We start from the raw sequence: 57,671 nt of genomic DNA on the forward strand, positions 1-57,671 counted from the left end.
CGAGGCCGCGAGGGCAAGCGGCGGCATCGCCGTGCGCGGCGACATCACGGTTCCCGGTGACATAGCCTTCGCCATCGACGCCTGCGAGGGTCGCCTCGACATCGTCGTCAACGCCGCCGGCGTGATGATCCTCGACGAGCCGGAGACGCTGAGCGACGAGACCTGGGCCAAGAGTTTCGCCGTCAACGTCACCGGCTCGATGATGGTCTGCCGCGCGGCGCTGCCGCTGCTGAAGCAGCGCGGCGGCGCGATCGTCAACATCGCTTCCGTCGGCGCGTTCAACGCCAGCGGCCAGAACGCCGCCTATTCGGCAAGCAAGGCAGCGCTCGTCTCCTATACGCGCTCGCTCGCCTTCGCACACGGCCCCGACGGCATCCGCGCCAATGCCGTGGCGCCCGGCTGGGTGCGCACGCCGATGAGCGTGTACGAGATGGAAGTGGCGGCGGCCGCCAACGGCTCGACGCCGGAGAAGGAGTTCGCGGCGCTGACCGGCCGCATCGCGCTGCGCCGTGTCGCCGAGCCCGAAGAGATCGCCTCCTGCTGCCTGTTCCTCGCCTCCGACGAAGCGTCCTTCGTCACCGGCGCGGTGCTGGTCGCCGACGGCGGCGGCCGCGCGCCGACGCAGAACAGGGCGGTGTGACGTGATCTGAAATTTCCCGTTCACCACGTTGGTCGCGGGTAAAACTTTGCGGCAGTTGGAGCTACACCAGCGCGCCGCAAACGGCTATCTATCGTCGCGGTATCATGCTTCGGGGTCATGAGAGGCGCGGGCTTGCAACTGGACCTGAAAACCATTGAAGCGCTTGCCCCTGACCAGGCCTCGCTCAGCGCCGCCTCCAAGCTGACCAAGCGCTCGAACTGGCCGCGCCTGGAGATGAATGAGCAACTGGGGCTCATCTGGGGGGAATGCCAGGGCTCGGGATCGAATCCCTATCGTGTCGCGTTCGACACCGGCGACCATGGCTACAAATGCACCTGTCCATCGCGAAAATTCCCGTGCAAGCACATATTGGGGCTGATGTGGATCGGCGCCACCGCGCCGGCCAGCTTCGATCGCGTCGATCAGACGCCGGAATGGGTGAATGACTGGCTCGGACGCCGCCGCAAGACCGGGCAGCAGCCAGCACAATCGGCGGCCAGCGCCGAAGGCAAAAGCATCGACGAGGCATCGCGGCCGGACGAGAGCGCCCCGGTCGAGGATGCCGCGGCCGCCGAACGCCGCGAGGCGGCACAGCGCAAGCGGGCAGAGGATACGCGAAGCGCGGTCTCGGCGGCGTTGGACGAGCTCGATCAATGGATAGCCGACCAGCTCCGGCTCGGCCTTGCCGGGTTCGTCGATGCCTGCAGCGAGCGCTGCCGCCGCATTGCAGCCCGGCTTGTCGACCTCAAGGCGACCGCGCTTGCCGGCCGCATCGACGAGTTGCCGGCGCGGCTGATGGCGCTGCGCGGCGAGGAGAAGCCGGATGCCGCGATCCGCGAGCTGGGCAAGCTGGTGCTGCTCGCCAAGGCCTGGCGCGCCACGCCCGATGATCCCGAGCTGAAACGACTTGTGTCGACATCTGAGACGCGCGAGCAGGTCCTCGCCAACCCCGATGCCGTCCAGGTCGCGAGCGACTGGGAGGTGCTGGGAGAAAAGATCGAGACCCGCCGCGACGGCCTCGTCAGCCATGCGACCTGGCTGCTCGATCTGCAGAGCCCGGCGCCGCGCTTTGCCGTCCTGCTCGACTTCTTCCCGGCCTCGGCCGGGCGGCGCTCAGGCGCCTTCGCGCCGGGCGATCGCTTCAAGGCCAGGCTGGTATTCTATCCATCGCGCACTCCGCTGCGGGCGCTGGTCGCGGAGCGGCTCGGCGATGCGGCGCCCGGTGCATGGCCAGCTTTCGCCTCGGACGCCGGCGATCCGCTTGCCGCCTATGCCGCTTTCCAGGACGGTGCGCCATGGCTGTCGGATTGCCCGGTCATCCTGCCGGCCGGCGCGATCGCGCTGGACGAGAAGGACGGCGCGTGGTGGCAGGCGGCGAACGATCCGCACGGCATTGCCCTGCCTGTCGAGGGCTCGGTCAACCGGACCTTGCTGGGCCTCGATCTCGCGGCCACGGCCGCGCTCTGGAACGGCGCCAGGCTGGAGCTGCTGGCGTCGCAGAGCAATATGGGGAGGCTCGATCTGTCGTGAACGAGCCCGAGCAGGCAGGGCTGGCGAGATTGCGCGACGGCTGGATTTCCGGCGGCGCCGCTTTCGAACTTGCCCCTGCAGAATGGAAGGAAGTGGCGGCAGCGGCCAACCCGGACGAGCAGGAGCGGCGGCTGTTGGCGATTGCCGCGCAGGCGCTCGATGTCGCGCTTCGCCCGGCAGCGCCGAAAACCCTGAAGCGGCGCCCGCCGTTGCCGGCGCTGGCCATGCCGATGATCCCGGAACGGCTGCGGCCGTTGCTGCGCGCCGCATTGAAATATGCGGCCGATGCGAGGCTCAAGGCCCGCGTGGCCACGCTCGTCGCCAGCCGAGGCTTCGTGCTGCATCCGATGGATTGGATGCCCGCTGCCTCGGATCAGGAAAGTCCCGAGGTCTATGCCCCCTGGGTCGACTGGCAGGCAGGCGCGGATGGCGAGAAACAGTCCCGGCGCGAGCAGCTGACAGCGGAGACCTGGGATGACTTCTATCCAGCGGCGCGCCGTACCGCGCTGGTCGATTTGCGGCGCACCACGCCTGCTCTGGCGCGGACGCTGATCGAGACCAAGGGGGCAAGCGAGTCGGCGGAGGTCAGGCTTGCGCTGGTTGAACTCATGCGCTTCGGCCTGGGTGCCGACGACGTTCCGTTCCTTAAGAGCCTGTCCGCCGATCGCTCCGGCAAGGTGCGCGAACTGGCCGGCCGGCTGCTGGCAAGGCTGGGGGAGCATGGCAATCAGGCTGATGGCGGGTCGGAAGATCCGACAGCCGAGCTCGCCGCCTTCATCGAGGAAGGCAAATCCGGCTTCATTCGCCGCCGCACCACCTACGCACCGATGAAACTCAAATCGCCTGCGCAACAGGCCCGTCGCGCCGACTTGTTCGCTTCCTGCTACTTCGGCGATCTTGTTGCTCGCTTCGGCAAGACAGAGCCTGATTTCATCGGCGCATGGCAGTTCGGCGTCGATGACAATGCCGATCGTTTTCTCGTTCTAATGGTCTCGGTGTCCGGCAGCGATGCGGCGGTGGCCTGTTTGGCGGATAGGCTTGTCGCCGAAGGCGGCAAGCTTCCGCTTCTCGCCCTCCAGCTCATGTTGCGTTTGGACAGCGGCAGGAAGCGTCTTTTGATCAGTCAGATCCTGAATGACGCACAAAATCTGCACGCGCTAAACCTGGTCGAAGGCGTAGAAGCAGGCTGGCTGGATTGGGGCGACCTCGCCAAAGGCAAGACGCTTTCGGCGCTGCGCTCCGCCGTCTCGGGTGACAACTCCGTCATGAAGCGAAGCGCTGAGCAGTATCTCGAGGCCATAGGCTTTCTCGCCACGGCGGCGACGGCGGAGAAACTGATCGGCGAGGTCGTCACCGCCGGCCTGCCGCCGGCATCGCCATCGCTCGGCCTGCTGCGGCTCAACGCGGCGCTGGCCGAAAATCGTTCCCAATCCGAAAGATGATCAACCCGGAGATGATCGCATGAACGCAGCCATCCGCCTTCCGGCCGAGCAGGTCTATGCCTCCGAACTGCAGGCGCTCGCGCGCGGCGACGATCGCCAGAAGCCAGCCGGCTGGAGCTTGTCGCCGAAAGCCGTGCTCACCTACCTGATGGGCGGCAAGGCTAGCGACGGCACCGTGATTTCGCCGAAATATGTCGGCCGCCGGCAGCTGATGGAGACCGCGATCGCGACGCTTGCCACCGACCGGGCGCTGCTGCTGCTCGGCGTGCCGGGCACGGCGAAATCCTGGGTCTCGGAACATCTCGCCGGCGCCATCATGGGAAACTCGACGCTGATCGTGCAGTGCACTGCCGGCACCGACGAGAACCAGATCCGCTATGGCTGGAACTATGCCCAGCTGCTGGCCAAGGGCCCGAGCCAGGAGGCGCTGGTGCCGACGCCGCTCTACCGCGCCATGCAGGAGGGCAAGCTCTGCCGGCTGGAAGAGCTGACGCGCATGGGTTCCGACGTGCAGGACACGCTGATCACCGTGCTGTCGGAAAAGATGATGCCGGTGCCGGAATTGAACACCTCGATCTACGCCCAGCGCGGCTTCAACATCATCGCCACCGCCAACAATCGCGACAAGGGCGTCAACGAGCTCTCATCGGCGCTGAAGCGTCGCTTCAACGTCGTGGTGCTGCCTCTGCCCGAGGACATGGCGGAAGAGGTCTCGATCGTCTCCCGACGCGTCGGCGAGATGGCCGGCGGGCTGGACCTGCCGGTGCCCAAGAATGTCGGCGAGGAGATCGCGCGGGTGCTCACCATCTTCCGCGAGTTGCGCTCCGGCGCGACCGCCGACGGCAAGGTGACGCTGAAGACGCCGTCGGGCTCGCTCTCCACCGCCGAGGCGATCGCCACGATGGTCAGCGGCCTCAGCCAGGCGGCTTGGTTCGACGGCGGCAAGCTCCACGCTGAAGGCCTGGCGCCAAGCCTGGTCGGCGCGATCGTCAAGGATCCTGTGCAGGACAAGGTGGTGCTGGAGGAATATTTGGAGACGGTGCTGAAGAAGCGGCCGGACTATGCCGGCTACTACGCGGCGCTCAACGCGGCCATCTGAGCCATGACTGAGGACGGCATCAGCTATTTCGGCATACGCCACCACGGTCCGGGCTCCGCCGAGAGCCTGGTCAAGGCGTTGCAGGAATTGCAGCCGGTCGCGGTGCTGATCGAAGGGCCGGTCGATGCCTCGCCACTGCTGCCGCTGCTCGCCAGTCCCGAGATGAAGCCGCCGGTGGCGCTGCTCTGCTATCCCGAGGACGATCCGGCCGCGACCAGCTTCTGGCCCTTCGCCGAATTCTCGCCCGAATATCAGGCGGCGCTGTGGGCCGTCGCCAACAAGGCGGCGCTGCGCTTCGTCGACCTGCCGTCCGCGGCGCGGCTGGCCGAGAAGGCGCCCGAAGGATCGACCGACGCCGAGCCCGCCGAAGCGGAACCCGTCGAAGAGCAAGGCGAGGAAGCGACGCGCATCCAGGATCCGATCGGCACGCTGGCGCGCGCCGCCGGCTACGAGGATGGCGAAAGCTGGTGGTCCGACATCATCGAGCAGAATCCCGAACCCGGCCCAATCTTCGCGGCCATCGCCGACGCGATGACGACGTTGCGCGACGGCGAGGGGGCGATCGGCAAATTCGAGGCGATGCGCGAGGCGCACATGCGGCTGGAAATCGCCGCCGCGCGAAAGGAGTTCGCTGGGCCGCTGGCGGTCGTCTGCGGCGCCTGGCATGTGCCAGCCCTGCAGGCGGCACATACGCAAAAGAGTGACCAGGCGCTGCTCAAGGGAATGGCTCGCCGCAAGACGATGATGACCTTCGCGCCATGGACGGGACCGCGCCTGGCGCTGGGCTATGGCTACGGCGCCGGCGTCGTCGCGCCCGGCTGGTGCAAGCATCTGTGGCAGACGCGCGGGCAGGGCGACTCTTCCATCCTGTGGCTGGCACGGATCGCATCGGTTCTCAGGGCCAAAGGCCACATGATCTCGACCGCATCGCTGATCGAGGCTGAGCGGCTGGCGCGGGCGCTCGCCGCCATCCGCGAACGCCCGAAGCCGGGTTTCGAGGAACTGCGCGACGCTTCGATTTCGGCCCTGTTCAACGGCGAGGCCCTGCTGTGGAAGATGGTCGAGGCCGAACTGCTGCTCGGCGCCGATGTCGGTGAGATTCCGCCGGACACACCGCTGGCGCCGCTGATCGACGACCTTCAGCGCAACCAGAAAGCGGCGCGGCTGAAGCCCGAGGCCTTGGAGCGGGAGCTCTCCATCGACCTGCGCAGCGAGAGCGGGCTGTTTCGGTCGACGCTGCTGCACCGGCTGAACGTGCTTGGCGTGAGCTGGGGCAAGCTGACCGACACCGGGCGCAGCCGCGGCACCTTCCGCGAGCGGTGGGTGCTGGCCTGGCAGCCGGAATATGCCGTTCGCCTGGTCGAGAACCTGGTCTATGGCCCGACCATTGAAAAGGCCGCCAACGGCCGCCTGGTCCAGATGATCGGTGCCGCCGCGACGCTCGACACCCTTGCCACGCTGGTCCAGAGCGCCATCACGGCGGCACTGAGCGAAGCCTCCGCCGCCGGCCTCGTCGCGCTGGAGGAAAAGGCGGCGCACAGCAGCGAGTGCCTGGAACTGCTGGCCTCGGTGCCGCCGCTGGCCGACATCATCCGCTATGGCGAGGCGCGCAAGACCGAGACCGAACGTCTTGCCGGCCTCTTGGAACGGCTGATCGTCGAGGGCTCGATCGCGCTACCCTACGCCGCGCGCGATCTTGATGCGCAGGCGGCCGCGGCGCTGATGGGCGCGCTGCGCAAGGCCGACGAGGCGATCAGGCTGGTGGAGCCGGGCGCGGATGTCGTGGATGCCTGGCGCAACGGCCTCGCGGCCGTGCTCGAGTCGTCGCGATCGACGGCGCTCGTCGCCGGTTGCGCGGCGCATCTGCTCTACGAGGCCGGGCGGCTTTCCGCCGAGGACGCGGCCGACCTTTTGGCAAAGCGCCTGTCGCCGGGGACGCCGGTCATCGAAGCGGCCGCCTTCTTCGAGGGTTTCTTCAGCGGCGCTGGTCAAAGACTGATCTATGACGAGGGTCTGCGCGGCGCCGTCGATGCATGGCTTGCCTCACTCGACGAAGAGGCCTTCGTCGCCCATCTGCCCTTGCTGCGCCGGGTCTTCTCCAACCTCGACAGCATGGAGCGCCGGCGTTTGATCGAGGCCGTGCTCGGCCGCAGGGCCAGCCTGCCCACCGGGCTGACGCCGGCGCCCGATGGCGGCGAAGCCTGGCGCCGGCATTTTGGTCTCCTCGGCAGGCTGCTCGCGGGGGAGCCCAGCCATGGATGATGACGCGATCGTGCCGGACCCAAGCGAAGATCAGCGCGAGCGCCGCTGGCGGCTGGCGATCGGCGCCGACGATGAAACGTCGTCGGCACTGTCGGCGGAAGACCGGCGGCTTTCGGCGGCGCTCGATGCGCTTTATGGCGACGGCAGCGGCGAGACGGCCGGCGATCCGCGCAAGCGGCGCGGCGGGCTCGGCCGCTCGGCGCCGCGCGTCGCGCAATGGATGGGGGATATCCGCTCGTTCTTCCCCGAGCAGGTCGTCCAGGTCGTGCAGAAGGACGCCTTCGAGCGGCTGAACCTGAAACAAATGCTGATGGAGCCGGAGTTCCTCAAGGCGATCGAGGCGGACGTCAATCTCGTCGCCGACCTGGTCTCGCTGCGTTCGGCGATGCCGGACAAGACCAAGGACATCGCCCGTTCGATCATCTCCGACATCGTCGCCAAGCTGATGCAGCGCCTCGAGCAGAAGACCACCGAGGCGATCCGCGGCGCGCTCGACCGGTCGCGGCGCACCAACCGGCCGCGGCAGCGCGACATCGACTGGCCGCGCACCATTACGGCGAACCTCCGCCACTACCAGCCGGACCACAAGACCGTCGTGCCGGAAAGACTGGTCGGCTTCATGCGGCGCCAGCGCCGGCTGGTCGACCTCGACGAGGTGACGCTCTGCGTCGACCAGTCGGGCTCGATGGCAAGCTCGGTCATCTACGCCTCGATCTTCGCCGCGGTGATGGCCTCGTTGCCGGTGGTGCGCACCAAGGTCGTCTGCTTCGACACCGCGATCGTCGACCTGACGGAGGAACTCAGCGATCCGGTCGAAGTGCTGTTCGGCGTCCAGCTCGGCGGCGGCACCGACATCAACCAGGCCGTCGCCTATTGCGCCGAGCGGATCGAGCGGCCGACCAAGGCGCATTTCATCTTGATCACCGACCTCTACGAGGGCGGCAACGGCCAGGAGCTTCTGCAGCGGTTGGCTGCGCTGGTCCGGTCGGGCGTCAATGTCGTCGTGCTGCTGGCGCTGACCGATCAGGGCCGTCCCGGCTATGATCCCGCAATGGCGGGATCGGTCGCATCGCTCGGCATCCCGGTTTTCGCCTGCACCCCTGACCATTTCCCGGACATGATGGCGGCGGCGCTGCGTCGGGAAGACATCGGCGCCTGGGCGGCAGGGGCGGACATCAAGCTGATCCGGGCCGACACCGAAGCAGCCAAGACAGCCGAGTAAGCCTGCCGCCGCCTTCAACGATGATCAGCCTGCTTTCTCGCTGATCAGCTCGAAGCGCTCGACTTCGCAGTGCTGGCCGACCGCGGCCAGGATTTCCATCGACGGTTCGACCGCATCGGGCTGCTTCCATCCGAGATTGAAGGTGTGGACGAAGCGGTCACGGCCGGCGTCATGTTCCATGCCGACAAAGCGCGCGTCATAGCCGAGTGGACGAACCATTTCCCGCAGATCCGGCGGCGAGCCTTTCGGCCACGAGACCGCCAGGATCGCATGGTGGTCGCGCGGGATCCTGAGATCGACCCATTTCAGCGCCTGCAGCGTCACCAGCGTCAGCACCGTCGCGATCGCGCCAAGGCCGAACTGGCCGCCGCCGAAGGCCAGCCCGATCATGGTCATGATCCACATCGTGGCGGCGGTGGTCACGCCTGTCACGAGATCGCCGCGCCGCAGGATGGCGCCGCCGCCGATGAAGCCGACACCGGTGAGCACGCCCAGCGGAAAACGCAGCACGTCCATGCGCACGAAAGAGTCCGTGCCCTTGCCGGCGACATCGAGCAGCATGTTGGCCTGGATCATGGCGATGGCGGCGGCAAGGCCGACCAGGATCGTCGTGCGAAGCCCGGCGGTGTGGCCGCGTGCCTCCCTGTTCAGACCGATCAGGAACCCCGCCAGCAGCGTCAGCAGAAGCCTCGCCAGCAGGTCTGGCCAGCCCGGATGAAGCGGCATGTCGCAGCAAAGCGGCTCGAACATCGTTCCACGAGGCGCGGGCGAGCCGCGCTCCTTGTTCCCAACGACTTCAACCTCGTTGGCGGGCTGAAGGTTCCTTGGCGGGCCAGGAGCACTGGCGCCGTCTGTCACACCCCGCGCACGATTTTGAGACACGCGCCGCTTGACTCCGGCGAAGCCTTGTGAAAAATTTTGCAGCAACTGATAAAAATATCAAAAGGGCGGAAATGGTTGGGTTCGGCAATGGCCTCCTGCGCGACGACGAGACCAGCATGGCCGCCCGCGCCGCCTGGCTTCACTATGCCGGCGGTCTGACCCAGGCCGAGGTCGCCAAGCGGCTCGGCCTCACCAGCCTCAAGGCGCATCGCCTCATCACCAAGGCCAACCAGGAAGGGCTGGTTAAGGTCTATATCGACGGCGAGATCTCCGAATGCGTGGCGCTCGAGGACGAGCTGTCCGGCCGCTACGGGCTCGACTATTGCGAAGTGGTGCCGGACTTCGATCCGGAAGACCTGCCGCTCAAGGCGCTTGGCATTGCCGGCGCGCAATTCCTCAAGCGCGAGATCGAGCGCGGCGAGGACAAGCTGATCGGCGTCGGCCACGGCCGCACGCTCGCCGCTTGCGTGGAGTACCTGCCGCGCATTTCGGCCGACGGCATCCGCTTCGTCTCGCTGCTCGGCGGCCTGACGCGCAAGTTCTCGGCCAACCCGCACGACGTGATCCATCGCCTCGCCGAGCGCACCGGCGCCGAAGCCTATGTCATGCCGGTGCCGATGTTCGCCAACACGGTGGAGGATCGTGCCGTGCTGCTCGGCCAGAAGGGCATTAGCGAGGTCTTCGATCTGGCGAAATCCGCCGACCTGCTGCTGGCCGGCATAGGCACCGCCGAGCAGGAGGCCTCGCTGGTCGCCACCGGCATGATCGACAAGGCCGAGATGGAGGAGACTCGCCGCAACGGCGCCGTCGGCGAACTGCTCGGCCATTTCTTCGACGAGGCCGGCAAGCCGGTGGCGACCACGGTTTCCAGCCGTGCCCTGGCGTTGGCGCGGGAGGACATCGCCAACCGCAGGATCGTCGCCGTCGCCGGCGGCAAGGTGAAGGTTCGCGCCATCAAGTCAGTGCTGGAGGGCCGTTATCTCAAGGGCCTGATAACCGACGAGCGGACGGCGCGATCGCTCGTGGAACAGACGCCGGTCGGGTAGCCGGCACCGCTTTGGTTGAAACTACCCTGTGGAGGAGAAGAGGACATGCATGAGAAAGAAAAAGACCTGATCGACGCGTTCCTGCGTGGACAAGTCGACCGCCGTGGACTGATCAGGGGGCTGGGCGCCATGGGCCTCGCCGCCAGCACCGCCGGCGTCCTGCTCAATATGGGCCAGACCCGCGCGCTCGCCGCCGATTTCGACTGGCAGGCGCACAAGGGCAAGACCATCAAGCTCTTGCTCAACAAGCACCCCTATGCCGACGCGATGATCGCCGACCTCGACAATTTCAAGCAGCTGACCGGCATGAACGTCGTCTATGACGTGTTCCCGGAGGACGTCTATTTCGACAAGGTCACCGCCGCGCTCTCGGCGAGCTCCTCCGAATACGACGCCTTCATGACCGGCGCCTACATGACCTGGACCTATGGTCCGGCCGGCTGGATCACCGACCTCAACGAATGGATCAAGGACCCGGCCAAGACCAATCCGAAATATGCCTGGGACGACTTCCTGCCCGGCGTCAAGAACTCCTGCGCCTGGAACGGCAAGCCGGGCGGTGCGCTGGGTTCGGAAGACGCCAAGCAGTGGTGCATTCCATGGGGCTTCGAGCAGAACAACATCACCTACAACAAGGCGATGTTCGACAAGGCCGGCGTCAAGGTTCCCGGCAGCATGGACGAGATGGTGGCGGCCGCCGCCAAGCTCACCAAGGATGTCGGTGGCGGCGTCTACGGCATCGGCGTGCGCGGCTCGCGCTCCTGGGCGACGATCCATCCGGGGTTCCTGTCGGCTTACGCCAATTTCGACCAGAAGGACCTCAACGTATCGGCCGACGGCAAGCTGTCCGCCGCCATGAACACCGCCGAATCCAAGGCCTTCCACAAGCAATGGGTGCAGATGATCCAGGAGAGCGGTCCGAAGGACTGGTCGACCTACACCTGGTACCAGGTCGGCACCGATCTCGGCGCCGGCGCCTCGGCGATGATCTTCGACGCCGACATCCTCGGCTACTTCATGAATGGCGGCACCAACAAGATGGCCGGCCAGCTCGCCTTCGCCGGCTTCAAGGCCAATCCGGCCGCCAAGGCGCCGACGCCCAACATCTGGATCTGGTCGCTGTCGATGTCAAACTTCTCCAAGGACAAGGACGCCACCTGGTACTTCATGCAGTGGGCTTCCGGGCTCGATCACTGCCTGTTCGGCGCCACCAAGATGGACTTCGTCAATCCGGTCCGGCAGTCGGTCTGGAAGGACGAGGTGTTCCGTGAGAAGCTGAACAAGAGCTATCCGGGCTATGTCGAGATGTTCGACGCCTCGGCACCCGGCGCCAGCATCAAGTTCACGGCGCAACCGCTGTTCTTCGACCTCACCACCGAATGGGCCGCGACGCTGCAGAAGATGGTGGCCAAGGAAGTGCCGATCGACGAGGGCCTCGACAAGCTGGCCGAGAGCATCAACGGCCAGCTCAAGGAGGCCGGCCTCGGCTGATATCGGGCAGCGGCTGGCGCGCAAGCGCGGGCCAGCCGCGACCCTCAACGACACTCGCGAGGCGAAGCGGTATGCTTCGCCAACGCCCGACCGGCCGCCTTGCTCCCTTGGGCGGCCGGCAGGGCGGAGCAACCGGGATAACGGAAGAGCGCGATGACCGCGGCGACGACAGTCCACAGACCCTCCGGCTTCAGGATCAGCAAGCGGGTTCTGCCCTATCTCCTCAGCCTGCCGGCGCTCCTGGTCTGCATCGGCATCCTGATCCCGTTCCTGACCTCGGTGGTCTATTCCTTCCAGCGCTACAGGCTGAGCCAGCCATGGGCCAGGCAGTTCAACTGGGGCGACAACTACATTTCCTTCTTCACCGACCCGAAGTTCTGGAACACGCTCGAGGTGTCGCTGCTCTATGCCGGCATCACCGTGGTGCTCGAACTGCTGCTCGGCCTCGGCATCGCCATGCTCCTGCAGAAGCGCTCGACGCTGAACAACTTCATCTCGATCATGCTGTTGATGCCGCTGATGACGGCGCCGGCGCTGGCCGCGCTGATGTGGAAGCTGATGACCAATCCCGGCTTCGGCGTGCTGAGCTATCTTGCCAGCCTCATAGGCCTGCAGGACTTCCGTTGGGCGTCCTCGCCGTCGACCGCGCTGCTCACCGTCGTGCTGGTCGACATCTGGGTCTACACGCCCTTCATCATGATCCTGCTGCTCGCCGGCCTGCGCAGCCTGCCGACTCAGCCCTTCGAGGCGGCCGCGCTCGACGGCGTGCCGAGGAGCTTCGTGTTCTTCCGCATCACCCTGCCGATGCTGACGCCCTATATCCTGACGGCGACGCTGTTTCGCCTGCTCGATTCCATCCAGCAGTTCGACATCATCTACGCGATGACTCAAGGCGGCCCCGGCGACACGCTGACCGTGTTCCAGGTCGAGGCCTATCTCAACTTCTTCCAGTCGACCAATGTCGGGCGCTCGGCGGCGCTGATGATCATCCTGTGGGCGATCACCTATTTCCTCTCCAACATCTTCATCAAGAACTGGCTCCGGCTGCGCGAACGCGCCCGCGGCCAGGCATAGGAGGCAGGGATGGAACACACCTCGCTTCTCGAACGCATCCTGCGCGGCGCAGCGCTCACGCTGGTGGTGATCTTCTTCATGTTCCCGATCGCCTGGATCTTCATGATGTCGTTCCAGACCAACGAGACCATCCTGCGCATCCCGCCGCAGCTGATCTTCGAGCCGACGCTCGCCAACTACACGGCGCTGATCACCGGCAAGCTGGTGACCGCGGCCGGCACGCTCGACATCGCCTTCATGCGCAATCTCTGGAACTCGGTGTTCCTGTCGGTGACCTCGGTTGCCGTCTCGCTGCTGCTCGGCGTGCCCGCCGCCTATGCCTTCGCCCGCCACAAATTCCGCGGCTCGGAGGACATCGCCTTCACGCTCTTGTCGTTCCGCTTCGCGCCGGCGCTGCTGGTGCTGCTGCCGCTCACGCTCTATTTCCAGAAGCTCGGCCTCGCCAACACCTATATCGGCCTGATCTGGGTCTACCAGCTGATCTGCCTGCCGCTGATCCTGTGGATCGTGCGCGGCTATTTCGAGGACATCCCGGCCGACATCGAATACGCCTACCGCATCGGCGGCCATTCCTGGTTCGCCACCTTCCGCAAGATCGCGCTGCCGCTTGCCGGGCCGGGCATCGCCGCCGCCGGCCTGCTCGCCTTCATCTTCGCCTGGAACAATTTCGTCTTCGCGCTGGTGCTCGCCTCCGCCGACAAGCAGCCGGTGACGGTCGGCGCGCTCGCCTTCATCACCTCGTCCGGCATTCAGTATGGCCAGATCTCGGCCGCGATTGTGCTGTCGATCACGCCGACGCTGGCGCTGGCGCTATACGCGCAGCGCTATCTCGTCGAAGGCCTGTCGCTCGGCGCCGTGAAAGGGTAGTTCCGATGGCCAGCCTCGAACTCAAAAATGTCGTCAAGCGCTACAAGAGCCAGACGGTCCTCGACAATCTGTCGCTGAGCGTCGCCGACGGCGAGACGCTGGTGCTGTTCGGCCCGTCCGGCGCCGGCAAGACGGTGCTGCTGCGCATGGTTGCCGGCGTCATCGATCCCGACGAGGGCAAGATCCTGATCGGCGGCGAGGACATGACCGATGTCGACGCCGAGTTCCGCGGCGTCGGCATGGCGTTCCAGAACTTCGCGCTGTTCCCGCATATGAGCGCCTTCGACAACATCGCGACGCCGCTGCAGGCCAGGCACTCCTCGCAAGGCGCGATCAAGGCCGGCGTCGAGAGCGTCGCCAAGCTGCTCAAGATCGACCATGTGCTGAGCCACAAGCCGCGCGCGCTGTCCAACGGCCAGAAGCAGCGCACCGCGCTTGCTCGCGCGTTGGTCGGCTCGCCGCCGATTCTCCTGCTCGACGATCCCTTGCGCAATGTCGACGCCAAACTCCGCTTCGAGATGCGGCTTGAACTGCCGCGGCTCCTGCATGATCGCGGCGCGACCGTCGTCTACGTCACCCAGGACTACAAGGAGGCGATGGCGCTCGGCAACCGCATCGCGGTGATGTCGCAAGGCGTCATCCGCCAGCTCGGCACGCCCGAGCAGATCTATCGCGAGCCGGCCAATGTCGAGATCGCCAGGCTGTTCGGCGACCCGACCATCAATTTGCTCGACGTCAAGCCGGCGCGCGACGCCAAGGGCATCTATGTCGGCCTGTCGAACGTACAGGTCCATCTCGCCGGCGCCTATGAGGCGGCGGTCGGGCGCGACTGCGTTATCGGCCTGCGGCCCGAGGCGCTGAGTTTCGTCGGTGAGGCCACGCCCGGCGCCGTTCCTGTGACCGTCGAGGCCGAGACGCCGCTCAACGAAAAGATCGTCACCTTGGTGCGCACCGTGCGCGGCCGTGAAATCCTGGTTTCGCGCCCTGCTGGAACGCCGGGCCAGACCGAGGGCAAGGCGCATGTCGCCGTCGACGGCAAAAGCGCGCTGCTGTTCGATCATGCCAGCGGCGAGCGCATCGGCGCCAACAAGGTCGTCACTTTGCGCAGCGGAGAAGCGGCATGAGCGCCAGCGCCCTCACCATTTCCGGCGTCGACAAGTTCTACGGCCCGATCGACCGCGGCGTGCATGCGGTGAAGCAGCTGACGATGGAGATCGCCAGGGGCGAGATCGTGGCGCTGCTCGGCTCGTCGGGCTGCGGCAAGACCTCGACGCTGCGCATGATCGCCGGCTTCGAGGAGGTTTCGCGTGGCGAGATCGCCGTCGCCGGCCGCAAGGTGCACACGCTGGCGCCGGTCAAGCGCAACGTGGCGATGGCCTTCGAGGGCTATTCGCTCTATCCGCCGCTCACCGTGCGCGAGAACATGGCCTTCGCTCTCAAGGCGGCAAGGCTTTCGAAGAGCGACGTCGACGCCAAGGTCGCCAGCATCGCCAAGCTGCTCGAGATCGAGGACATCCTCGAGCGCTATCCGAGCTCGATCTCCGGCGGCCAGCAGCAGCGCGCCAGCCTCGGCCGCGCCTTGATCCGCGAGGCGGACCTGCATCTGCTCGACGAGCCGATGGGGCAGCTCGAGCCGCAGTTGCGCGCCGTGCTGCGTGGCCGCATCAAGCACTTCATTAAGGAGCGCGGCCTGACCGCGATCCTGGTCACCCACGACCAGACCGAGGCCAACGCGCTCGCCGACCGCATCGCGGTGATGGAAGGCGGCGTGCTGCAGCAGTTCGACACGCCCGACATGATCAAGCGGCGGCCGGCGAACCTGTTCACCGGCACCTTCGTCGGCGAGCCGCCGATGAATGTCTTCGAGGCCTTTGTCGGCACGACTGCCGGCAAGATCAGCCTGAAGCTCCCCGACGGGCTCTCGCTCGACTACGACAAGGATGCCTTCAGCGGCCCGGTGCGCGACCAGCTGCTCGCCCGCGAGCGTGTCGTCATCGGCGTCAGGCCCTACGCGGTGCGCCGCTCGAAGGACGGCGTGCCGGCCACCGTCTCGGCCAATCAATGGCTCGGCGACCAGACCCACATCGCCGCCGATTTTGCCGGCGGCTCGCTGGTGCTGGTCGAGCACGACCGCACCCGCCTCGAGCTCGGGGCGCCGATCAAAGTCAGCATCGATCCGAAGAACCTGCACGTCTTCGACCAGGCCGACGGCAAGGCGATTTCGCACGGGATGGAGCTTGCCTGATGCGGGATGTGCTGATCGGCATCGACGCCGGCACGTCTGTCATCAAGTCCGTCGCCTTCGACAGGGCGGGCCGGCAGATCGCGGCCACCGCGCTGGCGAATCGCTACGAAACGCTGCCGGGCGGTGGCGCCGAGCAGGACCTGGCGCGCACCTGGGCCGATACGGCGACCACCTTGCGCCAGTTGGCCGACAAGGTGCCGGACCTCGCCAGCCGGGTGATCGCCATCGCGGTGACCGGGCAGGGCGACGGCACCTGGCTGATCGACAAGGCCGGCGAACCGGTGGCCAAGGGCTGGCTGTGGCTCGATGCGCGCGCCGCCAGGATCGTCGAGGAGATCCGGGCACGGCCGGAGGACCGGCTGCGCTTCGAAAAGACCGGCAGCGGGCTTGCCGCCTGCCAGCAGGGATCGCAGTTCGTCTTCATGAAGCGAAACATGCCGGCCATGCTCGAGAGGGCCGCGACGGCGTTCCACTGCAAGGACTGGCTCTATTTCAAGCTGACCGGCGAGCGCGCCACCGACCCTTCGGAAGGGACCTTCACCTTCGGCGATTTCCGCACCCGCGACTACAGCGACGAGGTGCTCGACGTGCTCGGCGTCGCCGACCTCAGGCACCTTCTGCCGCCGATCGTCGACGGCACCAGGCACAGCGCCGGCCTGTCAAAGGCCGCGGCCGACGCGACCGGGCTCACCGCCGGCACGCCGGTCGTGCTGACCTATGTCGACGTGGTCTGTACCGCGCTCGGCGCCGGCCTGTTCGACCGCAAGCACAAGCCCGGCTGCACCATCATCGGCTCAACCGGCATGCATATGCGACTTGCCGAGACACCGGACGAGGTGCAGCTCAACGAAGCGAAGACCGGCTACACCATGACCATGCCGGCGCCGGGCGTGTTTGCCCAGCTGCAGTCGAACATGGCGGCGACGCTCAACATCGACTGGGTGCTTGGCCTCGCTTCCGGCATCCTCGCCTCGCAAGGCATTTCGCGCTCGAACGGTGAGATGATCGCGCTGGTCGATGACTGGATTTCGTCGTCCAAGCCGGCCTCGCTGATCTACCAGCCCTATGTGTCCGAGGCCGGCGAGCGCGGTCCGTTCGTCGATGCCAATGCGAGGGCCGGCTTCGTCGGCATCTCCTCCCGCCACGGCTATGCCGACATGGTGCGCGCCGTCTTCGAAGGGCTCGCCTTCGCTTCGCGCGATTGCTACGCCGCTATGGGCCCGCTGCCGCGGGAAATCCGCCTTACCGGCGGCGCGGCGCGCAGCCCGGCGCTGCGCAAGATCCTTGGCGCCGCCGTCGGCGCCGCCACCCGCACCAGCGAACGCGAGGAGGCGGGTGCCGCCGGTGCCGCCATGATCGCAGCGGTCTGCGTCGGCCTCTACCGGTCAATGGACGATTGCGTCGCCGAATGGGTCACCCCCCTGCTTGGCGAGGCCGAGCCGAGCGACCCGGAACTCGCCGCCATCTACGACAGGATGGCGCCATCCTACACATTGGCGCACGAGGCGCTGCGTCCGGTCTGGCGGTCGATGGCCGCGACCAAGGCAGATTGAGAAGTCGAGCATGCACAGGAAAATTGCGATCATCGGCGACCGTTTCATGCTTCCGGAGGTCTTTCGGACTGAGATCGAGAAGGCCTGCGGCAACAGCCTCGACATCCGCACGCTGGAAACCGCGTGGCCCGACGAGCCGATGGAGTTCGGCAACACCGCGCTCGGCCTCGACAAAGTCAAGGAGTATTTCGGCCATCCGGACGAGGTGGTCGATTTTGTCGGCGATGCCGAGATCCTGGTCACCCAGCTCGCTCCGCTCTCGGATGGAATGATGCGGCGCCTTCCGGCGCTGAAATTGGTCGCTGTGTCGCGCGGCGGACCGATCAACATCGACATGGCGGCCGCCAAGGCTCACGACATCCGCGTCGTCAACGTTCCAGGCCGCAATGCGAGCGCGGTGGCCGAATTCACCATCGGCGCCATCCTCGCCGAGACGCGGCTGATCCGCGTCGGCCACGAGGCCTTGCGCAAGGGCGAATGGCGCGGCGATCTCTATCGCGCCGACCGCACCGGCCGCGAGCTCAGCGAGATGACCGTCGGTGTCGTCGGCTACGGCAATATCGGCACCAAAGTGGTGCGCCTGCTGCGCGCCTTCGGCTGCCGCGTCCTGGTCTGCGATCCCTACGTGCAGCTGAGCGCGGACGACCGCAATGCCGGCGTCGAGCTGGTCTCGCTCGACGAACTTCTGTCGCGCTCCGACGTGGTCACCCTGCATTCGCGGGTGACCGCGGAAACCCGCGGCCTGATCAACAAGGACACCATCGCCGGCATGAAGCCCGGCGTGATCTTCATCAACACCGCGCGCGGGCCGCTGGTCGACTATGACGCGCTTTACGAGGCGCTGGTCGCCGGCCATATCGCCAGCGCCATGCTGGAAACCTTCGCGATCGAGCCGGTGCCTTCGGACTGGCCGCTGCTGCAGCTGCCGAATGTGACGCTGACCCCGCACATCGCCGGCGCCTCGGTGCGCACCGTTACCTACGCGGCAGAGCAGGTGGCCGAGGAAGTGCGCCGCTACATCGCCGGCCTGCCGCCGGTCAATCCGTGCTGACCGCCATGAAGCGTTGTGCAGAGGGTTCGGCGAGATGAGCGGCGACGGCGACATTGTCGACCTTTTCGTCATCGGCGGCGGCGTCAACGGCGCCGGCATCGCGCGCGACGCCGCCGGCCGTGGCCTGTCCGTCATCTTGTGCGAGAAGGACGATCTCGCCGAAGGCACCAGCTCGCGTTCGGGCAAGCTGGTTCATGGCGGCCTGCGCTATCTCGAATATTACGAGTTCCGCCTGGTGCGCGAGGCGTTGATCGAGCGCGAGGTGCTCCTGGAATCCGCGCCCCACATCATCTGGCCGATGCGCTTCGTGCTGCCGCACAGCCCCGACGATCGCCCGGCCTGGCTGGTCCGCATCGGCCTCTTCCTCTACGACCATCTCGGCGGCCGCAAGCGGCTGCCGCCCACCCGCACGCTGAACTTGCGCACGGCGCCGGAGGGCGCGCCGATCAAGGACGCTTTCAGACGCGGCTTCGAATATTCCGACTGCTGGGTCGACGATGCCCGCCTCGTCGTCATCAACGCGCTGGACGCGGCGGAGCGCGGGGCGAAAGTCTTCACCCGCACCGCTTGCACCGCCGCCCGCCGCGACAAAGGCCTGTGGTCGGTCGAGATGCGCGACGGCAGGACCGGCGTGAGGACCGCGGTGCGGGCGCGCGCGCTGATCAACGCCGCCGGTCCCTGGGTCAACGACGTCGTCAACCGCGTCGCCGGGCAGAACTCCAAGCGCAACGTCCGCCTGGTCAAGGGCAGCCACATCGTCGTGCCGAAATTCTGGGAAGGGCGGCAGGCTTATCTCGTCCAGAACAACGACAAGCGCGTCATCTTCATCAATCCCTATCAGAACGACCTGACGCTGATCGGCACCACCGACATTCCCTATGAAGGGCGGCCGGAAGACGTGGCGGCGGAGGAGAGCGAGATCGACTACCTGATCAAGGTCGTCAATCGCTACTTCAAGCGCGGGCTGACGCGCGGCGACGTCGTCTATTCCTTCTCCGGCGTCAGGCCGCTCTACGACGACAATGCCGACAATCCGAGCGCGGTGACGCGCGACTACATCTTCGAGCTCGATGCGCCGACCGGGCAGGCGCCGCTGCTCTCCGTCTTCGGCGGCAAGATCACCACCTTCCGCAAGCTCGCCGAGCACGCGCTCGACCGCATCGAGCCGTTCTTTCCGAAGATGGGCAAGGCGTGGACGTCCGGTGCGCATCTGCCGGGCGGCGACATCGCAAATGCCGATTTCGAGCAGTTCCTCGGCGATCTCGGCCGCGACTACCCCTGGATGCCGGCGTCGCTGCTCAAGCACTATGGCCGGCTCTACGGCACGCGCACCCGTTCAATCGTCGGCAATGCCGGATCGCTCGAACAGCTCGGGCGGCGCTTCGGCAAGGATTTCTTCGAGCGCGAGGCGAGCTACCTGTTCGAGCATGAGTGGGCGTCGACTGCTGCCGACATCCTGGACCGCCGCACCAAGCACGGCCTGCATCTCTCGGCCGCCGAGAGAGGGGCCTTCGAGGACTGGTGCGCCAACCGTTTGGCAAAGGCCGGCTGATGGCAGCTCGCATTGATCACGATGCCGTCGAATTGCAGGCGTTGCGTGTCCTGTCGGCCAGTGTTGGCGCCGATCCTCTGCTGGTCCAGGGCGCCGGTGGCAACACCTCGCTCAAGCAAGCCGGTGTGCTGTGGATCAAGGCGTCCGGCACCTGGCTGATGAATGCGGCGACAGCCGACATCATGGTGCCCGTGGAGCTGTCGCCCTTGCTCGATGCCGTCGCGCGCAAGGACCCGGCGGCCGAGAAGACCGCCGCATTCACGCTTGCCGAGCTCAACCCGCACCAGTTGCGGCCGTCCATCGAGACGACGGTGCATGCATTGCTGCCGCAAAAGGTCGTCGTCCATGTCCACTGCGTCGAGACCATCGCCATCGCCGTGCAGACCAATGCCGAGGCGCTGCTGGAGGAGCGTCTGCGCGGCCTCGACTGGGCCTTCGTGCCCTATCGCCGCCCGGGCCTGCCGCTGGCGCAGGGCATTGCCGAACGGCTGAAGCCGCGCACCGACGTCCTCGTCCTCGGCAATCATGGGCTGGTCGTGGCCGCCGACACAGTCGCCGAAGCAAACCTGCTGCTGCGGCGCGTTACCGGCCTGCTTGCCCGCGCGCCGCGCAAAGCGCCGGCGCCCGACCTCGACGCGCTGCTCAGGCTGGCCATGGGCAGCGATTACCGCCTTCCGGTCGCGGTCGAGGCCCATGCCGCCGCCACCGATCTCGCCAGTTGCCGGATCGTCGCGTCGGGCAGCCTTTACCCGGACCACGTCATCTTCCTCGGCATAGGCTCGGTGATCGCCGGTCCGAACGAGAATGCCGCTGCCGTGGTGGCGCGGACAACGGCCGGCGGGCAGCCGGCACCCGCCTCCATCCTTTTCCCGGGCAAGGGCATATTGATGCGCCGGGATGCCAATGCCGGCGCCGAGGCGATGGCGCGCTGCCTTGCCGATGTCGCCATCCGCGTCGATCCGACGGCGCGCGTCAACTATCTCAGCATCGAGGAGAATGCCGAGCTCCTGAACTGGGACGCCGAGAAATACCGCCAGGAGCTCAACCGGCGCGCCGGCAGCGTGCTGCAATGATTGCGCTTCATGCCGGCAGTTCGGGTGCGTGCGCCATCGATCGCCACGCCGTCGGGCAGGCCTGAACAGGAGACTGGAATTTGGCCTTCACGCTCTCCCTCAACACCAATCCGCTGGTCAACCGCTTTGCCGATCCGGACGACCTGATCGACGCCATCGCCTATGACATCGGCATAAGGGACGTCCAGCTCACACATGAATTCGTCAATCCCGGCTGGCCGGCGGCGACGATCGCCAAGTTCGTCCGGCTGTTCCAGGCAGCACTTGCCCGCACCGGCGTGCGCATCACGTCCGGCATGACCGGCCCCTATGGTCGGCTCAACCATTTCGGCCATCCCGATGCCGACGTGCGCCGCTACTATGTCGACTGGTTCAAGACCTTCGCCGCCATCTCGGCCGAGCTCGGCGCCAGCGGCATCGGCACGCAATTCGCGATCTTCACCCACAGGGACTACGACGATCCCGAACGCCGCGCCCGGCTGCTCGACATCGCGATGGAATGCTGGCGCGAGGTCGCCGATCATGCCAAGGCGGCTGGCCTCACCTACCTGTTCTGGGAGCCGATGTCGGTCGGCCGTGAATTCGGCCATACCATCGACAGCTGCCGCGCGCTGCACCGGGAGATCGAGGCAGCGGGCTTGGCCATCCCGCTGCAGATGATGGTCGACATCGACCATGGCGACGTCACCTCCAGCAACCCCGCCGACATCGACCCTTACGCCTGGGCCGAGGCCTTCCCGAAAGAGTCGCCGATCATCCACATCAAGCAGTCGTCGATGAACAAGGGTGGCCACTGGCCATTCACCGCCGCCTACAACAGGGATGGCCGCATTACTCCGGAGAAATTCCTGGAGACGGTGCGGCGCGGCGGCGGCACCGACAACGAGATCTGCCTGGAGCTGTCATTCCGCGAGCGCGAGCCGGTCGATCACCAGGTCGTCGCCATGATCCGTGAATCGGTCGACTACTGGACGCCGTTCATCGACGCCGGCAGGGCGGACCTGAGGCCGCGACCAAAATGAAAAAGGGCGGGAGCCGCTATGGCTCCCGCCCTTGAACTCTCGATCAGATGTAACTCAGCCGAACTTCGGATCGAGGCTGCCCGCCTTGTAGCGCTTGGCCATGTCCGACAGCGGGATCGGCTTGATCTTCGGCGCATTGCCGGCGGTGCCGAACTGCTCGAAGCGCTCCTTGCAGAGCTTCTTCATCGCCGCCATGGCCGGCGTCAGGTATTTGCGCGGGTCGAACTCGCTCGGGTTCTCGGTCAGCACCTTGCGGATGGCGCCGGTCAGCGCCATGCGGTTGTCGGTGTCGATGTTGATCTTGCGCACGCCGTGCTTGATGCCGCGCTGGATCTCCTCGACCGGAACGCCCCAGGTTGGCTTCATCTGGCCGCCGTACTTGTTGATGGTCTCCTGCAGATCCTCCGGCACCGACGACGAGCCGTGCATGACCAGGTGCATGTTCGGCAGGCGGCGGTGGATCTCCTCGATCACGTTCATCGCCAGCACCGCGCCGTCCGGCTTGCGCGAGAATTTGTAGGCGCCGTGGCTGGTGCCCATGGCAACCGCCAGCGCGTCGACATGCGTGTCCTTGACGAACTCCACCGCCTGTTCCGGATCGGTCAGAAGCTGGTCGTGGCTGATCGCGCCTTCGACGCCATGGCCGTCTTCCTGCTCGCCGCCGCCGCTCTCAAGCGAGCCGAGCACGCCGATCTCGCCTTCGACCGAGACGCCGCCCCAATGCGCCATGTCGACGACGCGGCGCGTGATGCCTGAATTGTAGGCGTAGTCGGCCGGCGACTTGCCGTCTTCCTTGAGCGAGCCGTCCATCATCACCGAGGTGAAGCCGTACTGGATCGCGGTGACGCAGGTGGCTTCGTTGTTGCCGTGGTCGAGATGCATGCAGACCGGGATGTCGGGGTGGATTTCGACCAGCGCGTCGATCAGCTTGGCAAGCACCACGTCATTGGCATAGGCGCGCGCGCCGCGGCTGGCCTGCAGGATGACCGGCGACTTGGTCTCCTCGGCCGCCTCCATGATGGCGAGGCCCTGTTCCATGTTGTTCATGTTGAAGGCCGGCACGCCATAGCCGTGTTCGGCGGCATGGTCGAGCAATTGTCTCAGTGTGATGCGAGCCACCCAATAGTCTCCCGTAACTGGTTTCGAATTCGGTTGCTGGCTGTTCGACCGTCGTCCAGCCCGCCGATGCTTCTGGCCGGAATCCCGGCGGACCGCAACCGTCCGGCACGTCGCAGGGAGCAATTCTTGTTACAGGTCGGCAATCTCCGGCAAAGGAAAATCCCACGCCATTGTCACATTATCACAGATATTATGATATGAATGCGATATCCGTTGTTATATATGGAAGAGCGACCAAAGCGCCCGGACGCTCGGAGGAACCGCGGAATGAAGAGCGACAGCCGCCGGCAAGGCGTCATGGATTTCCTAATGGAGGCCGGCACGGCCTCCGTCGAGGATCTCGCCGCGCGCTTCGGCGTCTCGAAGATGACCGTTCATCGCGACCTCGACGAGCTTGAGGAGAGCGGATTCCTGCGCAAGGTGCGAGGCGGCGCCTCGATCCAGCCGAGCGGCCTGTTCGAGAGCGATTTCCGCTACCGGCAAAAGCAGGCGGTCGGTGAGAAGCAGCGCCTTGCCGCCGCCGCCGTCGCCATGATCGAGCCGGGGCAGACGGTGATCATCGACGACGGCTCGACGGCGGGCGGCATTGCAGGGCACCTCGCCGATCTTCGCCCGCTGACCGTGATCTCCAACAATCTGGCCGTCATCCAGGACCTCGCCGGTGTTGGCGGCATCACGCTCATCGCGCTTGGCGGCCAGTACAGCAAGAAGTTCCACGGCTTCTTCGGCCTGCTCGCCGAGGAGACGCTGAAATCGCTGCGCGCGGACGTCGCCTTCCTCTCGTCCTCAGCCATCCACGGCGCCTCGGCCTTTCACCAGGACGAGGAGGTGGTGCAGACCAAGCGCCTCATGATGGCGGCCGCGGGGCGGAAATATCTGCTGGTCGATCACGGCAAGTTCGGCCGCACGGCGCTGCATTTTCTCACCGACCTCAAGGCGTTCGACGCGGTCTTCACCGGCAGCGAACTCGGCCAGCCCGTGCGGGACGAGCTGGAAGCCACAGGGGTTTCACTGACGGTTGTCGATGGCAAGGAATAGGGGAGCGGTACGCGTGGTCTACTGGGTCGGTACAAGCTGGAAGATGAACAAGACGCTCGCCGAGGCGCTCGCTTTCGCCAGGGCGCTGGCCGGCTTCGCGCCGGGGTTCGACCAGCGCATCCAGCCCTTCGTCATTCCGCCCTTCACGGCGGTGCGCGAGGTCAAGCAGGCGCTGGCCCCGACGCGCATCAAGGTTGGCGCCCAGAACATGCACTGGGCCGATGCCGGCGCCTGGACCGGTGAGATCTCGCCGCTGATGCTTGGGGATTGCGGCCTCGACCTGGTCGAGCTCGGCCACAGCGAACGGCGCGAGCATTTCGGCGAGACCGACCACACGGTCGGCCTGAAGACGGCGGCGGCGGCCAAGCACGGCCTGATCCCGCTGATCTGCGTCGGCGAAACGCTGGCCGAGCGCGAGAGCGGCAAGGCCGATGCGGTGCTGACCGCGCAGGTCGAGGGCGCGCTGCAATTCCTCGAAGGCGAGGCGAGGGGCGCAAAGATCCTGTTCGCCTATGAGCCGGTCTGGGCGATCGGCGACAAGGGCATTCCGGCCAGCTCCGACTATGCCGACAGGCAGCAGGCGCTGATCAAGACGGTTGCCGGCGGCCTGCTGCCTGCCGTGCCGCCGGTGCTCTATGGCGGCAGCGTCAACCCCGGCAATGCCGCCGAACTGATCGGCCAGCCAAACATCGACGGCCTCTTCATCGGCCGCTCCGCCTGGCAGGCGGAGGGCTACATCGACATCCTCCAGCGCGCCTCAGCCGCGATCTGACATCATCCGACCAGGAAAGGACACGACCATGAGAATAGCCATCGGAGCCGACAGCGCCGGCAAGCCGCTGCTCGACGTCATCGCCGCCCACCTCGCCACCAAGCCCGGCCTGACCGTCAGCGACCTCAGCCAGGCCGGCTTCTATGCCGACCTGTCGCAGAAACTCGCCCAGACCATCGTCGACGGCGAGAACGATCGCGGCATCCTGTTCTGCGGCACCGGCATCGGCGTCTCGATCTCGGCCAACAAGGTGCCGGGCATCCGCGCCGCACTCACCCACGACACCTATTCGGCCGAGCGCGCGGCGAAATCCAACAATGCCCAGATTATCACCATGGGCGCCCGCGTCATCGGTCCGGAGCTCGCCAAGGCGATCGTCGATACCTGGCTCGCCTCGGAATTCGACGAGAAGGGGCCGTCGGCCGGCAATGTTCAGGCGATCAACCGTTTGGATGCAGCAAAGGCCTAATTGAGACTGCTTCGCATCGCGCCGATGACGGTGACGGCCGAGGCAGCACCCGGGTCGATATGGCCGAGCGAACGCTCGCCAAGCCGCGAGGATCGGCCCTTGGCCGCGATCATGTCCTTGGTCGCTTCGGCGCCGCGTTCGGCGGCGGTCAGCGCGGCCTGCAGGCTCTCGGCCAGGCTTTTGCCCGCGGCATGCGCGGCGGCGGCCGCCTCGGCCGCCGGCTGCCAGGCGTCGATCATCGTCTTTTCGCCGATTTCGGCCTTGCCGCGATCCTTGATGCCTTGCGCCATCGCCTGGACCATGGCGATCACATCGTCTGCCGCCAGCGTCGCCTTGCCTTTGACGGCGGCGGCGGCGCGCATCAAGGCGGTCGCGTAAAGAGGTCCCGATGAGGCGCCGACGGCGTTGAGGAAGGATTTCGCCGCAGTGTTGAGCAGCGCCGTCGGCTCGATCGCCACAAGGTCGAGCGCGGCGAGCGCATCGCGCGCGGCATTGAAGCCGAGCGCCATCGCGATGCCGTGGTCGGCGTCGCCGATGACGCCGTCGAGCTGGCAGAGCCGGTCCTTGTCGGCCTCGATCGCCGCGGCGATGGCGACGAACATTGTCTTCAGCTCTGCCGTTCCGATGGCGGTCATGGACAGTCCCCTCAGCCGGCGCGGAACATGGCGCAGTCGCACGGATGGTCGAGCAGGGTCTGCAACTCGCCGTCGAGATGCTCCAGTGTCAGCGAGGCGCCAGCCATTTCGAGCGAGGTGCAGTAATTGCCGACCCAGGTCGCATGCACCGAGACGCCGATGTCGTCGAGCCGCTGCTTGACGCGCCGGTTCATGATGTAGAGCTCCATCAACGGCGTCGAGCCGAGCGAGTTGACCAACACCGCGACCTTGTCGCCACGCGACGGCGCCATCTCGGCAATGATCCTGTCCAGCATCTCGTCGGTGATCTCGTCAGCGGTCCTGAGCTTGCCGCGCGCGATGCCGGGCTCGCCATGGATGCCCATGCCGATCTCCATCTCGTCGGCGCCGATCTCGAAGTTCGGCCGCCGCGTCTGCGGCAGCGAGCAGGGCGACAGCGCCACGCCCATGGTGAAGGTGTGGTCGTTGGCCTTCCTGGCGATGCGCTCGACCTCGTCGAAGGAGAGCATGCGCTCGCAGGCAGCGCCCGCCGCCTTGAAGATGAAGAAATTGCCGGCGACGCCGCGCCGCTTCTGCCGCTGGTCGCGCGGCGCCGAGGCGACGTCGTCGGTGGTCAGCACCGTGCGCACCTCGATGTCGTCCATCGCCGCCATCTCGGCCGCCATGTCGAAATTCATCACGTCGCCGGCATAGTTGCCGTACATGAACAGGACGCCCGCGCCGCCGCTCACCGCCTTGGCGCATTCGAGGATCGGGTCCGGCGGCGGCGAGGCAAAGACATTGCCGATCGCCGCGGCATCCGCCAGCCCCTTGCCGACGAAGCCGAGAAAGGTCGGCTCGTGGCCCGAGCCGCCACCGATGACCAGCCCGACCTTGCCTGGCCGCGGCCCGTCGCGGGCGATGATCGAGCGCGGGCTGCCGTCCACGCTCCTGAGGTGGCGAGGATGCGCGGCCAGTATTCCTTCCAGCATCTCGTCGACGGAACGGTTGCCGTCGTTGATGATCTTCTTGGTCTGCACCGGCATCCTCCCGATCTCGGTTTTTTCGCGATATTAGAGGCTGTTACCGGGATTGCCACCCCGGCAACCGCGCCTCACGCCGCGATCTTTTCACGCGCCGCACTTATCTCAACGCAGGCCTTGGCCGCTTCCTTGCCCTTGACCTGGAAGTGCTCGAAGAAGAAGCGGTGGTGCTCGGCGCTGTCGTGATAATTGTGCGGCGTCAGCACCGCTGAAAGCACCGGCACGCCGGTCGCAAGCTGCACGGTCATCATGCCGCCGAGGACGGCGCCGGCGACGAAATCGTGCCGGTAGATGCCGCCATCGACGACGAAGGCGGTGCCGAGGATCGCGGCATAGCGGCCGGTCTCGGCGAGGGTCTTGGCATGCAATGGGATCTCGTAGGCGCCGGGCACGTCGAAGACGTCGACGGTGAAGCGGCCGCCGCCGAGAACGGCAAGCTCCGCCTCGAACGCCGTCACGCACTGGTCGACGATGTCGGCGTGCCAGCGCGCCCGTATGACGGCAACGCGGCGGATTTCATAGTCTTTTGGGGAATGCTGATTCATGGGTCCATCCTTCCGTTTCGAACCAGAATCAGGACGCACGATACGAAAACCCGGCCCGCGCGAGCGGCCCGTCCTTCCGTTCGTTCTCTTTCATCCGGACTGTGACCGTCGGCTCCGGAATCACACCGGATCTGCTGACCTTCCCTTCCGGGAAGCGCTCGCGGGCTTGAGCCGAGGCTCTTACCGCCGGTGGGGACTTTCACCCCGCCCTGAGAACTTTAACGGTGAAGCTATGGAGGGGGAGGGCGGCGCTGTCAATTAGCGCCGTCGCCGCAGCTGCCAATCTCCCTCCTTGTGGCTAACCACGCTCCGGGAACATCGCCTTCAGCCCTTCGCGCGAGGCCTTGGCGACGCCGCGCTCGGTAATCAGGCCGGTGACAAGCCGCGCCGGGGTCACGTCGAAGGCCGGGTTTGCCGCCGGCGTCGCTTCCGGCGAGACGCGCACCTGGGCGATCTCGCCCTTGGCGTTCTTGCCCCAGACCAGCGACACCTCGTCGCCGGAGCGTTCCTCGATCGGGATTTCCGCGAGCCCGTCGCCCACCGTCCAGTCTATGGTCGGCGAGGGCAGCGCGACATAGAAGGGCACATCATTGTCGGAGGCGGCCAGCGCCTTGAGATAGGTGCCGATCTTGTTGCAGACGTCGCCGTCGGCGGTCGTGCGGTCGGTGCCGACGATGACCATGTCGATCTGGCCACGCTGCATCAGGTGGCCGCCGGCATTGTCGACGATCAGCGTGTGCGGCACCCCGTGCCCGGCCATTTCCCAGGCGGTCAGCTGGGCGCCCTGGTTGCGCGGCCTGGTCTCGTCGACATAGACGTGGACCGGAATGCCGGCTTCGGTCGCCAGATAGATCGGCGCGGTGGCGGTGCCGTAGTCGACGGTCGCCAGCCAGCCGGCATTGCAGTGGGTCAGGATGTTGACTGTCTCGCCCGGAGCTTTTCGCGCCGCGATTTGCTTGATGATGGCAAGCCCGTTCTCGCCGATGGCGCGGTTCAGCCCGACATCCTCGTCGGCGATCTCCGCTGCGCGCTTGTAAGCGGCCTCGGCGCGCTCGGCCGGCGGCAGCGGCTTGAGAACGCGCCGCATCTCGTCCAGCGCCCAGCGCAAATTGATCGCCGTCGGCCGCGTCGCGTGCAATGTCTCCCAGACGGCGTCGAGCGCCGCATCCGACGGGTCGCCTTCCATCTGGATGGCTACGCCATAGGCGGCAGTGACGCCGATCAGCGGCGCGCCGCGCACCCACATGTCTCGGATCGCAGTGGCGATGCCGGCAACGGTGCCGATCTTCTCGATGCGGAACTCATGCGGCAGCCAGCGCTGGTCGATGATCTCGACCGAGCGGCCGTCGCCGCTCAGCCAGATGGTGCGGTAGTGGCGCTCGCCGACGTTCAAAGGCTGCTCTCCTGTTCGATCCGCGCGGCCAGATTGTTGACCTCGTCGATGCCATGGATCTGGCGCCGGTTGACGGCGATGTGGCGGCCGAACTTCAGCGCCTTCGCCTCGCATGTGGCGCGCAGATTCTCATCGGCAATGGCCTCGAAGTCGGCATTGTGGGCGAGGCCGAGGATACGCCGGTGCACCTCGATGCCGGCAAAGCCGAGCAGGTCGGTCCAGATCGAATGGAGCATATGGTCGAGCGCCTGCTCGGCGCCGAGCCGGTCGCCCTGATCCTCGAACAGGCTTCTGTGGTAGAGCATGCCGGTGCGCTCGGTCCGCCACAGATGCGAGAACTCGGCGCGGAACACAGCCCAGGTCTCGGCGGTGACCCCAAGCAGATAGGCGCGCATGGCGTCGCGTTTTTCCGTCTGCTCATGGCCGCGCTGCGAGAAGAACGACATCCAGAAATTGGCGAGCAGCATGCCGACGTCGAAGGCGATCGGTCCGTAGAAGGCGAACTCCGGATCGATCATCCGGGTTTCTGTGTCGGTCACCATGATCGAGCCGGAATGCAGGTCGCCATGCAAGAGCGTCTCGGCATTGGCGGCGAAAAGATGCTTCAGCCGCTGCGCCTCGACCTTGAGATCGCGGTCGGCGCGCAGCTCGGCGACCAGGCCGTCTAGCTGCGGCGACGTATGCCGGTTCAGCTTGGCGTCGAAATAGGGATCGGTGAACACCAGGTCCTCGGTGATGCCGCAGAGCTCGACATTGTCGACGAACAGCGCCAGATCGGCTTTGCGGTCCCTGGTCGGCATATGCAGGTCGGAGCCGCGGAACAGGGTGCGGGCCATGAACAGGCCGATGTCGCGGGCGATGTTCGGCAGTTGCCGGCCTTCGATCAGCGCACGCCGCAGGATGATGTGCGGCGGCGCCAGGTATTCCATGACGATCAGCGCCTGGGCCTCGTCGAAATGGTGGATTGCGGGCACCGAGCCGGGCGCTCGGCGCTCCTGCCTGGTCAGCGCGTGATACTCGAAGAAGGAGCGCTTCAGCGGCAGCGGCCAGCTGTCGCCGACCAGCCGCACATAGGGCAGGGCCTGCTTGACGACGACCGCGCCTTCGGCGCCCTCGACGATGAACACCAGGTTGAGATTGCCGTCGCCGACCTCACGCACCTTCCAGCGCCGGGCATCCTTGCCGATCTGCGCGGTGACGGCCTCGTTGGCGCCGAGGCGCGCCGGCAGCGTTTCGACCGATAGTGCTTCGAACGGCAGTTTCTGCGTCATCATCATCCTCTCGCTTATGCGCTCCGAACATAACGGAGGCATGGCGGCGGGGCCAAGCTAGGAAGCAAGCTGGCAATTGTCAATCGTGTTGACAATTGCCGATATAGCCCATAGCGTCTGTGTCAGGGAGGAATGAATGGGCACTGGTGCCGTGTTCCGCGTGGACGGCCTGAGGAAGTCCTTTGGCCATATCGAGGTGCTTGGCGGCATCTCGCTCGACTTGCATGCGGGCGAAGTCACCGTGCTGATGGGCGCCAACGGCGCCGGCAAATCCACCCTGGTCAAGATCGTCAGCGGCGTTTACGAGCGCGGCGTCGGCATGATGCATCTCGCCGGCGAGGACTTCGCGCCGAACACGCCGGCCGAGGCGATCCGCGCCGGCGTCGTCACCGTGCATCAGAACATCAATGACGGTGTCGTCGCCGACCTCGACGTCGCCACCAACCTGACACTCGACAGGCTGACCGGCAGCGGCGCGCCGACTTTCTTCAATCCGGGCCGGGTGCGCCGCGAGGCCAGGGCCGTCGCCGATCGCATGGGGCTCGCCATCGACCTCAAGGCCCGCGTCAGCGACCTGTCGCTGGCAGACCGCCAGATGGTGGCGATCGCGCGGGCCATGGCGCACCGGCCGAAGGTGCTGATCCTCGACGAGCCGACCTCGTCGCTGTCCAGCGCCGAAGCCGACCGGCTGTTCCAGCTGATCGACCGGCTGCGCGAGCAGAGCGTGGCGATCCTCTACATCTCGCACCGCATGTCCGACATCCGCCGCCTTGCCGACCGCATCGTCTCGATGCGCGACGGCGTGGTGAGCGGCGTGTTCGACAACAAGCCGCTCGACTATGAGGGCGCCGTCAACGCCATGCTCGGCCGCAAGATCCATCTCGACCGGGTGGTCGCGAGAAGCTCGGCGCGTGCCGTCTTCACCGCGGAAGGCCTGCGGATCGCGCAAGGGTCGAAGCCGATCTCGATGACGCTCGGCGCCGGCGAGGTGGTGGCGATCACCGGCTTGGTCGGCGTTGGCAAGACGGCCTTGGCCGAAACGCTGTTCGGCGTGCGCCGGCCGCTCGCCGGCGTCATGACCATGGACGGCAAGCCCTATGCGCCGGCCTCGGCCGGCGAAGCGATCGCCGCCGGCGTCTTCCTCGTCGCCAAGGACCGCGCCACCAGCGGCATCGTCGGCGGCTTCAACATCGAGCGCAACATCAGCCTGCCCTTCCTCAAGCGCCTGTCAGGCTTCGGCATCATGAAGCGCCGCGCCGAACGCGGCATCGCACGCCGGCAGATCGACGAACTCGCCATCGTCTGCCGTTCGGAGCGGGACGAGCTTTCCACACTTTCGGGCGGCAACCAGCAGAAGGTGATGGTCGGCCGCTGGATGTCGCAGGATGCAAGACTGTTCATCCTCGACGAGCCGTTTCAGGGCGTCGACATCTCGGCCAGGCGCGACATCGCCGCCAAGCTGCGAGCCAGCGCCGACGGCCGCGCCACGCTGCTCTTCGTCACCGAGCTCGACGAGGCGCTGGAGACGGCCGACCGCATCCTGGTCATGTCGGAGCAGACGATCGTCGGCGAACACAGGAACGAAGACGTCGATCTCGAGCGGCTGCTTGCCGAAGTGGCGGGCGGCCCGCTGCACAGCGCGGCGTGAGAGCATGGACAGGAATGGAGCAGGCATGCGTTGGACTGACACGGCAACGGCGCCGGAGAGCGCTGCATGACGGTGCGTGACCACGCCATCCGCTACGGCTTCATCGTCCTTCTGTTCGGCCTGATCGCCTATTTCGCGGTCGCCGCCGACGGCTTCGTCTCGCCGCAAAGCGCGGTCTTCATCTTCCAGTCCGTCGCCATCACCGGCGTGCTGGCGCTCGGCGTCACCGCCACCTTGGTGGTCGGCGGCTTCGACCTGTCGATCGGCTCGGTCGCCACCAGCGCCATGATGGCGGCCGCCTATGTCATGGTGGTGCTGGAACAGAACGCCGTCGTCGCGGTCGTCGTCTGCCTGCTGATCGGCGCCGCCGTCGGCCTGATCAACGGCTGGCTGATCGTCTATATGCGGGTGCCCGACCTGCTGGCCACGCTCGGCATGATGTTCCTGCTCGTGGGCCTGCAGCGCATCCCGACGGAAGGCCGCTCGATCGCCACCGGCATGACCATGCCCGACGGCTCGGTCGCCAACGGCAAGTTCGGCGAAGCCTTCCTGGCGCTCGGCCGCCATCGCTTCGATTTCTTCGTGCCAAACCTCGTTCCCGTGTCGGTCGTGGTGCTGATCGTGCTGGCGCTGCTGATCTGGTTCTTCCTCGAATACACGCGCTTCGGCCGCATGATGTATGCCGTCGGCAGCAACGAGCGCGCGGCCGAGCTCGCCGGTGCGCCGGTCAAGGCCTACAAGATCTGGGCCTACGTCATTTCGGGCGTCTTTGCCTCGATCGGCGGCATCCTGCTCGCCGCCCGGCTCGGTCGCGGCGACATCGCCTCCGGCAACAATCTGCTGCTCGACGCGGTGGCCGCCGCGCTCATCGGCTACGCGGTGCTTGGCGCGGCCAAGCCCAACGCCTTCGGCACCGCCGTCGGCGCGGTCTTCGTCGGCGTGCTGCTGCAGGGCCTGACGATGATGAACGCGCCTTACTACACGCAGGATTTCGTCAAGGGCGGGGTTCTCGTCGTCGCCCTTGTCTTCACCTTCGCCCTTTCCGGCAGGGGCAGGAGATAGGTTCGACCGGGGCATATTTTCGAGTTCAACAAAGTGGAGGAAACAAAGTGAGCATCACAAGAAGACTTTTGGGGAAGGCGGCGCTCGGGTTGGCTGGCGCCGCGCTGCTGATGCAGGGGACTGCGATGGCCGCTGACATGCCTGTGCCTTTCGACAAGCCGGGCGTCAAGATCGCGCTGGTTCGCTATCTCTCGACCGGCGACTTCTTCCAGGCCTATCTCTCCGGCGTCGAGGCGCAGGCCAAGGCGCTCGGCGTTGACCTGCGCGTGCTCGACAGCCGCCAGGACGCCGCCCTCCAGGCCGACATGGTCGACCAGGCCATCGCGCTCGGCGTGCAGGGTATCATCATCCAGCACGGCCTGACGGAATCGATGAAGGATGCCGCCCAGCGCGCGGTCGATGCCGGCATCAAGGTCGTCGCCTTCGACGTCAATGTCGAGAACCCGAAGATCCCGCAGATCGAGCAGTCCGACCGCGACCTTGCCCGCCTCGCGCTGGAGCAGGCGGTCACCGACAATGGCGACAGCTGGAAGGCCGGCTATGTCTACGTCGCCGGCATCGCGCCGCTCGACCGCCGCAACGAGACCTGGGTCGACGTCAAGAAGAAGCATGCCGGCATCGACGAGGTCGCCATGTTCGGCACGCTCGACAATCCGATTGCCAACTCGGTCGCCAACCAGGCGCGTTCGGTGCTGTCGGCGCATCCCGACATCAAGGTGATGTTCGCCCCCTATGACGAATTCGCCAAGGGCGTGAAGATCGCCGTCGACGAGGCAGGCATGAACAAGGCCATCAAGATCTATTCGGCCGACATCTCGACCTCGGATATTTCGGCGATGCGCGAGCCTGACAGCGCCTGGGCCGCCACCGCCGCCACCAACCCGGCCGTCGTCGGCCAGGTCTCGGTCCGGGCGCTGGCGCAGCTGCTTGCCGGCGAGGATCCCGGCCACAACGTCATCGTGCCGCCGACGCTGATCACCCAGAAGGAACTCATCGACAAGGACATCAAGAACATGGAGGACCTGTCGGCCAAGCTGCCGCAATTCGCCCATGCCGATGTCGCCATGCCCGCCTGGATGCCCAACCCGAACGCCAAGTAGTTCTGGTCTAGGCGAAAGGGGAGCCGTCGACCCCCACTCCGTCGAGCTTCGCTCGACACCTCTCCCCCGATCGACGGGGGAGAGGAAAGGCGCGACCTCAATCAGATGGCACCTTCCTCTCCCTCCGGAGGGGGGAGAGGTGGCGCCGCGAAGCGGCGACGGAGTGGGGGACGGCGCTTCTGAAATGCGCACTCGCCGAAAAACAGGCACAACCCAGCAAGCACGAAGACTCAGGTCGGCAGCTAAACCCAACCCTCAGCCCACTCTTCCGGCGCGCGCCAGCCCGTGCGCCACCAGCCGGTCGATGACCTCCGGGTAGCTGACGCCGCTTGCCGCCATCGCCTTGGCGTACATGCTGATATCGGTGAAGCCGGGAATGGTGTTGAGCTCGTTGATCAGGAACGTCATGTCCGGCATCAGGAAGAAGTCGATACGTGCCATGCCGTCGCAACCGACGGCCCTGAAGGCCCTTGCGGCCATGTCGCGCATCGCCTGCTCGACTTCCCGCGGCAGTTCGGCCGGCACGATCAATGCCGCGCCGTTCTCGTCGATATACTTGGCATTGTAGTTGTAGAAGCCGTGGCTTTCCGCCGGCACGATCTCGCCCGGCCGCGAGACGAAGAGCTTGCCCGCGGAGTCTTCCAGCACGCTGAATTCGATCTCGCGGCCACGGACGAATTCCTCCGCCAAGAGCTTGCGATCGTGCTGGAAGGCTTCCGCAAGCGCTCGATCGAATTCCTGGCTGGCATTGACCTTTGCGACGCCGACAGACGAGCCCTGCCGCGCCGGTTTGACGAAGAGCGGCAGGCCGAGCTGGTCTACCAGCACGGCAAGCGATGGCGCCGAACCTTCCTCAATAGTCACCGACCGCGCGACTGGCAGGCCGGCAGCTTTCAGCAGCCGCTTGGCGATGTCCTTGTCGAGCGCCGTTGCCGAGCCGAGAATGCCGCAACCGGCAAGCGGCACCTGCGCCACTTCCGCCAGCCCCTGCACCGCGCCGTCCTCGCCATGCAGCCCGTGCAGGACGGGAAACAGGATGTCGATATCTGGCAGCGCGTAGGGCGCGCCCTCGGCCGGGACCGCCAGCATGCGCCCGTGTCCGCCCGGCACCAGGCAAACCTCCGTGCCACTTGAAGGCGTCGCCAGCGCGCCACCCTCGAAACGGCTGAGCAGCCATTTTCCTTCGCGGGTGACGAAGATCGGAACGGCATCGTACTTCGCCGGCTCCAACGCCCGCATGACATTGGTTGCCGAGAGCACCGAAACTTCATGCTCGGCCGAACGCCCGCCAAAGAGGACGGCAATACGCAGCCTGTTCGCGGTCACGACTATCTCCACCTTGCGAAGCCGTTCAAGGCATAGATTGAAGCGGAATTTCGGCAACCGCTTCAGACCGGCGACAGTTTCCAGCTCGTGGCGGCGAGGTCGCTGATTGTCGAAGTCGCCGCCGGCCCTCTGAACCCCTGCATGACGGCAGGGGTTCATGGCAGGGGTTGTCGCTAGCGCAGCGCCGCCGCGATGTTGCCGCCGTCGACGGTCGTCACGTCGGCGGTGGTCCGGTCGGCCAGCGCCTGGTGCAGGAAGGCCTGCGCCACGTCCTCGGCCGTTACTTCCTGGCCGAGCAGATTGCCGGACATGTATTCCTTCTCCGACACGCCGCGCGCGCCCGAGCGGCTGGCGATCATGGCGTCGGTCAGAAGACCCGAGCGGATGCGGTCGGCGTTGACCGCGTTCGAGCGGATGCCCTGCGCGCCGTAGTCCAGCGCATATTGCCTGGACAAGAACAGCGTCGCCGCCTTCGGGATGCCATAGGCGCCGAACTTCGGCCCCGGGTTGATCGCCTGCTTGGACGTGTTGAACAGGAGCACGCCGCCGGTGCCCTGTTCCAGCATGATGCGCACGGCATTCTGCGCCGCCGACTGGTGGGCGAAGAAATTGAGCTCGAAGCTCTTGCGCAGCGTGGTGTCATCGAGCTCGCCGATGCGGCCTTCCCAGGCCGCGCCCGCATTGGAGACCAGGATGTCGAGGCCGCCATAGACCGCGACCGCCCGGTCGAATGCGGCGCGCAGTTCGACGGGATTGGTGATGTCGGCGCCGACGCCGATCGAGCCGTTTCCGGCCTTCTTCGCCGCTTCCGCGGCCTTGGCCGGATCGAGGTCGACGATGACGGCATGCGCGCCATTGTCGGCGAACAGCTTCGCCGTCGCCGCGCCGATCGCGCCGGCGCCGCCGGTCACCAGCACCACCTGGCCGGTCAGCGGCTTCGGCTTGTTGGAGGCGAGCTTGGCCTGTTCCAGCGACCAGTATTCGAGCGGGAAGAGATCGGCCTTGGACAGCGGGTGGAAATGGCCGACGGCCTCGGCGCCGCGCACCGCCTCGATCCACATCTCGCCGACATCGGAGGCGATTTTTGCGTCCTTCAGCGTGCGGCCGTGGCCGAACATGCCGAGGCCCGGCACCAGCGTCAGGCGCGGCATCGGATCGAGCATGGTGCGCTTGACGTCGTCCAACGCGTCATTGGTCTGGAAATAGGCGCGGTAGTCCTTGGCGAAGGTCTCGACATGGTTGCGGATGACGGCTTTGTAGTCGCCGATCTTGTCGGCGTCCGGCGCCGGCACGGCCATCGGCCCGGTCTTGATGCGGATCGAGAGATCCGGCGTCGAGACACCGCGCCCGGCATAGTCGGCGATGCTGGCCGAGTTGATGAAATCGACGATCGCATCCGAAGTGCGGAAGTCGCTGATCATGCGGTCGAAGCGGCCCTCGCCGCGCGCCACCGCGACGGCGCCGCGCAGCGCGGGCGCGATATCGGACGGTCTGGCGAGCTTCGCCGGCAGCGCCGCCTTGACCGTCTTCGGCTTGCCGTTTTTGGCGACATAGTCCTCGGCGACCGTCACATGGTGGATCATCCGGTCATAGGCCTGCCTGGCGTCGTCGCCGAAGGTGAAGATGCCGTGCTTGTCGAGGATCAGGCCTTCGACGCTTGGATCGGCATCGAAGACGTCGCCCGCCGCCTTCGCCAGGTCGAAGCCTGGCATGATGTAGGGCACGTAGCCCATCTTCTCGCCGAACACTTTCCTAACCAGCGCCTTGCTGTCTTCCTGGTCGACAATGGCGAGGACGGCGGTCGAATGCGTGTGGTCGACGAATTTGTGCGGCAGGAAGGCGTGCAGCAGCGTTTCGACCGACGGATTGGGCGAGGCGGGATCGATGAGGTTGGCGCGTTGCAGCGCCACCATGTCTTCGTCGGAAAGCCTCTCCAGCGCGCGCGCCTTGAGCAGCGCGCCCATCTTCACCGCCGGCAGGCCCTGCGGCTCGATGACGGCCATGTCCCAGCCGCTGCCCTTGACGCAGAGCACGTCCCACTCGTCGCCGACAAGATCGGTGGCCTTGATCTTGCACGACGTGTTGCCGCCGCCATGGAGCACCAGCCGCGGCTCGCCGCCGAGCAGCCGGGTCGTGTAGACGCGCAGCGCGAGGTCGCGGCCGACGCCCTTCTTGGCATAGTCGGCAACCATCTTTTCCGCGTCGCCGTCATTCCACAGGTTCTTCATGTCGCTTCGTCCGCTTTCATGTCTTTGATTGCTGTGAACAGGAATGCCGCGACGCTTTGATGACAAGGCGCCGGCGGCGAGGGTTGTTTGTCTAGGAGGCCTTCTTGGTCACCGCTCCGGCATGGTCCAGCAGCCGCTGCGCCACGCGCGCGCCGACAACCAGATGCGTGCAGAGCCCGCCGGCGAGCGCGGCAAGCAGCGGCTCGAACTTGCTGTCCTCCTGCACCACCATCAGCCGCTTTTCGATGGCGCCGAGCGAGCCGAGTTCGGCGGAGATGACCCGGCGGTTGTAGCTGCAATCGAGCGCCTCGCCGGCGGCATCGATGATCTGTCCCGCGATCACGCCGGCGGCGCCGGCGTTGCGAAGCACTTCCATTTCGCTCACCGTCAGCGCGCCGCATTTGACGACATGGCTGTCGGCGTCGACGGTGCCGACTGAAAACAGCGCGAGGTTGCAATCGCTGATGCCTGCCAGTTGCTCGCGGATCACCGGCTCGGCGCGCAGGGCCCGCGCCAGCTCTTCCGTCGACAGCACCAGCGGCGCGTAGAAGTTCAGCCCCTTGGCGTTGAGCCGCCGGGCTATTTCCATCGTGCACTGGTCGGGCCGGTAGGAATAGGGCGCCCCGAGGTTGCCGCAGAGCTGTACCACCGTCACGTCCTGCAGGTCTGCGAAGGACATGATGTCCGCGATGGTGTAGACGGTGCGGCCCCAGGCGACGCCGATGCGGTCGCCCTTCTTGACCAGCTCGAGAAAGACGCTGGCCGCGAGCACCGCGATGTCGGTCGACGGATCGACGACATAGGCGTTTTCGGGCGCGATCCAGACGGCGTCGAGCTTCAGCGCGTCTTCCAGTCGGCGCGCCAAGACGTCGTCGGTGAAAAGCTGGGTCGAGGTTGAGATGTTGACGATGCCGGTCTCGCGGGCCTTGCGCAGATACATGGCGACCGAAGCGCGCGAAATCTTGAGCTGGTTCGCCACTTCGTCCTGGCGCAGGCCATGGGCGTAGTAGAGCCAGGCGGCCTTGTGGATAAGCTGTTCTGCCGGTCGGATCGCCATGCCATCTCCTCGGCTGACATTATTCACGGCTCTCGACAAAAGTCAAACCGAGCGGAGGTATGCATTTCCGTTTCACCGGCTGAATCTAGATCACCATTGTGCCAAATGCCCCCTGTCGTGGCATCGTTGGTGGTGACGCGGAGCGGAGCCTGTGATTAGAAGTCGATAAACATATTGGGGAGGATGGGATGGGCAATCCCTACGAACAGGATCTCGACAGGAATGCCGCCAACCACCAGCCGCTGACGCCGCTGACCTATCTGGAGAGGGCGGCAAAAACCTATCCCGACCATGTCGCCATCATCCATGGCAACCAGCGCATCACCTATCGCGATTTCTGGCGTCGCTCGCTGCGGCTCGCCTCGGCGCTGGCCAAGCGCGGCATCGGCAAGGGCGATACGGTGACGGTGATGCTGTCGAACACGCCGCCGATTCTGGAGGCGCATTTCGGCGTGCCGATGACCAGGGCGGTGCTGCATTCGCTGAACACAAGGCTCGACGCCGCCGTCATCGCTTTCCAGCTCGACCACGCCGATACAAAGGTGCTGATCGTCGACCGTGAATTCTCCGGCGCGGTCAGGGAGGCGTTGTCATTGGCCAAGGCCAAGCCCTTGGTCATCGACTATGACGATCCCGACTATGCCCCCGATGCCCCCTATCCGAAGGGCGAGCGGATCGGCTCATCAGACTATGAGGAGTTCGTCGCAGGCGGCGATGAGGCTTTCGCCTGGTCGATGCCCGACGACGAGTGGGACGCCATCTCGCTCAACTACACCTCCGGCACCACCGGCAACCCCAAGGGCGTCGTCTATCACCATCGTGGCGCGGCGCTGATGGCCTATACCAACACCATTCATGCCGGCATGGCCAAGCACGCGGTCTATCTCTGGACGCTGCCGATGTTCCACTGCAACGGCTGGTGCTTTCCCTGGACGCTGGCCGTGCAGGCCGGCACCCATGTCTGCCTGCGCTGGGTGCGGGCAAAGCCGATGTATGACGCGATCGCCGATCATGGCGTCACCCATCTCTGCGGTGCGCCGATCGTCATGTCGGTTCTGATCAACGCCAAGGCCGAGGACAAGCGTGAGTTCGCGCAAACCGTCACCTTCAACACGGCGGCCGCGCCGCCGCCGGAGGCAGTGCTGTCAGGCATGGCCGATGCCGGCTTCGCCGTCACCCATCTCTACGGCCTGACCGAGACCTACGGGCCGGCTGTCGTCAACGAATGGCACAATGAGTGGGACGAGCTGGAGAAGGGACCGCGCACGGCGAAGAAGGCGCGCCAAGGCGTGCGCTATGCTTCGCTCGAGGGCCTGACGGTGATGGATCCCGAGACGATGACGGAAACGCCGGCGGACGGCGAGACCATCGGCGAGGTCATGTTCCGCGGCAACATCGTCATGAAGGGCTATTTGAAGAACAGGAAGGCGACTGACGAGGCCTTCGCCGGCGGCTGGTTCCACTCAGGCGATCTCGGCGTCATGCATCCGGACGGCTACATCCAGCTCAAGGATCGCTCCAAGGACATCATCATTTCCGGCGGTGAGAACATCTCCTCGATCGAGGTCGAGGATGCGCTCTACAAGCATGCAGCCGTCGCCTCCTGCGGCGTCGTTGCGAAGTCCGATGACAAATGGGGCGAGGTGCCTGTCGCCTATGTAGAGCTGAAGCCAGGCAAGAGCGCGACCGAGGCCGAGATCATCGACCACTGCCGCACTTTGCTCGCCCGCTTCAAGGTGCCGAAGGCAGTGGTGTTTGCGGAGATCCCGAAGACCTCGACCGGGAAGATCCAGAAGTTCCGGCTGAGGGAAATGGCGAAGGGTCTCTGAGTTCGTCATCCGAGGGTGAGAGCAGTCGCGGAGCGACGTCGCGGAAACCCTGGGATCCATGCCGTGACCTTGCGGCCGTGCTCCGGCGGTCGAGAATAGCCTGCACGAATCGCGGCGCTGGCAAGCTAACTGCTTGATCCGACTTTATTCTTTGGCCGACGTCACGGCATGGATCCTAGGGTCTGCGCTGCGTCGCTTCGCTCCTTGCTTCACCCTAGGATGACGAACTCGTCGTGGGTTTCACGCTTCCTCGCTGTCACCATCTGTCACCAATTGTACGCGTACGTCGATTCCGCGTTGACATGCCGCTCGTTTCGATTTACGACTGACGAAAATTGAAATTCGTCACTCGTTATTTGACAGAGAGCTAATGTCCGAAGCCGCCCACATCGTGGCCGACCCCGCCCGCCAGGAAAACGTGACGCGCATCCTCGATTGCGCCGAGCGTCTGTTCCGGCATTACGGTTACGGCAAGACCAACGTCGCCGACATCGCCCGCGAGCTCGGCATGTCGCCGGCCAATATCTATCGCTTCTTCGCCTCCAAGGTCGAAATCCACCAGGCCGTCTGCGGCCGCATGCTCGGCGCCAGCTACAAGATGGCCTACGAGATTTCGCGTCTGCCGCTCAGCGCCGAGGAGCGGCTGCGCCGCTATGTGCATGCCCAGTACAAGATGACCACGGAAGTCATGCTCGACGACCAGAAGGTGCATGAGATGGTCATCGTCGCGCTCGAGCGCGACTGGGCCGTCATCGACAAGCATGTCGACAGCATCCACGATCTGTTCGCCGAGGTGATCCGCCAGGGCATCGAAGCCGGCGAGTTCAGGGACCAGGATCCGGTGATCGCGTCGCGCTGCTTCGGTGCCGCCACCGTCATCCTGTGCCACCCGCAGATGGTGGCGCAGTGCCTTGCCAAGACCAACCGGGCGATGCCCGACGATCTCATCGATTACGCGATCAAAGCCTTGAAATAGCCGCCGCCCGCCGGGCGCGCGGTGTCGAAAAGTTGATCTCCAGTCAGGAGTGCTAAGGTGTCTTTGTCCAATTCCATCATCCGCAGGCTGCCGGTCGCCGGCCTGATCGTCGCCGCTCTCGGGCTTGCCGGCTGCAGCCAGGAGAAGGCCGAAATCAAGGAAATCATCCGGCCGGTCAAGGTGGTCGAGATCGGTGAGGCCCAGACCACCCGCGAGCTCGACTATTCCGGCTCGGTGCGCGCTCGCACCGAGATGAACCTTGGCTTTCGCGTCGCCGGCAAGGTCACCGAGCGCCTCGTCGATATCGGCCAGCATGTGAATTCGGGCGATGTGCTCGCTCGCATCGATGCCTCCGACTACGATTTGTCGGTCAGGAGCGCGGCGGCGAGCCTTGACGCCGCCGAGCGGCAGGTCGAAACGGTGGATCTGGCAAAGAAGCGCGCCGAGCAGCTCTACGCCAAGAGCTTCGCGTCGAAGTCGCAGCTCGATCAGGCGACGCTGACCTATGCTCAGGCCGTGGCGACGCGCGACGCCGCCCGCTCGACGCTTGCCCAGGCGAAGAACCAGGTCGGCTATACCGATCTCAAGGCGAGCGAGGACGGTATCGTTACCGCCATCAGCGCCGATATCGGCCAGGTGGTCGGCGCCGGAACGCCGGTGATGACCGTTGCCGTCGACGGCGAGAAGGAAGTGCTGATCGCCGTTCCCGAGATGGACATCGCCGAGTTTCGGCCGGGTAAGGACGTCAAGGCGGGCTTCTGGTCCGACGATGCGCTGACGCTGGCCGGCAAGGTGCGTGAGGTTTCCGGCAGCGCCGATCCGCAGTCGCGCACCTTCGCTGTCCGCGTCTCGCTGCCCAACGATCCGCGCGTGCTGCTCGGCATGACCGCCAACATCGAAGCCTCGGTGGCGAGCCGGAAGCAGATGGTGTCGATCCCCCTCAGCGCGCTCGCCGAGAAGGACGGCCGGAAGATTGTCTGGACCGTCGACCGCACCAGCGAGACGGTTCATCCGCGCCCGGTCAAGGTCGGCGACTTCACGGTCGACGGCGTCAATGTCGCCGACGGGTTGAAGCAGGGCGACGTCGTGGTTGCCGCCGGCACGCAGTTCATGACCGAGAACCTCAAGGTCAAGCTCTCCGGCGACGCGGCGCAGCAGTCGGCGTCGGCCGAAGGCAAGGCCGACATCACCAGCAGCCTGCGCTGAAGCCGGGCGAATGAAAACGCCGCTCGCTCGGCGAGTGGACCATGGTTTCCGGGCGGCGAGCGCCCGGCTGTCGAGACGTCAGGTTGATGTAACCCCCACATCGATCCTCGCGTCCCACCGCGACGAGTGTCTCTCCGCCTCGGAAAGCCTCGCCGCCCGGAAGCCAGCATCGGAAATATCGTGAGCACGCGCAGTTGCGTGCCTTGCCGATCAATCGGAATGGACTGACGCCGATGACCACCGACAGCACTGAGAAGCGGCCCTTCAATCTTTCGCGCTGGGCGATCGGCCACCCCAGCATCGCGCGCTTCCTGTTCGGCCTGATCATCCTTGCCGGCGCGCTCGGCCTGATGCGCATGGGCCAGAAGGAAGATCCTGACTTCACCTTCCGCGTCATGGTCGTCCAGGCCGTCTGGCCGGGCGCCTCGATCCAGGAGATGGAGGACCAGGTCGTCAACAAGATCGAGCGCAAGCTGCAGGAAACGCCGCATCTCGATTTCGTGCGCTCCTATACGCGCGCCGGCAGCGCCATCATCACCTTGCAGGTGAAAGGCGACACCAATGCCGAGCAGGTGAAGGACGCCTTCTACCAGGTGCGCAAGAAGGTCGGCGACATCGCCAGCGACCTGCCGCAGGGGCTGCTCGGCCCGTATTTCAACGACGAGTTCGGCGACACCTTCATCACGCTGCATTCGATCAGCGGCAACGGCTACAGCTATCCGGAGCTGAAGAAGTTCGCCATCCAGGCGCGCGATATGCTGTTGACGACGCCGGGCGTCGAGAAGGCCGTAATCATCGGCGACCAGCCCGAGAAGATCTATATCGACGTTTCGTCGAAGGCGCTGGCCGAGCGCGGCCTGACGCTGACCGACCTGCAGAACGCGATCAAGGGCCAGAACAATGTCGATCCGGCGGGCTCGGTCGACACCGGACAGCGCTCGGTGCGCATCTCGGTCGAGGGCGACGTCACCAGGGCCGCCGACATCAGGGAACTGCGCCTGCGCGCCGGCGGCCAGGTGACGCGGCTCGGCGACATCGCCACAGTCTCTTCGGGGCTGGAGGATCCGTTCCAGCGCAAGTACCGCTTCAACGGCCATGAGAGCGTTCAGCTCGGCGTCGTCATGGCCAAGGGCTTCAACGTCACCGACGTCGGCAAGGATGTCGAGGCGACCTACCAGCGCTTCGAGGAAGGCCTGCCCTACGGCGTCGCCGTCGACCAGATCTCCGACCAGCCGGAGGTCGTCCGCGATGCCGTCAAGGAGTTCATGGAGGCGCTCGGCGAGGCGCTGCTGATCGTGCTGGCCGTCTCGCTGCTGTCGATCGGCTGGCGTTCCGGCCTGGTCATCGCCATCGCCATTCCGCTGGTGCTCGCCGCCACTTTCGCCATCATGTACGAGCTCGGCATCGACCTGCAGCGCATTTCGCTCGGCGCGCTGATCATCGCGCTCGGCCTGCTCGTCGACGATGCGATGATCGTCGTCGAGATGATGGAACGCAAGCTGGAGGAGGGGCTGGTCAAGATCGAGGCGGCGAGCTTCGCCTATTCCTCGACCGCCTTCCCGATGCTGACCGGGACGCTCATCACCACCGCCGGCTTCATCCCGGTCGGCTTCGCCGCCTCGACCGCCGGCGAATATGTGCGCACCCTGTTCTACGTCGTCGGCATCGCGCTGGTCGTATCCTGGTTCGTGGCGGTCTATTTCACGCCGTGGCTCGGCCACATGATCCTGAAGCAGCGCAAGCATGCCGGCAGCCATCACGATGTCTTCGACACGCGCTTCTACCGCCGCCTGCGCGCGACCGTCGGCTGGGCCGTGCGCCATCGCATCATCGTGCTGGTGATGACGCTGGTCACCTTCGCCACCAGCCTGTGGGCGTTCCAGTTCATTCCGCAGAACTTCTTCCCGCAGTCCTCCCGGCCCGAAATCCTCGTCGACCTCTGGCTGCCGGAAGGCACCTCGATCAAGGAGGTCGAGACGCAGGCCAAGGCGCTCGAAGGCAAGATGATGGACGATCCGGACAAGCGCTTCATCGCCACCTATATCGGCGAGGGCGCGCCGCGCTTCTTCCTGCCGCTCGACCAGCAGCTCAGGAATCCGAACTTCGCCCAGCTCCTGGTGATGGCCAAGGACGAACCGGCGCGCGAGCGGCTGATCGTCAAGCTGCGCACCATCCTGGCCGAGGATTTCCCATCGATCCGGTCCAAGGTCGACCGCCTGTTCCTCGGTCCGCCGACCGGCTGGCCGGTGCAAATGCGCGTCATGGGCCCGGACCGCCAGGAGGTGCGCCGCATCGCCGACGAGGTGAAGGCGAAGTTCCACGCCAACCCGCTGCTCGGCGCCGTGCATGACGACTGGCTGGAGCCGGTGCCGGCGATGAAGCTTGTCATCGACCAGGATCGCGCCCGCGCGCTCGGCGTCACCTCGCAGCGCATCCGCCAGATGCTGCAGGCCACCATGTCCGGCGCGCCGCTCGACGATTTCCGCGACGGCGAGGAGACGGTCTCGATCGTCGCTCGCGAACCGGAGGCGAGCCGCAAGCTGCTGTCCTCGGTCGATTCGGTCTACATCCCGACCGATTTCGGCGGTTTCGTGCCGCTGTCGCAGGTGGCCAAGGTCGTTCCGGTGCTGGAGCAAGGCATCGAGTGGCGGCGCGACCGCCTGCCGACCATAACGGTGCGCGGCACCCTGCCGGACGGCGTGCAGTCGAACGACGTCGTCACCAAGATGTACAACGACATGAAGGACCTGCGTGCCGGCTTGGCGCCCGGCTACAAGGTCGAGATCCAGGGCGGCGCGGAGGATTCGGCCGAAAGCCAGGCCTCGATCGCCGCCAAGGCGCCGATCATGCTGGCCATCATCGTCGTGCTCTTGATGATCCAGCTGCAGCATTTCGGCAAGGCGATGCTGGTGCTGGCCACCGGTCCGCTCGGCATCATCGGCGCCGCCGCGGCGCTGCTGATCAGCGGCGCGCCCTTCGGCTTCGTCGCCATCCTCGGCGTGATCGCGCTGCTCGGCATCATCATGCGCAACTCGATCATCCTGGTCGACCAGATCGATCAGGACATCGCCGCCGGCATGGAGCGATCCGAGGCGATCATCGGCGCCGCCGTGCGCCGCTTCCGGCCGATCATGCTGACGGCGCTCACCGCCGTGCTGGCGCTGATCCCGATCTCGCGCGCCGTGTTCTGGGGGCCGCTGGCCTACGCCATGATGGGCGGCATCCTCGTCGCTACCGTGCTCACCATCCTGGTGCTGCCGGCAGGCTACGCGCTGTTCTTCGGCCGCGAGCGCAAGAAGGCCGGGGTCGAGGACAAGGGGCCGGAGTCCGAACTGACGCAGAACAACGAAAAGCCGGAGCTGGCGCTGGCCGCGGAATAAGGTGGTGGCAACCTCGGATCGTCCGCCATCGCCACGAGTCGATGGCGGACGATCTGCGTCGCGGGCCGGCGCGCTAGAGCAATTCCAGGAAAAGTGTGAAGCGAATTGCAGGGGCGCGGCATCTTCAGGCGCGAGTATGAGGGATCGACGCTGCGCGAGAATCTCGGCCTGAAGCGGCCGCCGAACCGGTTCTTCGAGGAGACGACGATCCGCAGGGCTGGCTGACGAGAGGCCGTTGGACAAAAGAGATCGGGCGCGCCGAGGCGCGCCCGATCTTGTTCTCAGGTCGCTGCGTCAGATGACGAACAGCCAGTTGGCGATCAGCATCACCGCCACGCCGGCGATCAGCGTCAGATAGGGCAGGGCGCCCGCCTTCTTGACCTTGAGGTCGGCCGACGTCATGCCGAGATCGGCCAGCATATGGTCGGGGAACTTGCCGCCGTCCTGGATGTAGTGACGGAAGCAGAACACCGGGATGATCAGCGCCGCAGTGATCAGGCCAGCCCACAGCGCCATCGGGTTCCACACCTTGGCGCCGGCGCCCATGAAGACGGCGTTGACATAGGCGAAGATCGCGCCGATGCCGAGCAGCCAGGTCGGCGCCCGCCACGGCCGCGCGATGTGGCCGTTGTCGATGCGGTGGATCCAGCCGGCATTGAGGTTGAGGAAGTTGAAGATGATGTAGCCGCAGTTCGACACGGCGAGGATGAAGAAGAAGCTCGTCGCGTCGGCCGAGGCGATGGCCAGCACGGCCAGGTTGAAGACGAGGTCGGTCCACATCGCCCGCGTCGGCGCGCCATGCTCGTTGACATGGCTGAGATAGCGCGGCAGCCAGCCGTCGACCGAGCCCTGGTAGAGCGTGCGCGAGGAGCCGGCCATCGCCGTCATGATGCAGAGCACAAGCGCCAGGATCATCAGCATGACCAGCAGGCTGTGGATGATCTTGCCGCCGCCGACCATGCCGGCCAGCGCATCGGCGACGCCGGAGCCGTCGACGATCGGCGTCGCCAGCATGCCGTTGAGGCCGAGCACGCCCTGGAAGGTGAACGGCACCAGGATGAACAGCAGCATGCAGAGCAGGCCCGAATAGAAGATCGCCTTGAACGTGTCGGTGCCGGGGTTCTTGAACTCGGACGTGTAGCAGACGGCGGTCTCGAAGCCGTAGGTCGACCAGGCGGCGATGAACATGCCGCCCAGCACCAGTGTCCAGCCGGCGATGTTCCAGGCTCCCGGGTCGGGCGCGTAGGCGGCCGCCAGCGGCACCAGCGGCGAGAAGTTCGCCCAGTTGATCTGGCCGGTGAAGATCGGCACCACGCCGACGATCAGCATCGGGATGATGACCAGCAGGCCGATATATTTCTGCACACTGGCCGTGCCGAGGATGCCGCGATGCTGGATCGAGAAGATCATCAGCATCAGCACCGCGCCGATGAAGAAGGTGGCGTTGAAGGTAAAAGACACCGGACCCAGCGTATGGCCCCACAGCGACCAGGTGCGGATCGCCGGCGTCGCGGCTGCGGCCACCGCCGCGATGGCATCGGCGGGCGCCGTGCCGGCATGGGCGGCGATATAGGCGACCACTTCCGGCGAGGTCTCGCTGAAGACCGGGATCGGCGCCAGCGCGTTGAGGATATAGGCGGCGGCGATCGAGCAGCCGAGCGACAGCACCGGCGACCAGGCGAACCAGTTGCACCACACCGACAGCGGCGCGATGAATTTCGAGTAACGCAGCCAGGCGGTGGCGCCGTAGATCGAGGCGCCGCCGGACTTGTTCGGGAACAAGCCGGCGATTTCGGCATAGGTGAACGACTGCAGGAAGCCCATGATCATGGACACCGTCCAGATCACGAAAGCCAGGGTTCCGGTCGTGCCGGCAATGCCGCCGATGGAGAACAGGACGAGGGCGGGAACGCCGCTTGCCACCCAGAAGGCGCCACGCCAGTCGATATGCCTGAGCAGCTTGCCTTCCGCAGGCTGCTCAAGGACCGTGCTCATTGTGCTCATATGTATGAATTCCCCTTTTTTGCTGTTCCCCGCCGGTGTGCCTCGGCTGCGCGAAGCTTCCCCCCGGCCTCATTTCGAACGGCTGTAGTGTTTCCACTCAGTCGCATTTTTTTCTTAACAGTGAAGATTGATCCGACGCGCTTTCACGTCAAGCGTTTTGTGGCGCCGTGCACATCACGCTTGCGAAACATGGCACGGACGCCACTGCGGCCGCCATCAAGACGGTCGGATGAGGCCTTGGAGGCGGCCGTCAGGAGCGCGGTTTCGTCTTTTGCGGGTCGTAATGCGCGAAGGCCACGACTCGCGCCGGCAGCCGCTTGGCATGGCCGTCGAGCTTGCCGACCTCGACCTGAGTGCCGATGTCGGCATGGGTGACGTCGAGCCGCGCCAGGGCGATGGTCTTGCCGAGCAGCGGAGAGCGCATGCCGGAGGTGACGACGCCGATCTGGGCGCGGCCGACATGGACGCAGTCGCCGTGGCCGACAGGGATGTTCGCATCGATGTCGAGGCCGACCAGTTTCGTCTGCGGATGTTCCTTGCGCCTTATCAGCGCGTCGCGGCCGATGAAGTCGTCGGTCTTGGTCTTCAGCGGCACGGTGAAGCCGATGCCGGCCTCGAACGGATCGGTCTGGTCGGAGAACTCGTAGCCGGCGAAGATCAGCCCGGCCTCGATGCGCACCATGTCGAGCGCCTGCAGGCCCATCGGCTTCAGCCCATGCGGCTGGCCGGCCTCCCAGATGGCGTCGAACACCTTTTCGGCGTCGCGCGGATGGCACCAGATCTCGTAGCCGAGCTCGCCCGTATAGCCGGTGCGCGAGACGACCACCGGAACGCCGTTGCCGCCGCCGATGCGGGCGACCGCGAAGCGGAACCATTCGAGCTCGCCGATCGAGGGCTGCAGCGGCGAGGTCCAGACGACCTCCTTCAAGATGTCACGGCTCTTCGGGCCCTGCACGGCGATGTTGTGCATCTGGTCGGTGGACGAGCGCACCAGCGCATTGAGGCCGAGTTCCCTGGCCGTCTCGCGCAGCCATTCGCCGGACAGGTCGTCGCCGCCGACCCAGCGGAAATTGTCCTTGCCGAGCCTCAGCAGGGTGCCATCGTCGATCATGCCGCCATGCTCGTAGCACATCGCCGAATAGACGACCTGGCCGACGCCGAGCTTCTTGACGTCGCGGGTCAGCGTGTATTGCAGCAGCGCTTCTGAATCCGGCCCTGTCACCTCGAACTTGCGCAGCGGCGACAGGTCCATGATCACCGCCGCCTGCCGGCAGGCCCAGTATTCGGCGATGGCGCCCTCTTTGGCGAAGGAGTTGGCCAGCCAGTACCCCCTGTACTCGGCGAAGTCGCGCGTGTGCATGGCAAAGCTCGAATGAAAGGCTGTCTCTCGGGTCATCTTCGGTTCCGAATCGGGCGTCATGCGTCTGGCGATCGCGCGCGAGAATTTGTGCTGGCCGGAATAGGTGCGCACATGGATGTCGGTGAGGTTCCAGCCATTGGCGGGCGTGGTGTCGTCGGGGCAGGCGGAGGAGACGCAGACGATGTCGGTCAGTGCGCGCAACAGCACATAGTCGCCCGGCCGCGACCACGGCTCGTCCGACACCATTATGCCATGCGCGTCGATTGCCGTGTTGAAGAAGAAGTTGATCGCCATCCAGCCGGCGCGGGGCGTGACGCCCTTGTCCGAAAGCGCCTTGTTGAAATTCTCCGAGCAGTTGGTGTGCCCGGGATAACCAATGTCGTCGTAATATTTGGCGGCACAGGCGAGCGCGAAGGCGTCGTGCCGCCCGCAAGTGTCCTGCACCACCTCGACCAGCGGCTCCATGTCCTGGTCGTAATATTTCGAGTGCAGGCCGGGCATCGGATAGGCGGCGCCCATCAGCGTGCGCGTCGTCGTCACGTCGAGCGGCAGGTCGCGGCCCTTGTCCAGCTTGCGTGCCGAGAAGCACTGGAAGTCGGTGCACTGGCGGCCGTCGACATCGATGATCTGCAGATAGTCGCCGGCCTTGACGAAATAGGCTTCGGCAGTCGCCGAATGGACCCTGAGATCGAGCACCGGATCGGCGAGCGGATCGGCAAGCCCGGACTTCGCCTTCAGCCGGATCGTCGCGCGGCGCACGATGACGCTGAGCGGCGTCGCGGTGTCGTGGCCGTCGACCAGCATCGGCCCGCCGGGCGCCGCGACCAGCAGCGCGCCATCGCGCTGCACGGCGAAGCCTTGCTCGGTGCCGGCGGGCGTCGCGCCGCCGAAGACGCGCACGGCCTTCGGTTGCTCAAGCTGAACTTGGCGGCGTTGCAGGCCGAGACGCAGCGCCGACAAGCTGTCGTCGCCATCCGCCAGCAGCGCCTTGATGCCTGCGGCGTTGCTGTTTGCGGCCTCGCCGAAAATGCCGGGATCGGTGACGCCGTCCTTGCCCCAGGCCAACAGCTCGCAGGCCTGTCCGCCTTCGATATTGCGCACGCTCACCGTATCGCCGGCCTCGACGTCGAGCAGCACCGCGCCGTTGCCCTGCACGGTGTAGCGCTCGATGCCGGGCGGCAACGCGATCTGGCCTGGCCTGAGGATCAGGCTCGGCCGGGGCGGCCCGGAGGCGACGGCGGGGTAGGGCGACTGGCTCACATCTCGACCCTATGTTTCGAGCAACAAGTTTGCCTGTGTGTGAAATTAGTTTAGCAGCAAGAATAGCAGCGGGGTTGGATTTGGCAAGGTGGAGATGGCGCCGGCTCCTCCTTCTCCCCTTGTGGGAGAAGGTGTCGCCGAAGGCGACGGGTGAGGGGTGCGCGAAGGAACGCCAGGGTCTCACTCCGTCGCGCACCCCGCATCCGTCTGGGCGCCAACGCGCCGATCCACCTTCTCCCCCAGGGGGAGAAGGAGGGGTGCGCGCACATGCGCTACGCCAGTTCCTCGGAATGGCCGATCGTAACGCCATACTCCGCGGCCGAATCGAGAATGGTGTGCCAGAGACTTTCGGCGAAGGTCGAAAACACCAGCAGGTTGAACACCGCCTGTCCGCCGCGATCACCGCCCCGCCACAGCGTGACGCTGGTGTGATCCATCGAGGTTGCAGCAGCGGAGCCCACCGCAAACACATCGGGATGCAGATCGATCGACGACAGCTTGGCGAGCATCGCGCGCACTCTCTGCCCGGATACGCTGATCAACGCCCGCGCATGCGACTGGTCCGAAAGCGATGCCGATCCGGCAAAGACCGAGGCAAGCGCCTCAATCCCGTGCCTGCCGCCTTTCGACAGCACGAAAAACTGATCCGGTCCGGACCAGATCAGCGTCGCGTCGGCGTTGCCGACCGCCTTCGGCGTTTCCGGCGCGGCGACACCGAAGCGGGCCTTCGCGGCCGCGGCCATCTCGGCCGCCTTGCCGCGGCGCGCCATCGCCTGGACGAGGTCGAAATTGCGGATCTCGGTCAGCGACAAGCCGGCTTCACCCCGCGCGCCATACGGCCCGGTGACGAGGGTGCGGTCGAGCGGGCTGCGGATATCCCAGGAAAACTCAGCCACGCTGGCGCCCTCCTTCCGGATCGTAGAAGACGGGATTGCAGAGCTCGACATCGTACGCCTCACCACGCAGCGGGTCGTGCGCGCGCACGATCTCGCCGATGCGCTCGCGGCCGCGTTCGACCAGCCCGAGCCCGATCCATTGGTCGAGCGTCGGCGAGAAGCAGACCGAGGTGACATAGCCCTGGTCGTTGCCGGGGCCGGGGATCTCGCCCTTCGGAATGACATGCGCGCCGGAGCGCAGCCGCCGCGCCTTGTCGGTGGGCTTGACGCCGACGACCACCTGCCGGTCCGGCGCAACCAGCGCCTCGCGGCCGGCCATGACGCGGCCGATAAAATCCTTCTTGGTCGACATCATCTTGCCGAGGCCGAGATCGGCGGCGGTCGTGGTGCCGTTGAGCTCCGGTCCGGCGACATGGCCCTTCTCGACGCGCATCACGCCGAGCGCCTCGGTGCCATAAGGTGTCACGCCTAACGATTTTCCCGCAATCATCAGATTGCGCACCAGCGCCTCGCCGTAACGCGCCGGCACCGAAATCTCGAACGCCATTTCGCCGGAGAAGGAAATGCGGAACAGCCTGGCCTTGATGCCGCCGCGCAAGGCGACTTCGCGCGCGCCCATGAACGGAAAGCCTTCGTTCGACAGGTCTTCCGAGGGATCGACAATTTCGCGAAGCAGCTCACGGGTCTTCGGCCCGGCGATGGAGAACTGCGCCCACTGGTCGGAGACCGAGGTCAGCTGCACGTCGAGTTCGGGGAACAGCACCTGGCGGCAGAATTCGAGATGCTGCATCACCAGCCCGGCTTTGGCGGTCGTGGTGGTGAGGAAATAGTGATGCTCGGCCAGCCGCGAGGTCGTGCCGTCGTCGTAGACGATGCCGTCTTCGCGCAGCATCAACCCGTAGCGCGCCTTGCCGACGGCGAGGTTGGAGAACGAGTTGATGTAGACGCGGTCGAGGAAGACGCCGGCGTCGGGACCGTGCACGTCGATCTTGCCCAGCGTCGAGACATCGCAGAAGCCGACGCCGCCGCGCACCGCCTTGACCTCGCGGGTCACCGATTCCAGCCAGTCCTTTTCGCCCGCGCGGGGATACCACTGCGCCCGTTTCCATAAACCGGTGTCGACGAACACCGCGCCCTGTTCCGCCGCCCAGTGATGTGACGGCGTCAGCCGCGTCGCATGGAAGGTCTCGTCGCGATGGTGGCCGGCGAAGGCGCCAATGGCGACCGGCACATAGGGCGGCCGGTAGATCGTCGTGCCGGTTTCCGGGATCGACTTGCCGGTGACGGCGGCCATGATGGCGAGGCCGGCAATGTTGGAGGTCTTGCCCTGGTCGGTCGCCATGCCGAGCGTGGTGTAGCGCTTGAGGTGCTCGACCGATTCGAAACCTTCGCGCTGCGCCAGTTCGACGTCGGAAGCGGTGACGTCGTGCTGCTGGTCGACGAAGGCCTTGCCCTTGCCGGCGACGTGCCAGAGCGGGGTGAGCGAGAAGGCCTCGTCGTCGGCGACCGGCGCTGAACCTGCGGTGCCGCCGCGCCCGCAATCGCTTGCGGCAGCGGCGCCGGCCTCAAACCCTTGGCGCAGGCAAGCGCCGAGGCCGAAGGCGCCGTTGGCGGCGCCTACAGCGACCATGCCGGGCGGCGCGCCATCCGGCACGAAGGCGGCGATGTCGTCGCGCCATTTCGGCCGGCCGCGATGATAGGAGGTCAGCCCGACCGAAGGATTCCAGCCGCCGGAAACGGCAAGCCCGTCGGCGTCGACCTCGGCGCGCGCGCCGCCGGTCAGCGAGACGGCGATCTTGCGCACACCGTCCTTGCCGCCGTCGACGCCGGCAACTGAGCCGTTGAGCACCGGGAAGCCGTTCTTCGAAGCAAGCGTGCGATGCGCCGGCGAGACATCCGGCCGCGCATCGATCACCGCCGCGACCTGCAGCCCGGCGCCAATCGCCGTCTGGACCGTGCGCCAGCCGTCCTCGTTGTTGGTGAACAGCGCGACGCGTTTTGCGGGCGTTGCCGCGTAGCGGCCGACATAGCTGCGCATGGCGGAAGCCATCATCACGCCGGGCGTGTCGTTGCCCGCAAAGACGATCGGCCGCTCGATGGCGCCTGCCGCGACAATGCTGCGCTTCGCCACGATCCGCCACAGCCGCTGCCGCACCTGGTGCTCCGGCGGAACTGGCAGATGGTCGTTGACGCGCTCGATCGCGCCATAGGTGCCGCCGTCATAGACGCCGAACAGCGTCGTGCGCGTCATGATGCGGACATCGGGCATCGAGCCAAGCTCGGCCAGCGTGCGGGCAATCCATTCGGCGGCCGGCAGGCCGTCGATCGTTCCGCCGTCAGCAAGCAAGCGGCCGCCCGGGACAAAATCCTCTTCGCACAGGATGACGCGCGCCCCGCTGCGGCCTGCCGCCAAAGCCGCCGCCAGTCCCGCCGGACCGGAGCCGGCGATCAGCACGTCGCAATGCGCCCAGGCCTTGTCGTAGTGGTCGGGATCGGCAATGCCAGCGGCGCGGCCGAGACCGGCGGCGCGGCGGATCGCCGGCTCGTAGACCGCTTCCCAGAACTTCGCCGGCCACATGAAGGTCTTGTAGTAGAAGCCGGCGACGAAGATCGGCGCGAACAGCTGGTTGACCGACAGGAAATCGTGGCGCAGCGACGGCCAGCGGTTCTGGCTGGCGGCCTCGAGACCGTCATAGAGCTCGGCCGTCGTCGCCTTGGTGTTGGGCTCGCGCCTTGCGCCGCTGCGCAATTCGACCAGCGCATTCGGCTCTTCCGATCCCGCCGTCAGGATGCCGCGCGGGCGGTGGTACTTGAACGAGCGCCCGACCAGCTTGACGCCATTGGCGACCAGCGCCGAGGCCAGCGTGTCGCCCTGGAAGCCAAGCAGCGTCTTGCCGTCGAAGCGGAAGCTCAGCGGCACCGAGCGGTCGATGAGGCCGCCGTCTGCCAGCCGGTGTGTTTGCGCGCCGCCCACCATCACGCGTCAACCTTTGCCGCACCGGCGCCAGCAGCGGGCACGACAGCCGAAATCTCATGCGTCAGCGTGTTGCGGGTGACCTTCAGCCAGGCCCTGCAGCCGCCGCCATGATACCAGTGCTCGCTCATCGGGCCGGCGATGTTGTCGCGCAGGTAGACATAGTCGTAGACGGCCTCTTCGCCCGCGTCCGCCGCCGGCCGTCGCGGCTTGGCGTCGCCGAGATAGGTGAACTCGCCGAGTTCGCGTTCGCCGCAGAAGGGACAGACAATACGCATGATTTCCTGGCCGCCTTCAGTGCAGGTTCGGTTGGGCGCCCTGGCCCTTTTCGTCGATCATCGCGCCGCGCTGGAAGCGATCGAGGCGGAAGCGCGCGGCTTCTTTGTGCGCTTCGTCGCGAGCGATGAGATGGGCAAAGACCAGGCCGGAGCCGGGCGTCGCCTTGAAGCCGCCATAGCACCAGCCGGCATTGAGATAGAGGCCTTCGACAGGGCTCTTGTCGATGATCGGCGTGCCGTCCATCGACATGTCCATGATGCCGCCCCACTGGCGCAGCAGCCTGACGCGGCCGATCATAGGGATCAGCGCCATGCCGCCCTCGCAGACATCCTCCATGACCGGAAGGTTGCCGCGCTGGGCGTAGGAATTGTAGCCGTCGATGTCGCCGCCGAAGACCAGGCCGCCCTTGTCCGACTGGCTGACATAGAAGTGGCCGGCGCCGAAGGTCATGACATTGGGCAGCAGCGGCTTGATCGCCTCGGAGACGAAGGCCTGCAGCACGTGGCTTTCGATCGGCAGGCGCAGGCCCGCCATCGCGGCGACGCGCGATGAGAAGCCGGCAACCGCCATGCCGACCTTGCCGGCGCCGATGCGGCCGCGCGAGGTGTCGACGCCGGTCACCTTGCCGTTGGTGTCGCGCGTGAAGCCGGTGACCTCGCAGTTCTGGATGATGTCGACGCCAAGCGCGCTGGCCGCATGTGCATAGCCCCACACGACGGCGTCGTGTCGCGCCGTACCGCCGCGCCGCTGCAGCAGCCCGCCCTGCACGGGGAAGCGCGCATTGTCGAAGTTCAGGAACGGCATCATTTTCCTGACCGCCGCGAGGTCGAGCAATTCGGCGTCGATACCGTTGATGCGCATGGTGTTGCCGCGCCGCGCATAGGCGTCGCGCTGGGCGTCGGAATGGTAGAGGTTGATGACGCCGCGCTGGCTGACCATCGAATTGTAGTTGAGGTCTTGCTCCATCCGCTCCCACAGCTTCATCGACAGCTCGTAGAAGCCGGTATTGCCGGGCAGGCCGTAGTTGGAGCGGATGATCGTGGTGTTGCGGCCGGCATTGCCGGAGCCGATCCAGCCCTTTTCGAGGACGGCGACGTTGCGGATGCCGAACTCGCTGGCGAGGAACCACGCCGTCGCCAGCCCATGGCCGCCGCCGCCGATGATCACCACATCGTAGCGGTCCTTCGGGCTGGCGTCGCGCCAGGTGCGCTGCCAGTTCTTGTGGCCGGAGAGGGCGGCGCGGGCGAGCGAGAAGATCGAATATTTCATAAGGTCATTCCGAGATCGCTCGCGTCGCGCTGGTGGTCTTCCTCAACGCATCGGATTCGTCCGAAAACCGCTTCGCACTTTTCGGTCCGATGCTTCAGATATCCAGCGTGTGGTCGCGCTCCCACTGCGTGAAGTGCGAAGCATAGGAATTCCATTCCTGCTGCTTCAGCTTTAGATAAGCCGACGAGAATTCCTCACCCAGCGCCGCCTTCAGCGATTTGTCATTGTCGAACTCGCGCAGCGCGTCGAGCAGGTTGAGGGGCAATTTCGGCGCGTCCGTCACGGTATGGCCGAACTGGTACATGTCGATGTCGTAGCGTTTGCCCGGGTCGGCCTTCGAGCGGATGCCATCGAGACCAGCGGCGATGATGACGGCTTGCAGCAAATACGGGTTGGCTGCACCGTCGGGCAGGCGCAGCTCAAAACGGCCCGGGCCTGGCACGCGCACCATGTGGGTGCGGTTGTTGCCGGTCCAGGTCACCGTGTTCGGTGCCCAGGTCGCGCCAGAAATCGTGCGCGGCGCATTGATGCGCTTGTAGGAATTGACCGTCGGGTTGGTGATGGCCGCAAGCGCCGAGGCATGCTTCATGATGCCGCCAAGGAAATTCTTGCCCTTGGCCGAGAGGCCGAGCTCCATCGCATTGTCGGCGAAGACATTGGTCTTGCCGGTCTCGTCCCACACCGAGATATGCGCATGGCAGCCATTGCCGGTCAGGCCCTGGAAGGGCTTGGGCATGAAGGTCGCGCGCAGGCCGTGCTTTTCGGCAATCGACTTCACCATGAATTTGAAGAACGAGTGCTTGTCGGCGGTCGCCAGCGCATGGTCGAAGGTCCAGTTCATCTCGAACTGGCCGTTGGCGTCCTCATGGTCGTTCTGGTACGGGCCCCAGCCCAGCGCCAGCATGTGGTCGCAGATCTCGGCGATGACGTCGTAGCGGCGCATCACCGCCTGCTGGTCGTAGCATGGTTTTGAGGCGGTATCGTATTCGTCGGAGATCGCCTTGCCGTCCGGCGAGATCAGGAAGAACTCGGCCTCGACGCCGGTCTTGACATGCATGCCGTCGCGGGCGGCCTCTTCGATCACCCGCTTCAGCGTGTTGCGCGGCGCCTGGCCGACCTCCTTGTCGTCCATGACGCAATTGGCGGCGACCCAGGCGACCTCCGGCTTCCACGGCAACTGTATGACCGAGGCTGGATCCGGCACCGCCAGCATGTCCGGATGCGCCGGGGTGAGATCGAGCCATGTGGCGAAGCCGGCAAATCCCGCGCCGTCCTTCTGCATGTCGGCGATCGCCTGTGCCGGCACCAGCTTCGCACGCTGCCCGCTGAACAGGTCGGTGTAGGAGATCATGAAATATTTGACGTTTTTCGCCCTTGCGAATTCTGCAAGATCAGTAGTCACACCAGTTCCCCATTTTTTGTCGGCCATGGCCCAAGGCATTTGGGTCTTGGCCCTTCAATTGATTAGAAGCCGTTCTTCCCCGGTATCCAGTTGGTGCCGG

45 protein-coding genes and 1 riboswitch (2 of these 46 running past the window's edge) are annotated in these 57,671 nt (G+C 65.8%); of the genes, 27 read left to right on the forward strand and 18 right to left on the reverse strand.

Annotated features, from left to right (window positions below):
• The 6 genes from EN846_RS05505 to EN846_RS05530 all read left to right on the forward strand — a co-directional run.
• A protein-coding gene (locus EN846_RS05505) for an SDR family oxidoreductase (protein WP_127310138.1) crosses the window boundary here: on the forward strand, window positions 1-640 show its 3' portion. The gene continues 134 nt to the left of window position 1, outside the view; 640 of the gene's 774 nt are visible here — the last part of the coding sequence; its start codon lies beyond the left edge, outside the window; the stop codon is at window positions 638-640.
• Window positions 641-772: 132 nt separating this feature from the next.
• On the forward strand, window positions 773-2,170 hold the full coding sequence (locus EN846_RS05510) for an SWIM zinc finger family protein (protein ID WP_127310137.1): 1,398 nt from the start codon (window positions 773-775) through the stop codon (window positions 2,168-2,170).
• On the forward strand, window positions 2,167-3,612 hold the full coding sequence (locus EN846_RS05515; RefSeq protein WP_128346398.1) for a DUF5691 domain-containing protein: 1,446 nt from the start codon (window positions 2,167-2,169) through the stop codon (window positions 3,610-3,612). The genes EN846_RS05510 and EN846_RS05515 overlap by 4 nt, the downstream gene beginning before the upstream one ends.
• 19 nt (window positions 3,613-3,631) lie before the next feature.
• Window positions 3,632-4,711, forward strand: coding sequence for an AAA family ATPase (locus EN846_RS05520; protein WP_127392160.1), 1,080 nt, complete (start codon window positions 3,632-3,634; stop codon window positions 4,709-4,711).
• A gap of 3 nt (window positions 4,712-4,714) precedes the next feature.
• Entirely contained in the window at window positions 4,715-6,973 is a 2,259-nt protein-coding gene (locus tag EN846_RS05525; RefSeq protein WP_127392159.1) for a DUF5682 family protein, read from the forward strand.
• A complete protein-coding gene (locus tag EN846_RS05530) occupies window positions 6,966-8,195 on the forward strand; it encodes a VWA domain-containing protein (RefSeq protein ID WP_127392158.1) in 1,230 nt (409 codons plus the stop codon). The genes EN846_RS05525 and EN846_RS05530 overlap by 8 nt, the downstream gene beginning before the upstream one ends.
• A gap of 24 nt (window positions 8,196-8,219) precedes the next feature.
• Here EN846_RS05530 and EN846_RS05535 read toward each other — a convergent pair whose 3' ends face one another.
• Window positions 8,220-8,945: an MgtC/SapB family protein gene (locus EN846_RS05535; protein ID WP_127392157.1), complete on the reverse strand. Its 726-nt coding sequence runs from the start codon at window positions 8,943-8,945 to the stop codon at window positions 8,220-8,222.
• Window positions 8,946-9,148: 203 nt separating this feature from the next.
• On the opposite strand from EN846_RS05535, the gene EN846_RS05540 reads away from it, so the two are divergent.
• The 11 genes from EN846_RS05540 (at window position 9,149) to EN846_RS05590 (ending at window position 22,051) form a co-directional block, all read left to right on the forward strand.
• A complete protein-coding gene (locus EN846_RS05540) occupies window positions 9,149-10,123 on the forward strand; it encodes a sugar-binding transcriptional regulator (protein ID WP_127284683.1) in 975 nt (324 codons plus the stop codon).
• 45 nt (window positions 10,124-10,168) lie between these two features.
• A complete protein-coding gene (locus EN846_RS05545) occupies window positions 10,169-11,614 on the forward strand; it encodes an extracellular solute-binding protein (RefSeq protein WP_127284684.1) in 1,446 nt (481 codons plus the stop codon).
• Between the two features lie 153 nt (window positions 11,615-11,767).
• Entirely contained in the window at window positions 11,768-12,688 is a 921-nt protein-coding gene (locus EN846_RS05550; RefSeq protein WP_126056079.1) for a sugar ABC transporter permease, read from the forward strand.
• A gap of 9 nt (window positions 12,689-12,697) precedes the next feature.
• Window positions 12,698-13,555 (forward strand): carbohydrate ABC transporter permease, encoded by an 858-nt coding sequence (locus tag EN846_RS05555; RefSeq protein WP_127284685.1) that lies wholly within the window; start codon window positions 12,698-12,700, stop codon window positions 13,553-13,555.
• Window positions 13,556-13,560: 5 nt separating this feature from the next.
• A complete protein-coding gene (locus EN846_RS05560; RefSeq protein ID WP_127392156.1) occupies window positions 13,561-14,679 on the forward strand; it encodes an ABC transporter ATP-binding protein in 1,119 nt (372 codons plus the stop codon).
• A complete protein-coding gene (locus EN846_RS05565) occupies window positions 14,676-15,800 on the forward strand; it encodes an ABC transporter ATP-binding protein (protein WP_127392155.1) in 1,125 nt (374 codons plus the stop codon). Before EN846_RS05560 ends, EN846_RS05565 begins: the two co-directional genes overlap by 4 nt.
• Window positions 15,800-17,353: an FGGY-family carbohydrate kinase gene (locus EN846_RS05570; protein WP_127286816.1), complete on the forward strand. Its 1,554-nt coding sequence runs from the start codon at window positions 15,800-15,802 to the stop codon at window positions 17,351-17,353. Before EN846_RS05565 ends, EN846_RS05570 begins: the two co-directional genes overlap by 1 nt.
• A 10-nt stretch (window positions 17,354-17,363) precedes the next feature.
• The gene (locus EN846_RS05575; RefSeq protein WP_127392883.1) at window positions 17,364-18,404 is read left to right on the forward strand and encodes a 2-hydroxyacid dehydrogenase; all 1,041 of its coding nucleotides are present in this window, start codon (window positions 17,364-17,366) and stop codon (window positions 18,402-18,404) included.
• Between the two features lie 34 nt (window positions 18,405-18,438).
• Window positions 18,439-19,956, forward strand: coding sequence for a glycerol-3-phosphate dehydrogenase (locus EN846_RS05580; RefSeq protein WP_127392882.1), 1,518 nt, complete (start codon window positions 18,439-18,441; stop codon window positions 19,954-19,956).
• Window positions 19,956-21,029, forward strand: coding sequence for a class II aldolase/adducin family protein (locus tag EN846_RS05585; RefSeq protein ID WP_135858519.1), 1,074 nt, complete (start codon window positions 19,956-19,958; stop codon window positions 21,027-21,029). Before EN846_RS05580 ends, EN846_RS05585 begins: the two co-directional genes overlap by 1 nt.
• 80 nt (window positions 21,030-21,109) lie before the next feature.
• Complete coding sequence (locus EN846_RS05590; protein WP_127287349.1) at window positions 21,110-22,051, forward strand: TIM barrel protein; 942 nt, start codon at window positions 21,110-21,112, stop codon at window positions 22,049-22,051.
• Window positions 22,052-22,105: 54 nt separating this feature from the next.
• On the opposite strand, the gene fba is transcribed toward EN846_RS05590, so the two are convergent.
• Window positions 22,106-23,170: a class II fructose-bisphosphate aldolase gene (gene fba / locus EN846_RS05595; protein ID WP_127392880.1), complete on the reverse strand. Its 1,065-nt coding sequence runs from the start codon at window positions 23,168-23,170 to the stop codon at window positions 22,106-22,108.
• A 267-nt stretch (window positions 23,171-23,437) separates the two neighbouring features.
• Between fba and EN846_RS05600 the strand changes: the two genes are divergently transcribed.
• Genes EN846_RS05600 through EN846_RS05610 form a run of 3 tightly spaced genes read left to right on the forward strand, consistent with a single transcriptional unit; the run spans window position 23,438 to window position 25,449 of the window.
• Window positions 23,438-24,208 carry a DeoR/GlpR family DNA-binding transcription regulator gene (locus tag EN846_RS05600; RefSeq protein ID WP_127285482.1) on the forward strand — a complete coding sequence of 257 codons (771 nt, stop codon included), beginning with the start codon at window positions 23,438-23,440 and terminating at the stop codon, window positions 24,206-24,208.
• On the forward strand, window positions 24,195-24,980 hold the full coding sequence (locus EN846_RS05605; protein ID WP_127285483.1) for a triose-phosphate isomerase: 786 nt from the start codon (window positions 24,195-24,197) through the stop codon (window positions 24,978-24,980). The genes EN846_RS05600 and EN846_RS05605 overlap by 14 nt, the downstream gene beginning before the upstream one ends.
• Window positions 24,981-25,008: 28 nt before the next feature.
• Window positions 25,009-25,449 (forward strand): RpiB/LacA/LacB family sugar-phosphate isomerase, encoded by a 441-nt coding sequence (locus EN846_RS05610; RefSeq protein WP_127285484.1) that lies wholly within the window; start codon window positions 25,009-25,011, stop codon window positions 25,447-25,449.
• Here EN846_RS05610 and dhaL read toward each other — a convergent pair.
• The 5 genes from dhaL to mtnK all read right to left on the reverse strand — a co-directional run bounded on the left by dhaL (window position 25,446) and on the right by mtnK (window position 30,315).
• The gene (dhaL, locus tag EN846_RS05615) at window positions 25,446-26,084 is read right to left on the reverse strand and encodes a dihydroxyacetone kinase subunit DhaL (protein WP_127285485.1); all 639 of its coding nucleotides are present in this window, start codon (window positions 26,082-26,084) and stop codon (window positions 25,446-25,448) included. The two genes, EN846_RS05610 and dhaL, sit on opposite strands and share 4 nt — an antisense overlap.
• Window positions 26,085-26,095: 11 nt before the next feature.
• The gene (locus EN846_RS05620) at window positions 26,096-27,109 is read right to left on the reverse strand and encodes a dihydroxyacetone kinase subunit DhaK (protein WP_189379608.1); all 1,014 of its coding nucleotides are present in this window, start codon (window positions 27,107-27,109) and stop codon (window positions 26,096-26,098) included.
• 68 nt (window positions 27,110-27,177) lie between these two features.
• On the reverse strand, window positions 27,178-27,651 hold the full coding sequence (locus EN846_RS05625) for a 6,7-dimethyl-8-ribityllumazine synthase (RefSeq protein WP_127393997.1): 474 nt from the start codon (window positions 27,649-27,651) through the stop codon (window positions 27,178-27,180).
• 78 nt (window positions 27,652-27,729) lie between these two features.
• A riboswitch (FMN riboswitch) is annotated at window positions 27,730-27,872 on the reverse strand.
• Between the two features lie 77 nt (window positions 27,873-27,949).
• Window positions 27,950-29,044 carry an S-methyl-5-thioribose-1-phosphate isomerase gene (gene mtnA / locus EN846_RS05630; protein WP_127393998.1) on the reverse strand — a complete coding sequence of 365 codons (1,095 nt, stop codon included), beginning with the start codon at window positions 29,042-29,044 and terminating at the stop codon, window positions 27,950-27,952.
• Window positions 29,041-30,315, reverse strand: coding sequence for an S-methyl-5-thioribose kinase (gene mtnK / locus EN846_RS05635; RefSeq protein ID WP_128346294.1), 1,275 nt, complete (start codon window positions 30,313-30,315; stop codon window positions 29,041-29,043). The genes mtnA and mtnK overlap by 4 nt, the downstream gene beginning before the upstream one ends.
• A gap of 136 nt (window positions 30,316-30,451) precedes the next feature.
• Between mtnK and EN846_RS05640 the strand changes: the two genes are divergently transcribed.
• The 3 genes from EN846_RS05640 to EN846_RS05650 all read left to right on the forward strand — a co-directional run bounded on the left by EN846_RS05640 (window position 30,452) and on the right by EN846_RS05650 (window position 34,125).
• A complete protein-coding gene (locus tag EN846_RS05640) occupies window positions 30,452-31,963 on the forward strand; it encodes a sugar ABC transporter ATP-binding protein (RefSeq protein WP_127393858.1) in 1,512 nt (503 codons plus the stop codon).
• A gap of 66 nt (window positions 31,964-32,029) precedes the next feature.
• Window positions 32,030-33,025, forward strand: a complete 996-nt coding sequence (locus EN846_RS05645) for an ABC transporter permease (protein WP_127285490.1) — start codon at window positions 32,030-32,032, stop codon at window positions 33,023-33,025.
• A gap of 47 nt (window positions 33,026-33,072) precedes the next feature.
• Window positions 33,073-34,125: a substrate-binding domain-containing protein gene (locus EN846_RS05650; RefSeq protein ID WP_127393859.1), complete on the forward strand. Its 1,053-nt coding sequence runs from the start codon at window positions 33,073-33,075 to the stop codon at window positions 34,123-34,125.
• 255 nt (window positions 34,126-34,380) lie between these two features.
• Here EN846_RS05650 and EN846_RS05660 read toward each other — a convergent pair whose 3' ends face one another.
• The 3 genes from EN846_RS05660 to EN846_RS05670 form a co-directional block, all read right to left on the reverse strand.
• Window positions 34,381-35,457 (reverse strand): D-alanine--D-alanine ligase family protein, encoded by a 1,077-nt coding sequence (locus EN846_RS05660; RefSeq protein ID WP_127394141.1) that lies wholly within the window; start codon window positions 35,455-35,457, stop codon window positions 34,381-34,383.
• A gap of 167 nt (window positions 35,458-35,624) precedes the next feature.
• A complete protein-coding gene (locus EN846_RS05665; RefSeq protein ID WP_128346293.1) occupies window positions 35,625-37,679 on the reverse strand; it encodes a bifunctional aldolase/short-chain dehydrogenase in 2,055 nt (684 codons plus the stop codon).
• Between the two features lie 91 nt (window positions 37,680-37,770).
• Window positions 37,771-38,736 (reverse strand): sugar-binding transcriptional regulator, encoded by a 966-nt coding sequence (locus EN846_RS05670; protein ID WP_127392308.1) that lies wholly within the window; start codon window positions 38,734-38,736, stop codon window positions 37,771-37,773.
• Between the two features lie 188 nt (window positions 38,737-38,924).
• On the opposite strand from EN846_RS05670, the gene EN846_RS05675 reads away from it, so the two are divergent.
• The 4 genes from EN846_RS05675 (at window position 38,925) to EN846_RS05690 (ending at window position 46,127) form a co-directional block, all read left to right on the forward strand.
• Window positions 38,925-40,565, forward strand: a complete 1,641-nt coding sequence (locus tag EN846_RS05675) for an acyl-CoA synthetase (RefSeq protein WP_127392309.1) — start codon at window positions 38,925-38,927, stop codon at window positions 40,563-40,565.
• 370 nt (window positions 40,566-40,935) lie between these two features.
• Window positions 40,936-41,541 (forward strand): TetR family transcriptional regulator, encoded by a 606-nt coding sequence (locus EN846_RS05680; protein WP_127286231.1) that lies wholly within the window; start codon window positions 40,936-40,938, stop codon window positions 41,539-41,541.
• A gap of 57 nt (window positions 41,542-41,598) precedes the next feature.
• A complete protein-coding gene (locus EN846_RS05685; RefSeq protein ID WP_127311840.1) occupies window positions 41,599-42,747 on the forward strand; it encodes an efflux RND transporter periplasmic adaptor subunit in 1,149 nt (382 codons plus the stop codon).
• A 233-nt stretch (window positions 42,748-42,980) separates the two neighbouring features.
• Window positions 42,981-46,127, forward strand: a complete 3,147-nt coding sequence (locus tag EN846_RS05690) for an efflux RND transporter permease subunit (protein ID WP_127392310.1) — start codon at window positions 42,981-42,983, stop codon at window positions 46,125-46,127.
• 294 nt (window positions 46,128-46,421) lie between these two features.
• On the opposite strand, the gene EN846_RS05695 is transcribed toward EN846_RS05690, so the two are convergent.
• From EN846_RS05695 to EN846_RS05730, 8 genes are all read right to left on the reverse strand, one after another.
• Window positions 46,422-48,131, reverse strand: coding sequence for an APC family permease (locus tag EN846_RS05695; protein ID WP_127282569.1), 1,710 nt, complete (start codon window positions 48,129-48,131; stop codon window positions 46,422-46,424).
• 250 nt (window positions 48,132-48,381) lie between these two features.
• Window positions 48,382-50,751 carry an aminomethyltransferase family protein gene (locus EN846_RS05700; protein ID WP_135858524.1) on the reverse strand — a complete coding sequence of 790 codons (2,370 nt, stop codon included), beginning with the start codon at window positions 50,749-50,751 and terminating at the stop codon, window positions 48,382-48,384.
• 272 nt (window positions 50,752-51,023) lie between these two features.
• Entirely contained in the window at window positions 51,024-51,647 is a 624-nt protein-coding gene (locus tag EN846_RS05705) for a sarcosine oxidase subunit gamma family protein (protein WP_127393811.1), read from the reverse strand.
• Window positions 51,640-54,624, reverse strand: a complete 2,985-nt coding sequence (locus EN846_RS05710; RefSeq protein WP_245493307.1) for a sarcosine oxidase subunit alpha — start codon at window positions 54,622-54,624, stop codon at window positions 51,640-51,642. The genes EN846_RS05705 and EN846_RS05710 overlap by 8 nt, the downstream gene beginning before the upstream one ends.
• On the reverse strand, window positions 54,624-54,899 hold the full coding sequence (locus EN846_RS05715) for a sarcosine oxidase subunit delta (RefSeq protein WP_127393066.1): 276 nt from the start codon (window positions 54,897-54,899) through the stop codon (window positions 54,624-54,626). The genes EN846_RS05710 and EN846_RS05715 overlap by 1 nt, the downstream gene beginning before the upstream one ends.
• A 16-nt stretch (window positions 54,900-54,915) precedes the next feature.
• Window positions 54,916-56,169, reverse strand: a complete 1,254-nt coding sequence (locus EN846_RS05720; protein WP_127393065.1) for a sarcosine oxidase subunit beta family protein — start codon at window positions 56,167-56,169, stop codon at window positions 54,916-54,918.
• 94 nt (window positions 56,170-56,263) lie between these two features.
• On the reverse strand, window positions 56,264-57,571 hold the full coding sequence (glnT, locus tag EN846_RS05725; RefSeq protein WP_127393064.1) for a type III glutamate--ammonia ligase: 1,308 nt from the start codon (window positions 57,569-57,571) through the stop codon (window positions 56,264-56,266).
• Window positions 57,572-57,633: 62 nt separating this feature from the next.
• Window positions 57,634-57,671, reverse strand: partial view of an FMN-binding glutamate synthase family protein gene (locus EN846_RS05730; protein ID WP_126056046.1) — the 3' portion only. The gene runs 1,291 nt beyond the window's last position; only the last 38 of its 1,329 coding nucleotides appear in the window; its start codon lies off the right edge, out of view; it ends in the stop codon at window positions 57,634-57,636.

This window comes from Mesorhizobium sp. M4B.F.Ca.ET.203.01.1.1 (assembly GCF_004791025.1).
Lineage (GTDB): Bacteria > Pseudomonadota > Alphaproteobacteria > Rhizobiales > Rhizobiaceae > Mesorhizobium > Mesorhizobium abyssinicae.

Bases quoted from the DNA above. Each gene is read 5' to 3' on its own strand.
- EN846_RS05520 (WP_127392160.1), top strand. From the start codon at position 3,632: ATGAACGCAGCCATCCGCCTTCCGGCCGAGCAGGTCTATGCCTCCGAA.
- EN846_RS05525 (WP_127392159.1), top strand. From the start codon at position 4,715: ATGACTGAGGACGGCATCAGCTATTTCGGCATACGCCACCACGGTCCG.
- EN846_RS05530 (WP_127392158.1), top strand. From the start codon at position 6,966: ATGGATGATGACGCGATCGTGCCGGACCCAAGCGAAGATCAGCGCGAG.
- EN846_RS05535 (WP_127392157.1), bottom strand. From the start codon at position 8,945: ATGTTCGAGCCGCTTTGCTGCGACATGCCGCTTCATCCGGGCTGGCCA.
- EN846_RS05540 (WP_127284683.1), top strand. From the start codon at position 9,149: ATGGTTGGGTTCGGCAATGGCCTCCTGCGCGACGACGAGACCAGCATG.
- EN846_RS05545 (WP_127284684.1), top strand. From the start codon at position 10,169: ATGCATGAGAAAGAAAAAGACCTGATCGACGCGTTCCTGCGTGGACAA.
- EN846_RS05550 (WP_126056079.1), top strand. From the start codon at position 11,768: ATGACCGCGGCGACGACAGTCCACAGACCCTCCGGCTTCAGGATCAGC.
- EN846_RS05555 (WP_127284685.1), top strand. From the start codon at position 12,698: ATGGAACACACCTCGCTTCTCGAACGCATCCTGCGCGGCGCAGCGCTC.
- EN846_RS05560 (WP_127392156.1), top strand. From the start codon at position 13,561: ATGGCCAGCCTCGAACTCAAAAATGTCGTCAAGCGCTACAAGAGCCAG.
- EN846_RS05565 (WP_127392155.1), top strand. From the start codon at position 14,676: ATGAGCGCCAGCGCCCTCACCATTTCCGGCGTCGACAAGTTCTACGGC.
- EN846_RS05570 (WP_127286816.1), top strand. From the start codon at position 15,800: ATGCGGGATGTGCTGATCGGCATCGACGCCGGCACGTCTGTCATCAAG.
- EN846_RS05575 (WP_127392883.1), top strand. From the start codon at position 17,364: ATGCACAGGAAAATTGCGATCATCGGCGACCGTTTCATGCTTCCGGAG.
- EN846_RS05580 (WP_127392882.1), top strand. From the start codon at position 18,439: ATGAGCGGCGACGGCGACATTGTCGACCTTTTCGTCATCGGCGGCGGC.
- EN846_RS05585 (WP_135858519.1), top strand. From the start codon at position 19,956: ATGGCAGCTCGCATTGATCACGATGCCGTCGAATTGCAGGCGTTGCGT.
- EN846_RS05600 (WP_127285482.1), top strand. From the start codon at position 23,438: ATGAAGAGCGACAGCCGCCGGCAAGGCGTCATGGATTTCCTAATGGAG.
- EN846_RS05605 (WP_127285483.1), top strand. From the start codon at position 24,195: ATGGCAAGGAATAGGGGAGCGGTACGCGTGGTCTACTGGGTCGGTACA.
- EN846_RS05610 (WP_127285484.1), top strand. From the start codon at position 25,009: ATGAGAATAGCCATCGGAGCCGACAGCGCCGGCAAGCCGCTGCTCGAC.
- dhaL (WP_127285485.1), bottom strand. From the start codon at position 26,084: ATGACCGCCATCGGAACGGCAGAGCTGAAGACAATGTTCGTCGCCATC.
- EN846_RS05620 (WP_189379608.1), bottom strand. From the start codon at position 27,109: ATGCCGGTGCAGACCAAGAAGATCATCAACGACGGCAACCGTTCCGTC.
- EN846_RS05625 (WP_127393997.1), bottom strand. From the start codon at position 27,651: ATGAATCAGCATTCCCCAAAAGACTATGAAATCCGCCGCGTTGCCGTC.
- mtnK (WP_128346294.1), bottom strand. From the start codon at position 30,315: ATGACGCAGAAACTGCCGTTCGAAGCACTATCGGTCGAAACGCTGCCG.
- EN846_RS05640 (WP_127393858.1), top strand. From the start codon at position 30,452: ATGGGCACTGGTGCCGTGTTCCGCGTGGACGGCCTGAGGAAGTCCTTT.
- EN846_RS05645 (WP_127285490.1), top strand. From the start codon at position 32,030: ATGACGGTGCGTGACCACGCCATCCGCTACGGCTTCATCGTCCTTCTG.
- EN846_RS05665 (WP_128346293.1), bottom strand. From the start codon at position 37,679: ATGAAGAACCTGTGGAATGACGGCGACGCGGAAAAGATGGTTGCCGAC.
- EN846_RS05670 (WP_127392308.1), bottom strand. From the start codon at position 38,736: ATGGCGATCCGACCGGCAGAACAGCTTATCCACAAGGCCGCCTGGCTC.
- EN846_RS05675 (WP_127392309.1), top strand. From the start codon at position 38,925: ATGGGCAATCCCTACGAACAGGATCTCGACAGGAATGCCGCCAACCAC.
- EN846_RS05680 (WP_127286231.1), top strand. From the start codon at position 40,936: ATGTCCGAAGCCGCCCACATCGTGGCCGACCCCGCCCGCCAGGAAAAC.
- EN846_RS05690 (WP_127392310.1), top strand. From the start codon at position 42,981: ATGACCACCGACAGCACTGAGAAGCGGCCCTTCAATCTTTCGCGCTGG.
- EN846_RS05695 (WP_127282569.1), bottom strand. From the start codon at position 48,131: ATGAGCACAATGAGCACGGTCCTTGAGCAGCCTGCGGAAGGCAAGCTG.
- EN846_RS05710 (WP_245493307.1), bottom strand. From the start codon at position 54,624: ATGGTGGGCGGCGCGCAAACACACCGGCTGGCAGACGGCGGCCTCATC.
- EN846_RS05715 (WP_127393066.1), bottom strand. From the start codon at position 54,899: ATGCGTATTGTCTGTCCCTTCTGCGGCGAACGCGAACTCGGCGAGTTC.
- EN846_RS05720 (WP_127393065.1), bottom strand. From the start codon at position 56,169: ATGAAATATTCGATCTTCTCGCTCGCCCGCGCCGCCCTCTCCGGCCAC.